The following is a 57671-nucleotide window of genomic DNA, read 5'->3' as shown; positions in this document are numbered from 1 at the left end:
ACACGTAACAAAGAGGCCAGCCTCAGTCCGTTCAGACTGAGGCTGGCCTCTTTCGTGCGGGTGCGAACTACTCAGACTTGCTTTGGTCGCGGTCCCGGAGATTCTTGGTAATCTCATCCAGCTTGTCCTTGACGAAGCTGGCGGCCTCCGAAATACCCTTTTCCGCGCTGCCCAACGGGTCCAGCTGAAGGTACACGTCCTTATCGATGGGCAGGTCGTATTCGTCCTTCAGATGAGTGCCACCGGCAACCCCGTCGAGGGACAGGTATACAAGGGCCTCGGTCCTTGCTATGCCCGCGATTGTACCGAAGACGACCGTGAAGTCATTGGGCTGAAAGCTCACAGAATGGCCCACGTGACGCCGGTCCAGTTCTCCGGCAGGAATGGCCTTCTCGGACGGATTTCCGTTGTATTCCATGTACTTCCCCTATGCGTTGAGATCAGATACATAAGAAGTCTATAAGGATACTTAGAGTATTGGGTTGGCAGATGCCGCCAAGGCCTCACCGAACGGCGGTCCGCTACTGCTTTCCGTATTTTTTGTGCACTGCCTGCTTACTCACGCCCAGGCACAGCGCAATCGCTTCCCACGACAAGCCGGATTGCCGGGCAGCCCGAACCAGAGATGCCTCCGTTCGGCCTACTTCCTTCTGCAACTCCGCAACGGCGTAAAGCGCCTCGGCCGGGCCCATGCTGTCCATGGATCCCACCAGTGTTTTCATCCGATCCACCTCCATGGCGTCAACAATAGTTGACGCCATGGAGGCCGTCAATCTTAATTGACGTCAGGGTGCTGATGGGCGCTGGTGCGGCCCTCGATCGAAAGCCTTGTACATGGTCCGCTGCGGACCCGCATTCCCGCCCAGATAGCGCCCCGAGTCTACGAATCCCGCTTTCAAGTAGGCCGCCAGCCCTGCCGGATTGCGTTCGTTAACGGAAAGCACGACGCCGGCCTGCCCGCCACCCAGCCTGGCCGTCAGCTTGCGCGCTTCCGACACTGCGGCACGCGCCGCCAAGGTACCGAGGCCGCGCCCCTGGCTTCCCGAGTCGATAAGGAACCCTCTCAACAACCACACCGACTCATCATCCGGCCAGCCCGCGAGCTTGGCAGCGCCGGACTGAAGGGTCAACACACCAACAGCAACTCCCCCTGACTCAATGACGTAAGGGAGGCGTGATTCTTCTTCCAAGGAAATCAGCATCATGCGTAAGGGATCCCCAACGAACTCCCGCTGTTTGGCTTCAACGGCCAACTCCGCTACCGCGCCAAGCTGAATGGCGCGGGCGTCGTCGTCGAGCATTTTGAGGGGGATGAGCCAGATATCACCTCGCTCATGACGATCACCGTCGACCAATAGTTCTTCTTCTGATTCACATTCGGGCATTTTCGGAATCTCCCACGCCTCAGTTGCCGTAGAACTCTTTCTCAAAAACGCCCCTGGCACGACGACTAAGCCGCAGGTAGTCCTCTTCGAAGTGCCCCGCGTTCCCGGGTTCATATCCACACCAGCGGGCCACAGCCTCAAGGTCTTTCCTCGATGATGGAAGGAGATCCGAGGCACGTCCGGTGACGATGACGTTTGCGGAGCGGATGCGGCTGGCGAGTCGCCAGGCCTCCCTCAGGAGGGCAGCGTCGTCTTCGGCGATTAATTCCAACTTCTCCGCAGCGGCCAGGGCATCCAGAGTTGACGTGGTCCGCAACTCGGGATGTTCTCCGGCATGCTGCAGTTGAATGAGCTGAACCAACCATTCAACGTCACTCAAGCCGCCCCGGCCAAGCTTGACGTGCCGGGCCGGGTCCGCACCACGAGGCAGGCGCTCCGACTCCACCCGGGCCTTAACACGGCGAATCTCCCGGACATCCTGCTCCGCAAGTTGCTCCGGGTAGCGGATTGGGTCAATGAGACGTACAAAGTCTGCGGCAAGCTCGTCTGAGCCGGCCATCGGGCGGGCTCGCAGAAGCGCCTGCGCCTCCCAAATCAGCGACCATCGTCGGTAGTACTCCGCATACGATTCCAGGGACCGCACCATGGCACCGTTTTTGCCCTCCGGCCGGAGGTCGGCGTCCACCATAAGCACTCGTTCGGCCATGATCGCAGGCTTGAGCGGCTGGGTAAGGAAGCTGGACACCTTGGCGACTATCGCCGTCGCCTGCTCTTGCGCCTCAGCATCGGTGAACCCGGGGCGGGCACGGTGCACGTAGATGACGTCCGCGTCCGAGCCGTAGCCGATCTCGCGACCACCCTGCCGTCCCATTGCCACCACCAGCACATCAGTTTTCAATGGGCCCGCCGAGGCCACCACGGACTCCGCTACGTGCAGCGCCCCGAGAACCGCGGCCCGGTCCGTCTCGGCCAGAGCCAGTCCGACGGCATCCTGGTCCAGCAATCCAGCGCTATCCGCGATCGCGGTGCGCAGGATCTCACGACGCCGGATCAGCCGGATCAGCCTCATGGCACTCTCGGGATCCGCATGACGGGAAAGCTTGGACCGGATTTCCTGCCACTGGGCTTCGAAGGGAACCGGCGCCAGTTCCTTGTCGCTGCCCAACCAGGCAACGGACTCCGGAGACACTTCCAACAAGTCCGAAATCAGCCGCGAATTAGCCAGGACCTGGCAGAGTCGCTCCGCTGCCGCTTGGGAGTCCCGGAGCAGCCCCAAATACCAGTGGGTGGTTCCGAGGGCTTCGCTAACCCTACGGAAGGCCAGCAGTCCGGCGTCGGGATCCACGCCCTCGGCGAGCCACCCCAAGAGGATCGGCAGGAGCTGCCTCTGCAGTGCCGCTCGCCGGCTGACACCCGCGGTGAGCGCTTCGATATGCCGCATGGCGCCTTGGGGATCAAGATAACCAAGTGCGGCGAGGCGACCCTGGGCGGCCTCCGGGCTGAGCTTCGCGTCTTCGCTGCTCAGCTTCGCTGCGGTATTGAGCAAAGGCCGGTAGAAGATCCGTTCGTGCAGCTCACGGACGGATTTCTTGGTCTTTTGCCAGGTGGCCATCAGTTGGTCAGGGTGTGGCCGCTCCAGTGCGAACGGACCGAGGACGGCCTTGGCGAGGAAGCGCTGGGCGTCCTCAGTGACAGGCATAAGGTGGGTCCTACGCAACTGGAAAAGCTGAATTCTGTGTTCCAACAGGCGCAGGTAGCGGTAGGCGTTGTCGAAGGCCGCTGCGTCCGTGCGACCGATATAGCCGCCCGCAGACAATGCCGCAATGGCAGAAGTGGTGTCCCGGCACCTGAGTGACTCGTCAGACTTCCCATGCACCAGTTGCAGCAACTGGACCGTGAATTCAACGTCACGGAGCCCGCCGCGACCCAGTTTGATTTGGCGCTGTTCCTCGGCGGCCGGGATGTAGTCGGTCACCCTGCGGCGCATGGCTTGGACCGACTCCACGAAACCCTCGCGTCCCGCGGATGCCCAGACAAGTGGTTCCACGGCCTTCTCGTAACGCTGGCCCAGTTCCCGGTCGCCGGCAATGGTCCTTGCCTTCAGCAGCGCCTGGAATTCCCAGCTTTCGGCCCACCGGGCGTAGTAGCTCAAATGTGAGGGAAGGGTACGAACCAGGGGTCCGGATTTACCTTCCGGACGGAGATTGGCATCAACTTCCCACAACCCGGGTTCGGGCGCCGAGGAAGAGATCGCCCTGGAAATGCCGGAGGCGAGGGCCGTGCCGATGGTGGAGGCGCGGGCGTCGTCCAACTCCCCTGCTTCGATGACATAGATGACGTCGACATCGGAAATGTAGTTCAACTCCCGGGCGCCACACTTACCCATGCCAATGACGGCAAGCCCAACATCGGAAATTTCCGCAGCGTCGAACTGGGCTGCCGCTTCGGCCCGGGAGACCGCCAGGGCGGCCTCAATGGCAGCACCGGCGAGATCGGCCAGCTCGGCACCGACCGCGGGCATGAAGTCTGTTGGTGATGCCGCGCAGATGTCCTTGATGGCGAGCTCGGTTAAACCTCGGCGGTAGGCGCTCCGCAAGGCCGCGTAGGCCGGCAGTCCGGTGATTCCGGCCACCGGGCGTTGAGCGCCCGGTTCGGCTTTCACGGAGCGAAGCAGCAATGCCCGCAGCTCTTCGTTGGAAGCTTGGACCGGCTCCGGGCTGACCCGGACATTGAAGACATCCAGATGCTCCGGTCGTCGCATGAGAAACTCCCCCAAGGCCTCCGAGGCACCCAGAAGCCGGTACATGGGCTCGCTGGTGTCCGGGTCAGCCGCGGCCAGCTTCTTCAGCCCCGGGTTCTTCTCAATGAGCCGGACCAGCGACTGGAGAGCCGTGTCAGGGCTCGCCGACAAGGACAGCCCGGCGAACAGGGCGTCCTCGTCGATCCCCTCAAGTTCCGGAGCAGCAAGAAACCGTTCGCCCTTTTCGAGGTCACTGAATCCGGCTGAGATGAGCCGACGCGCAAGGCTCATTGGCCCGGCCTAGAGAATGCCGAGATTGCGCTGCAACTCATACGGGGTGACCTGGAGGCGGTAGTCCTGCCACTCTGCACGCTTGTTGCGCAGGAAGTGCTCGAACACCTGCTCCCCCAGGATCTGGGCCACCAGCTCGGATTCCTCCATGGCCCGGATGGCATCGTGGAGGCTTGCCGGCAACGGCGCATGTCCCATTGCCCTGCGCTCCGCAGTGGTCAATGACCACACGTCGTCTTCGGCGGCGGCCGGAAGTTCGTAGCCTTCCTCGATGCCCTTCAAGCCGGCACCGAGCAGCACGGCGTAGGCCAGGTAGGGATTGGTTGCGCTGTCGATGCCGCGGTACTCGATGCGTGCCGACTGGCCCTTACCGGGCTTGTACAGCGGGACCCGCACCAATGCTGAGCGGTTGTTGTGGCCCCAGCTCAAGTAGCTCGGGGCCTCTCCGCCGCCCCAGAGGCGCTTGTAGGAGTTGACAAACTGGTTGGTGACGGCCGTGAACTCAGGAGCGTGCTTGAGGATTCCGGCAATGAACTGCCGCGCCGTCTTGGACAGCTGGAACTCCGCTCCGGCTTCGAAGAACGCGTTGGTGTCGCCTTCGAAAAGCGAGAAGTGGGTATGCATGCCCGAACCGGGGTGGTCCGTGAACGGCTTGGGCATGAACGTGGCGTAGGTGCCCTGCTGGAGGGCGACTTCCTTGATGACCGTGCGGAACGTCATGATGTTATCCGCGGTCTGGAGGGCATCGGCGTAACGGAGGTCAATCTCGTTTTGGCCCGGACCGCCCTCGTGATGGCTGAACTCCACCGAGATACCGACCGATTCGAGCATGGTCACGGCGGTGCGGCGGAAGTCCTGCGCTACTCCGCCCGGTACGTGGTCAAAGTAGCCACCTTCGTCCACAGGAACCGGAGCCCCGTCCGGGCCAAGTTCCTTCGACTTCAACAGGTAGAACTCGATCTCGGGATGGGTGTAGCAGGTGAAGCCCATGTCCGCGGCCTTCGCGAGGGTCCTCTTGAGGACGTTGCGGGGGTCGGCGGCAGACGGTTCACCATCCGGAGTGAGGACGTCACAGAACATGCGGGACGTCTGCTCGGTCTCGCCACGCCACGGCAGGATCTGGAACGTGGAGGGGTCCGGTTGCGCGAGCATGTCCGACTCGAACACACGGGCAAGGCCCTCGATGGCCGAACCGTCAAAGCCAAGGCCCTCTTCAAAGGCGCCCTCAACTTCGGCCGGCGCCAGCGCCACCGATTTCAGGGAACCCACGACGTCGGTGAACCACAAGCGTACGAAGCGCACGTCACGCTCTTCGATCGTCCGCAGAACGAACTCTTGCTGGCGGTCCATAGGGCCTCTTTTCCGATTCAGTGTCCATGCCGCTGGTTTCAATGGATTGAAGCCACGACAGCTCAGCCTTCACTCTACTAAGAGTTCCGTGCTAATGCCGCAGCAGTAGCTGCGTGTAACACAGCGTTTACATAAGGTGACGCCGGGCACACTGGTGGCAGCCGCCGTCGGCACCGCTTAGGCTCTATCCATGGCCCCGAGCAACCTTCCTGAGTCCACCACGCCCGCCGAAGTTCCCGCACCTTACGGCAGCGGCCCCGCACCAGCGGAGCAAGCGCAAGCGACGGCTGGCAGGAAGCCCATCAGCCGGGTCCGCATACACCACCTGCAGCAGGCCAAGGACAACGGCGAGCACTTCGCCATGCTGACGGCATACGAGCAGTACACCGCCGAAATCTTTGACCAGGCGGGAATCGAAGTCCTCCTGGTGGGTGACTCCGCTTCCAACAACGTGTTCGGCAACGAGACGAGCCTCCCTGTCACAGTGGATGAGCTCCTTCCCCTCACACGGGCAGTCAGCAGGGCGGCCAAGCGGGCGCTGATCGTAGCGGACCTGCCTTTCGGGAGCTATGAAGTTTCTCCCGGTCAGGCAGTGGCCACCGGCGTCCGGTTCCTCAAGGAGGGACTGGCGCACGCCGTCAAGATCGAAGGAACGGCATATTACGCGGACACCGTCAAAGCCATGGTCCAGGCAGGCATCCCCGTCATGGCCCACATCGGATTCACCCCGCAAAGCGAACATTCCCTCGGCGGCTACCGCGTGCAAGGCCGGGGAGACGACGCCCAGCGCCTGATCGAGGACGCCGTTGCCCTGCAGGACGCCGGCGCTTTCAGTGTCCTCATGGAGATGGTTCCTGCGGACACCGCAGCCGCCGTCGACGCCGCATTGCGGGTCCCGACCGTCGGTATCGGTGCTGGCAAGAGCACCACGGGGCAGGTCCTTGTGTGGCAGGACATGGCAGGCCTACGTGGCGGCAAGATGGCCAAATTCGTCAAGCAATACGCAGATCTTCGCACCACGCTGAGTGATGCCGCCGCCGCTTACGGGGAGGATGTCCGGTCCGGTCAGTTCCCCGGACCGGAGCACTCCTTCTAAGCAACGTCCCGGCTAATCGTCGTCCTGGGCATCCCAGGCGTCATTGCGTGCTTTGACCTTTTCCAAGGCGTGCTCGGCTTCTTCCCTGGTCTTGTAGGGGCCAATGAGCTGGGTCCAATCGGACAAGGCGTCCTCTTCGATCTCGTGCGTCTTGACGTTGTACCAGTACTCCGTCACGTCTCCTCCTCAGTCTTCGGGCCCTTCGACGCGTAACGTTGGCGGGGTCACAGGAACCCGGCCACACTTTGTTACTTACGTCTCTTGTGTGCCTTATATGATCAATCTATGCCTTCTCTTGCTTCGACTGCACCCATTGGCGCCCTCACCCCGGGAACCATCAGCCCTGAACGACCCGTCCCGGCGTCGATTCCCAGGCCGGAGTATGTCGGCAAGAAGGCACCCGCCAAGTTCACGGGCTCCGAGGTGAAGTCAGCGGAGACCATCGAGAAGATCCGGATTGCCGGAAAGATCGCTGCGCAAGCGATCGTCGAGGTCGGCAGGCATATCCAGCCGGGCGTCACCACCGACCATCTGGACAAGGTGGGGCACGAGTTCCTCCTGGACCACAACGCGTACCCGTCCACCCTCGGCTACCGGGGCTTTCCCAAGTCCCTGTGTTCCTCGCTCAATGAGGTCATTTGCCACGGCATCCCGGACTCAACCGTGGTGCAGGATGGCGACATCCTGAACATTGACATCACTGCCTTCATCAACGGCGTGCATGGGGATACCAACTACACTTTCCTGGTTGGCGACGTGGACGAAGAATCCCGTCTGCTGGTTGAGCGTACGCAGGAGTCGCTCAACCGGGCCATCAAGGCCGTGGCCCCTGGCCGCGAAATCAACGTAATCGGCCGTGCCATCCAGTCCTACGCAAAACGCTTCGGCTATGGCGTAGTTCGGGATTTCACCGGCCACGGCGTGGGCGAGGCCTTTCACACCGGCCTCATCATTCCGCATTACGACGCAGCCCCGGCGTACAACACCGTGATCGAGGCAGGCATGGTCTTCACCATCGAACCCATGCTGACCCTTGGCACCATCGAATGGGATATGTGGGCCGACGACTGGACGGTCGTCACCAAGGACCACAAACGCACGGCCCAATTCGAACACACCCTGCTGGTCACCGAGACCGGCGCGGAAATCCTTACCCTTCCCTGAGCTCTCCGGAAGGTCCACGCAGCCCGGGCGGCTGCGCCATGCCCATCCCCTCCTGCCATGATCGGAAATGCATTGTCCAAGAAGGATGAGAAGACCCACAAGAACGCCCCGTTGATCGGTATCGACATCGGTGGCACCGGCATCAAGGGCGGCATCGTCGACCTGAAGAAGGGCAAGTTGATTGGCGACCGCTTCCGCGTTCCCACTCCGCAGCCCGCCACTCCGGAAGCTGTAGCTGAGGTTGTCGCCCAAATCGTTGAGGAACTCTCCAGCCGTCCCGACGCGCCGGCAGCGGATTCCCCCGTGGGTGTGACATTCCCCGGCATCATCCAGCACGGCGTGGTCAACTCGGCGGCCAACGTGGACAAAACCTGGCTTGGCACCAACATCGACGCCGCCTTCACCAAACGCCTCGGCCGCCCGGTAGAGGTCATCAATGATGCCGACGCCGCCGGCCTCGCCGAAGCCCGTTACGGTGCTGGCGAGGGCGTGGACGGCACCGTCCTGGTGATCACCCTGGGAACCGGCATCGGATCGGCATTCATCTTCAATGGACAGCTGGTCCCCAACGCCGAGCTCGGGCATCTTGAGGTCGACGGGCACGACGCCGAAACCAAAGCCTCCGCGGTGGCTCGCGAACGCGATGGCCTGAGCTGGGACGAGTACGGTGTCCTGCTCAACCGCTACCTCCAGCACGTGGAGTTCCTGTTCTCCCCCGAGCTGTTCATTGTGGGTGGCGGCATTTCCAAACGCTCCGACGAGTACTTCCCGCACCTTGAGCTGCGGACCAAAATCGTCACGGCAAAGTTGAAGAACGACGCCGGCATTGTGGGCGCGGCACTCGAAGTCGCTTTGCACCACAAGCTCGCGAAGTAGCCGCGGCATGACAGAGGCCGAAACAGCCGACCAGCATGATGAACGCGGAGTCGCAATCGTCACCGGCGCCAGTCGGGGGATCGGAGCCGCCGTAGCACTCGCCGCGGCGGCTGCCCGGTATCACGTGGTGGTCAATTACTCCGCAGACGCTGAAGGTGCACGGACCGTGGTCAACGACATCCTGGCCCAAGGCGGCAAGGCGCGCGCCGTGCAGGCGGATGTCAGCCAACCGGCCGACGTCGGACGTCTGTTCGACGAAGCCACCGGTTGGGGTCCTGTGACCGCCGTAATCAACAACGCCGCCATCACGGGAAACCTGATCGGCGCCCTCACGGAAGTACCGGCGGAAACGGTCCAACGGGTTGTTGATGTCAACGTGGCCGGAATGATTTTCATGTGCCAGGAAGCAGTTCGGCGACTTTCGACGGACAACGGCGGCAGCGGCGGCTCCATCATCAACGTCTCCTCCACAGCCACCAAGGCGGGCTCGCCCGGAACCTGGGTCCACTACGCGGCCACCAAGGGGGCAGTGGATGTTTTGACGGTGGGCCTTGCCGCCGAAGTGGCCAAGCAGGGCATCCGTGTCAACGCCGTTGCCCCGGGCAGCACCAATACCGGCCTCCACGCAGCGGCTGGAATGCCGGACCGCGTGGAGCGGCTGAACCCAACCATCCCGATGGGCCGCAGCGCGGAGCCGGAGGAGGTGGCTGCGGCGGTGATGTGGCTGATGTCGGACGAGGCCGGGTACATTACCGGAGCCGTGCTCCCTGTGTCCGGCGGGCGCTGATCCCGGTCAGGATTTTGATGCCGGTGGCGGCTGCGGCTTCCCCTCCGCTGCCGCCACCGGAGCTATAGCTGGCTCTTTTCCGAACCCTTGACTTGCTTGGCGCCTGCCTTGGCCGCTTCTGCCTCATGGCGTAGCAGGGAGATGGCTGATTCGAAGTCCTCCAGGGACTCAAACGCCTGATACACGCTGGCAAAACGAAGGTATGCCACTTCATCAAGCTTCCGGAGCGGGCCCAGAATGGCCAGTCCCACCTCATGGGCATCGATCTCCGCTGCGCCCGAGGAACGAATATTCTCCTCGACTTCCTGGGCGAGCATTGCAAGATCGTCCTCCGTGACCGGACGTCCCTGGCATGCCTTGCGGACTCCACTGATGACCTTGATGCGGCTGAATGGTTCGCCGACGCCGGACCTCTTGATCACGGACAAGCTGGTGGTTTCCACGGTGGTGAAGCGACGTCCGCATTCCGGGCACTGGCGTCGGCGGCGGATGGACGAACCGTCGTCAGCCATTCGGCTGTCGACGACGCGGGAGTCGGGATTCCGGCAGAACGGACAATACACGCTGGGCCTCCCCTGACGGCTCCGGCACGGAATCGCATGCGGCAGGACGCCGGATACGCAAAGGTGCCGGAAGATTCACTTCCGGCACCAGTTTACGGTCCGCCATGCGGTAATGACAAGCGTGTAATTACTACATGTAGTGGTAGTCACCCTTATATGTAGTGGTTGAGGCCCTACGCGAAGCGAATTCGAACAGCATCTCCGTGGCCCGGAAGGTCCTCTGCACCCGACAGGCTCACAATGTGTCCACTGACTTGCTCCAAGGCGGCACGGTCATAGTTGATGACCTGGACCGCGCGGAGGAACGTGGTGACGTTGAGACCGGACGAGAAAGCGGCCGTTCCGCTGGTAGGCAGCACGTGGTTGGAACCTGCGCAGTAGTCCCCCAGGCTGACCGGGCTGAAGTCGCCCACGAAGATCGCTCCCGCGTTACGAATCCGCGCTGCAACCGTGGCCGCGTTGGCCGTCATGATTTCCAGGTGTTCAGCGGCGTATGCGTTGCAGACCGCGATCCCCTGCTCAAGATCATCCACCAGCACCACACCGGACTGTGGTCCGGACAGCGCCTCAAGAACGCGCGCACGGTGCTTTGTTCCAGCGGCCTGCCGCGCCAGTTCAAGCACGACGGCGTCAGCCAGTTCAGCGGAGTCAGTCACCAGGACGGAGGCTGCTTTGGGATCATGCTCCGCCTGGCTTATGAGGTCGGCGGCCACCAACGGGGCCTGCGCGGTGGCGTCGGCAAGGATGGCGATCTCCGTGGTTCCGGCCTCGGAATCGATGCCCACCACACCCTTGACGAGGCGCTTGGCTGTGGCCACAAAAATGTTGCCCGGGCCCGTGACAACGTCAACAGGCTCAATAGACAGTTCATCATCTGTACCAGGGATGCCGTAAGCAAACGAAACAATGGCCTGTGCGCCGCCGATGGCGTACACCTCGTCAATGCCCAGGAGCTTCGCCGCGGCCAGGATGGTGGGGTGCGGGAGGCCGCCAAAGTCTTTCTGCGGCGGGGAGGCAAGCGCAATGGACTCCACGCCGGCGGCAACCGCGGGGACCACGTTCATGATGACTGAAGATGCCAGCGGAGCGAGTCCACCGGGAACGTAGAGCCCAACGCGTCCCACAGGAATCCAGTTTTGGCTGACAACGGCACCGTCGCCAAGTTGTACATCCACATTGGCAGGGCGCTGCTGGTCAGCAAATTGCCTGGCGCGGTTGATGGACTCCTCCAAGGCCGAGCGGACCTTTGGGTCGAGTTCGGTCAGCGCCTGGGTGAGTGCCTCTGCCGGGACTCTGGGGTGTGACTGCTCCACGCCGTCGAATTTCCTGGCCAGTTCGGCCAAGGCGGCAAAGCCGCGGCTACGGACGTCGGAAATGATGTCCAGGACCTTCTGTTCGGCCTCCGCCATCGTCTGATGCTGCGCCCTTGGCACAGCTGCGCGCAGCTCCGCCAAGGAAAGGCGGCGGCCCCGGAAATCGATGCTCCGGAAATTTAGGGCGTCAGTGGAGAGGGCGGAAGTATCCGAGGAAGTGGTCACCCGGCTATTTTACGGGTTTCTTCGACAGAACCCCGAACAGCGCCAGGACAAACGTGATAAAAGCGATGGCAGCAGGCCACAGAACCAGTACAGCGTAGGAGCGCAGCGTGAAGCCAAACCCGGAGCCAAGGGCAGGATCCGGGGCGGGCCCCAGCAACTGGGCGGCAAGCAGCCCAATCAGCCACGCGAAGACCGCACCCAAAGCACCCCCAAGGAGAGCAAAGGCCAAGCGCCGCGCGGCACCATCTCCGTTTAACTTTCCGTCCAGCATCACGCCGGTGAGGCACCCTGCCAGCAGCATCAGGGCTGCGAGGACCAAGTCCCGCGGAAGCCAGGAATCAGGGTTGGCCGCATTCGCCAGATCCGGATTACCCGAGACCAGGTTCAGTCCACCCGGAGCAAGAAGCCACCAGATGAATCCGGCAACCACACCCAAAGCCGCCGGAAGGACCAACCACAGGACGTCCTTCGAGCGCCGGGGTTTGGAGGCAGAGATCTGTTCCGCGACGGCAGGGACGTGCACGGTGGAATCGGTCATGCACCTCACATTAACAAAGGTTCACGCCGACCCGACAAAATGTGGGGCTCGCAGTCCCGGAGGAATACCCTGAAGAAGAAGACATGCAAGGCCCCAATTCAGGAGAAAACCGACGTGCCCAGCGAACCATCCGGCTTCGAGGAGACTTTCAGGGAGATGTTCCGTCGGCATGCCGCTGGAGTAGCCATCATCACGGCGAACCTCAACGGAAGCCCCTTCGGCTTCACCGCCACGTCTGTGGCCTCGCTATCCGCCGAGCCGCCCCGCTTCACCTTCAACATGGCCAGGAGTTCCAGTTCCTGGCCTGCCGTGGCCAACGCGGAGTACATCGGAGTCCACATGCTGGGGCTGGAAAACCAAGCCCTCGCCAATCGTTTCGCACGGACACGCGACCGGTTCGACGGCGACCATTGGGAGCCGGGCCCCCATGACGTGCCTATTCTCAAGGATGTCAGCGGTTGGCTCGTGGGCAGAATCCAGATGCGCCTGTCTTTCGAGAACAACGCTGTGGTGGTAGTCGAGGTCATAGACGGCCAGGTGGGCGAGGACGGCACTCCCCTGCTGTACCACAGCGGCGGTTACAGCAAGCCCGCGCCGCTCGACTACGAAATCTGACCGAGCGGCCGCGAGCCTGCTAGTTATCCAGGCAGGCAGGACCCAGCAGGACCTTCAAGTCACCAAAAAGCGAAGGACTGGGGTTGACCCGCATATGGACGGGCAAGCCCATGACCTCCACCTTCGTGTCTCCCATCAGCTTGAGCCGGACTTCCGAATTTCCGCGGTGGGTTCGCAGCACGTCACGCAGGTCAGTCACTACTGCCTCGGTGGCCTTGAACGTTGGAATGGTGATCACCACGGGACCGTTCACGCTTTCACTGAGGTCCGGGACGGATAGCTCCATGCAGTTCAAAGTGACCGCTCCGTCATCGCGGCGCTGCAGACGGCCCTTGACCACAACGATCAAGTCCTCAGCCAGGACCGAGGCGATGGGACCGTAAACCTGGCCGAAGAACATGACCTCCATGGAAGCGCCCAGGTCTTCGATTTCTGCTCGGGCATAGGCGTTTCCGCTGGCCTTGGCAATCCTGCGGCTCAGCGAGGTGATCATGCCCGCAATGGTGACTATCGCGCCGTCGTGCGGTCCGTCCTCGGCGATGATCGACGTAATGGACTGTTCAGCGTGCTGGCTGAGGACGCCCTCCAGCCCCTGCAAGGGATGGTCTGAAACGTAAAGGCCCAACATGTCCCGTTCGAAGGACAGCTTGTCCTTCTTCTCCCACTCGGGCAGATCCGGGATTTCGGTGGTCAGCGACGCCTCGGGCTCCTGGTCTTCAAAGCCCGCGAAGAGATCGAACTGGCCAATTGCCTCGTTGCGCTTGAGCGTGATCACAGAGTCGATGGCTTCTTCGTGGATCATCGCCAAAGCACGCCGATGGTGACCGAGTGAATCGAACGCTCCGGCTTTGATCAGCGATTCGATGGTGCGCTTGTTGCACACTACGGCGGGCACCTTGAGGAGGAAATCCTTGAAGGACGTGTACTTGCCCTCGGAAGTGCGCGCAGCCACCATTGCATCCACCACATTGACGCCGACATTGCGGATGGCGCCCATGCCGAAGCGGATGTCCGTTCCCACCGGGGTGAAGTTCAGCGAGGATTCGTTGACGTCCGGCGGGAGGACAGTAATGCCCATTCGACGGCACTCGTTGAGGTAGATGGCGGATTTGTCCTTGTCATCACCCACGGACGTCAGCAAGGCAGCCATGTACTCCGGCGCATAGTGCGCCTTCAAGTAGGCCGTCCAGTACGAGATAACGCCATATGCTGCCGAGTGGGCCTTGTTGAAGGCGTAGTCGGAGAACGGGAGCAGAATGTCCCACAGCGTCTTGACGGCGGCCATGGAGTAGCCGTTGTCCTGCATGCCTTGGGAGAAGCCGGCGAACTGCTTGTCCAGCTCGGACTTCTTCTTCTTACCCATGGCGCGGCGAAGGATGTCGGCCTGTCCAAGCGAGTAGCCGGCCAGCTTCTGGGCCACGGCCATGACCTGCTCCTGATACACGATCAGGCCAAAGGTGCCGCCCAGGATTTCCTTCAGCGGTTCTTCCAGCTCCGGGTGGATGGGAATGACTTCCTGGATCCCGTTTTTGCGCAGGGCGTAGTCGGTGTGGGCGTTGGCGCCCATGGGTCCAGGCCGGTACAGGGCAAGAACAGCGGAGATGTCTTCGAAGTTGTCAGGCTTCATGAGCTTGAGCAGGGACCGCATGGGACCGCCGTCGAGCTGGAACACACCCAAGGTGTCACCGCGCGCCAAAAGCTCGTAGGACGCGGCGTCGTCGAGTTCCAGGTTCTCCAGATCCAGGTCGACGCCGCGGTTCATCTTGATGTTTTCCAGGGCATCCGAAATGATCGTCAGGTTTCGGAGACCCAGGAAGTCCATCTTGATCAGGCCGAGGCCTTCGGACGTCGGGTAATCGAACTGGGTGATGACCTGGCCGTCCTGGAAACGGCGCATGATGGGAATGACATCGATGATGGGGTCCGAGGACATGATGACGCCGGCCGCGTGAACACCCCACTGGCGTTTCAGTCCCTCGATGCCCAGGGCAGTCTCGAAGACCTTGGCGGCCTCCGGATCCGTGGCGATCAGCTGGCGGAAATCCCCGGCTTCGCTGTAACGCTTGGATTCCGGGTTCTGAATGTCCGCCAAGGGAATGTCCTTGGCCATAACGGCAGGAGGAAGTGCCTTGGTCAGCGTCTCACCCATGCTGAACGGGTAGCCCAGCACGCGCGAGGAGTCCTTGAGCGCCTGCTTGGTCTTGATGGTGCCGTACGTGACGATCATGGCCACACGCTCGTCGCCGTACTTCTTGGTGACGTAGTCAATCACCTCGGAGCGGCGGCGATCATCGAAATCGACGTCGAAGTCGGGCATGGAAACGCGGTCCGGGTTAAGGAAGCGTTCAAAGATCAGGCCGTGCTGCAGGGGGTCGAGGTCGGTGATGCGCATGGCGTACGCCACCATGGAGCCTGCACCGGATCCGCGGCCGGGACCTACACGGATGCCGTTGTTCTTGGCCCAGTTGATGAAGTCGGCAACCACCAGGAAGTACCCCGGGAATCCCATGGACGTGATGACGCCCAGCTCGTAGTCCGCCTGCTTCCGGACCTTGTCAGGAATGCCTTGGGGGTAGCGGTACTTCAGGCCGGTATCCACTTCCTTGACCAGCCAGGAGGTCTCGTCTTCCCCGGGAGGGCAAGGGAAGCGCGGCATGTAGTTGGCGCCGGTGTTGAAAGAAACTTCGCAGCGCTCGGCGATGAGCAGCGTGTTGTCGCAAGCTTCAGGGTGATCCCGGAACAGCTCCCGCATCTCCTGCGGCGACTTCAGGTAGTAGCCGCTGCCGGAGAACGCGAAGCGCGAACCGCCGTTGTCATACGTCGGCTCCAGGAGCGTGGAACCGGATTGGATGGCCAACAAGGCCTCGTGGGCCTTGGCATCATGTTCATGCGTGTAATGGAGGTCATTGGTGGCCACCAGCGGGAGGTTGAGCTCCTTGGCAAGGCGCAGGAGATCGCCCGTGACGCGCCGTTCAATGTCCAGCCCGTGATCCATCAGTTCGCAGAAGTAGTTCTCCGCGCCAAAAATATCGCGGAATTCAGCTGCGGCTTCCACAGCCTCACGGTAAAGACCGAGCCGCAACTTGGTCTGGACTTCCCCGGAAGGGCAACCTGTGGTGGCGATCAAGCCTTCGGAGTAGGTGTTGAGTAGTTCCCGGTCCAACCGCGGCCATTTACCAAAGACGGAGTCCAAGGAGGCGATGGATGAAGCCCTGAACAGGTTCCTCATGCCCACGTTGTTGTAACTCAGGAGGGTCATATGGGTATACGAGCCACCACCCGAGACGTCGTCCTTGCGCTGGCTTTCATCGCCCCAGCGCACGCGCTCCTTGTCCCCGCGGGCGGTACCAGGGGTTACGTAGGCTTCGACACCGATGATCGGTTTGATGCCCTTGTCCGTGGCCTTGCGCCAAAAGTCGAAAGCTCCGAACAAATATCCATGGTCCGTGGTGGCTAGGGCGGGCATCCCCAGGCGTTCGGTTTCATCGAACAACTCACCGAGCCGGGCAGCTCCATCCAGCATGGAGTATTCGGTGTGGGTGTGCAGATGGACGAACGAATCATTGCTGGAAGTCACCACGACAGTCTACCGTCCCGGGTCCGACAGAAGTCGGACCCGGGACGGTGAATTCTGTCTATGCGGAGCCTGTCGCGAGCAAATCCAGGGCGTACTGAAGGTCCGCCGGGTAGTCGCTGCTGACTTCAACCCAATCGCCTGTGCGGGGGTGGGTGAAGCCCAGCTGGCGGGCGTGCAACCATTGCCGGGTGAGGCCGAGGTTCGCAGCGAGACGAGGGTCTGCCCCATAGGTGAGATCTCCGGCACACGGATGCCGAAGCGCCGAGAAGTGGACTCGGATCTGATGCGTCCGGCCGGTCTCCAAATGGACTTCCACCAAGGTCGCTTTGCCAAAAGCTTCCAGGACCTCGTAATGGGTCACTGACGGCCGGCCGTCCTCAATGACGGCGAACCGCCAGTCATGGCCGGGGTGACGACCGATCGGCGCGTCAATAGTGCCCTCCAGCGGATCAGGCAGTCCCTGAACGACTGCGTGATAAACCTTCTCCACGGTACGTTCCTTGAACGCCCGCTTCAGGACCGTGTAGGCGTGCTCGGTCTTGGCCACGACCATCACGCCGGACGTACCGACGTCGAGCCTGTGAACGATTCCCGCCCGCTCAGGCGCCCCTGAGGTTGAAATCCGGTATCCGGCACCGGCGAGACCCCCCACTACAGTAGGGCCCACCCAGCCGGGCGAGGGATGGGCAGCAACCCCCACAGGCTTGTCGATGACAACGAATTCCTCGTCGTCCAGCAGGATCTTCAGGCCTTCCACAACTTCCTCCACGACTTCCAAGGGATCCGGACGCTCGGGAACCGTGACATCAATCAACGCGCCGGCAACGAGCTTTGCCGACTTACCCATTGCCACTCCGCCGCTTGTGACGTTTCCCTCGGAAATCAGCAGCGCAGCCGCGGAGCGCGAAATGTCCAGAAGCTGCGCCAGGCCTGCGTCAACGCGAACGCCGGCCAGCTCTTCGGGGACCACCACAGATTCACTCACCAGCAGGCTCCCCGGTAGTGCCGCCCGCAGGCTTCGCATCTTTGGCGGGCTTGGGTACTGCTACATGCCGCGTTCCATCCATGCCGACGCCCCGCAGCGTCAGGAGGCAAATAATAACGACGCCCGACACCACCGCCGAGTCGGCGATGTTGAAGATGGCGAAGTTCGGCAATTGGATAAAGTCCACCACATGCCCCATGGCGAAGGATGGCTCACGGAACAAACGGTCGGTTAAGTTGCCGAGAGCCCCTCCCAGCAACAGCCCCAAGGAAAGCGCCCACCAAGCAGAACCCAACTTTCGCAATTGGAAGAGGATCGCCACGGAAACAGCTGCCATGACGATCGTGAAGATCCATGTCACGTTCTCGCCGATGGAAAACGCCGCCCCGGAATTACGGATGTAGTACCAGTGCAGCAACGGAGGCAGCACAGGAATGCGCTCACCCTCTGTCATGGTGCTGGTCACCCAGAGCTTGGTGAGCTGATCAAAAACGTAGGCGAACACGGCGAAGCCGGCAAAGAGCCAGAGCATGGCAGGACGCCACTTACGGCGCTCAGCAGGCGCCGGTTGTGCGGCGTCAGCGGTGAAGTCGTCTGTCATAGTGCTTTCATTCGGGAAGCGTGGCGGGCTGCTGTCAGCTTTTGGCCGCTGTCAGTCTTTAACAGCGAAAGCCGGCGGCCGAGGAGTCCTCAGCCACCGGCTTTCAGAATACTTGCTAAACGTCTGCGGTTGCTTCGCCAACCTCAGGGGCAGCAACGGAACCACGGGCGTCGAGGTCGCGGAGCTGACCCTCGATGTAAGCCTTCAGGCGTGAACGGTAGTCGCGCTCGAAGCCGCGGAGCTGCTCAACCTTGCGCTCAAGAACGGAGCGCTGCTGCTCGAGGGCACCAAGGATCTTGCGGGACTTCTCCTGGGCGTCGTTGACGAGGCTGGAAGCCTCGATCTGAGCCTCGGCAATGATCTTTTCCTTCTGCTGCGCACCGTCTGAAACGTGCTTGTCGTGCATCTGCTGTGCCATGGCAAGCAGGCCTGCAGCAGACTCAGCGGAAGAGGTGACGCCGTTGCCGGCAGCGGGTGCCTTCGGAGCTGCGGCAACGGCTGCAGCTTGCTCGGCTTCCTTCTTCTTGGCAGCTTCGGCAGCCTTGGCTTCGGCTTCCGCCTTCGCCTCGGCTTCCTTGTCGACCTTGACCGGGGCCGGAACCTTCTCGACGACCGGGGCTGCAGCAGTTGCAGCGGGAACAGCCGATCCGGCCTCGCCGAGCTTCTTGCGAAGTTCGTCGTTCTCCTGGTTCAAGCGGCGAAGTTCCACCACGATCTCGTCGAGGAAGTCATCGACCTCATCCTGGTCGTAGCCTTCGCGGAACTTGGTCGGCTGAAAGCGCTTGTTGACAACGTCTTCTGGCGTCAAAGCCATCTGGTCACCTCGTTGGTCTAGTTAGTCAGTAGGCCTTCCGGCCGTTCAAAACTACGGTACCTAAATATCATCTTGTTCCTCTAATTCAACACCATCGTGTTGATTTGGAGAATTTGCGGCCTATGGACCATCGGTGGCCCGGGTTCCGCGAAGCAGCTACGCCAGGCTGCTGGTCACTGCCATGGCAATGCTGACGGCAATAATCAGGATCAGGAAGCCCAAATCCAGCGATATTCCGCCCAGTTGAAGGGGTGGTATGAGTTTTCGGAGCCTGCCAAGCGGAGGATCCGTTACGGAGTACACCACATGGGCTGTAACCAACGCCACACCCCTTGGCCGCCACTGGCGGGCGAACATCTGGACCCATTCGAAGATGAGTCGGATGATCAGGGCAATGAAGAACAGCAACAACACAATATAGATAAGGCCGAAAACAATGCCCACGAGTTAGCTCAGATCTCCCACTTGTTCCGGAATGCGGATCGGTCCCTACTATTGCAACACAGATGCCAGGCGGGGTGACCCGCCTGGCATCTGCAAAAAACTGTTGTCAGCTCTGGTTGAAGAAACTGGCCTGCGTTTCGCTGGCCTTCTTGTCATCTCCGATGACCTCAACGTACGACGGCGACAACAGGAAGACTTTGTTGGTCACCCTCTCGATGCTGCCGTGCAGGCCAAAAACAAGGCCGGCAGAGAAGTCCACGAGTCGCTTGGCGTCGGCTTCGCCCATGTCAGTGACATTCATGATCACAGGAATGCCATCCCTGAAACTCTCACCGATGACCTTGGCATCGTTGTATGAACGCGGGTGAACGGTGGTGATCTGCCTCAGGCCCGAGGCATCTTCGCGGCTGGACGCCGCACGCTTGATGGGTGTCACGGGTGCGCGGTATTCCTCTTCGGCATCAACAGTGGGCATTTCACGGACAACTTCCCGGACGGGAGCAGGCGCACGGCGCTCTTCCCGTTCCTGTGCCTGGGGGCGTTCTTCATCGTGGTGCGTGGCGACGGACTGCTCAGATTCGTAGTGTTCATCGCCGTCGGCGAGCCCAAGATAGATCATTGTCTTGCGCAGAGCGCCAGCCATGGTGCACTCCTATCATTTCTGCAGTAGGCGGGCCGCCATGACTTGACATATTGGAACCCCGGCCCGTCATTCCAATACTTTGACGCTACCCCACGGCCGGACGGGAACCGAGAATATCGGAGCCAATTCTCAGGTGTGTCGCCCCGAACTTCACCGCTGCTTCCAGGTCCTGGCTCATCCCCGCAGAAATACCTGTTGCGGCGGGATGAACGGCGCAGAGCGCCTGGGAAATCCCGGCGAGCTTCTCAAACGCGGCGTTCGGATCAGCCCCCAGCGGCGCCACTGCCATCAGCCCGGCCAGCCGCAGCCCTTCAGCTGATTCTATTTTTCCTGCGAGGACCTCGACGTCGGAAGGGTTGGCACCGCCGCGGTGAGCGCCGGCATCGTCGTCCAAGCTGACCTGGATGAAGCAATCGAGGTCGCTCCGCCCCGTGGCATCCTTTTCACGGGCGATGGCCTTGGCCAAAGCGTCAACAACCGCCACGCGGTCGATGGACTGGACCGACGAGGCATACTTGGCCACGGACTTCGCCTTATTGCTCTGAAGCTGGCCAATGAAGTGCCACTTGACGTCAACATGTGTGAGCTCAGCACTCTTGGCGGCAGCTTCTTGGTCGCGGTTTTCGCCGACGTCCGTAACGCCGAGGGCGACCAAGCGACGGACGTCGGCCGCGGGATGGAACTTGGTGACCACAATCAGCCGCGGTGAATCAGTCCGCCCGGCAACGTGGACGGCAGATTCCATTCGTTGGCGGACGAGGCCGAGCCGATGAGCAAGCTCAGCGGTCCGGGCGTCGCCGCCCGAATCCTGCCCTTGTTCATTGTCATATCCAACGCTAGTCATGAGTCCACACCAAACCTGCGAATCGACCGGTTCGGGAGTCCCGCCGGTAGGAAAATAGGGAGTCGTTTTCGAGGGTGCATCCTCCGGAATACTCCACGGTGATGTGGAGTGCAGTCAACTGGGCCCGGACACCCGCCGGCAGGTCCAAGGCCGGCGTTCCCCACGAGGTGGAAGACCATGTTTCGGGAACTTTTGCTGCGACGTCGGCCCGCAGCTGTTCCGGGACCTCATAACAGGATCCGCAGATGGACGGACCGAGCCATGCGCTGATGCTGGCGGCTCCCCGGAGGCGCATTTCTTCGACGGTGGCAGGTACAACGGCAGAAGCGACACCGGGACGCCCGGCGTGGGCAGCAGCTATGACGGGGTTGTCGTCGGCATCACTCCCAACGAGCACGACCGGGACGCAATCAGCCACCATGACAGCCAGAGGCTGTGGTGGACGCGGGAATGTTGTGGGCGCTTGCGAGCTGGACGATCCCCCGGCGGCGGAGACCATAGCGTCAGCAGTGGGTCCCGGACCGTGTGCTGCAATGAACTCAACGTGGTTGCCGTGGACCTGATCCATATATTGGAACTGCCCTGCAACCGGACCATTGGCGCTCAGGCCAGTAGCCTGTTCCAACCGGACACGACGGGCCATCACGTCCGAGGGATCGTCCCCCACATGGAGAGCCAGGTTCCCGGCGCCTGCATCCGTGAAGGCTACAGAAACGCCGGGCCGTACTTCATTTCGCCACCAAAACACCTGGTACTGACTCTCCGAACGTGGCTTACTTCAGGAAGTCGGGAACGTCGAGGTCGTCGGAGCGGCTGCCCGAAAGATCGGGTTCAACCACTGCCGGAAGGTCGACGTCGAAGCCGGAGTCCGCGGGCAGGGCGGAGGGACGCTGCTGGCCCCAGTTGCTCAACCCTGCTGCGCCGATGCCAGCCGTAGCGTGCTGCGGTGCGGCAGCGCTGGAAGGCGCGCTGCTCGGAGCAGCCGGGCGGTCCGAGGGCACAGGGTTCTGGGCCGGACGTGACTGGTCCATGGACGGCGAAGTTGCCTTGACGTCGTCGAAGCCTGCAGCAATGACAGTCACGCGTGCTTCGTCACCCAGGGCGTCGTCAATGACGGCACCGAAGATGATGTTTGCCTCGGGGTGGGCCACTTCCTGCACAAGGCGGGCAGCCTCGTTGATCTCGAACAGCCCAAGATCGGAGCCGCCCTGGATGGAAAGAAGGACACCGTGGGCACCGTCGATGGATGCTTCCAGGAGCGGGGAGGCGATGGCCAGCTCGGCAGCCTTGACAGCGCGGTCTTCGCCACGGGCGGAACCGATGCCCATGAGGGCCGATCCTGCGCCCTGCATGACGGATTTGACGTCAGCGAAGTCAAGGTTGATCAAGCCCGGGGTGGTAATGAGGTCCGTGATGCCCTGGACACCGGAAAGGAGCACCTGGTCCGCGGAGCGGAAGGCGTCCAGGACGGAGACGTTGCGATCACTGATGGACAGGAGGCGATCGTTGGGGATGACGATCAGGGTGTCGACTTCGTCGCGGAGGGCGTCAATGCCGGCCTCGGCAGAGCCTGCGCGGCGTCGGCCTTCGAAGGTGAACGGACGGGTTACGACGCCAATGGTCAGCGCACCGAGGGAGCGGGCGATGCGCGCGACCACGGGTGCGCCACCGGTTCCGGTGCCACCACCCTCGCCTGCAGTAACGAAGACCATGTCAGCACCACGGAGAACTTCTTCGATCTCGTCGGCGTGGTCTTCTGCTGCCTGCTTGCCGACCTCCGGGTTTGCCCCGGCACCGAGGCCGCGGGTGAGTTCACGTCCGACGTCGAGCTTGACGTCGGCGTCGCTCATGAGCAGCGCCTGCGCGTCGGTGTTGATGGCGATGAACTCCACGCCCCGAAGGCCGACCTCGATCATGCGGTTGACTGCGTTCACGCCACCGCCGCCGATGCCGACGACCTTGATGACGGCCAAGTAATTCTGCGGTGCTGCCACGTTTCGTGCCCCTTGCTTGTGTCCTATAGCGAAACTGATCGAGTCCAACTTGAATCCTTGGACCTTAACCCTCTAGTTGAAGGTTATAGTTATGTCAAGTAACTCTACTGCGACGGTATTTCCTCTGGTTGCCACATGCAATCTCCGCTTGCGCGTGTCGTGTGATTGTCGCGAAATAAGGCCACCGCCGGCCGCAGGTTACGTTCTCATTTGCTGCTTATTTTGTGAATGGATGCCGGGGAACACTGACGTCGTAGATACTGACGGGAACCTTGGGGTCCGCCGGCATCCGCAGGAGCGCTTCAAGTGCCTTCGACTTCAGTTCCCTGTCCTCGGCATTGCCCCACACTACCGTCTTTCCGTCCACCAGCTTCAGCTCAACAGCATCGGCTGATGCTGCAGAGGCCGTGGACATCCTGGCCAGGATATCGGCGGGCAAGGTGTCCAGCACGGCAGCAATAGCCTTGAACAACTCCGTGTTGGTTGTGCCAACTCCAGCGTCGATCAACGGAAGTGCAACCGCCGACAAGTCCTTCGTTGCACCGAGCTGCACACCGTCCACGTCCACCATGACGTAGGAGTCCCCCTGCTTCAGCAGTGCCACCGGGACGCGTTCGTTCACGTGCACCAGCAACTCCGACGGCGGCCGCGCTTCCATGGTGGCCGAACGGACCTGGACCAACGGTTTCAGGAGCTCGTTGATTTCCTGCTCGCTGAGCTGCGGGAGGGGCTTTCCTTCGAGGCCGGACAGTGCTTTCTGCACCGCGTCCGGCGTCAGCAACGTCGTGCCATCCACTGTGATGGTCCGGACTGCGAGCACGGGCGAAAATATCGCCCCTGCAATCAAAGCACCGACCACAACGGCCACAATCGAAAGCGTCCAGAGCACGAGTCGCCGCTGGCGGCGCTTCTTCGGCTCAGGAAAGGCAATGACGTTGTCCGCCGGCAAGGTCTTGCCGTCTTTGGCGGGCCCGCCAGCGGCCTTGGAGCCACCGCCTGCGGATTTTGCAGCGGTTGCCGGTTTCTCCGGGGCCTTCGCCTCCGGTTCAACGGAACGCTGTGCACTGATGACCTCCGCGGAGTCACCCCGGGGACGGCCAGCCTTGCTTTGGCGAGGCGCCGTAGCCGGTTTGAAGGTCGGCTTGCGGGTGCTAGCCACCCAACGCCTCCACAATCAACGGCCCGTAGGCAGTGACATCTCCCGCGCCCACCGTCAGGACCACATCACCTTCGCTTGCAACGGCTGCCACGGCGTCAACGGCTTCATCCGCGGAAACCAGCCGTCCGTTCACCAGATGCTCGGTGATCAGCGTGCTTGTCACACCAGGAATGGGGTCCTCGCGGGCTGGATAGATGTCCAGGACCATGGCGGTGTCTGCCAGGTCCAGGGCGGCCGCGAACTCCTGGGAGAACTCACGGGTGCGGGAAAACAGATGCGGCTGGAAGAGGACGTGCACTTTGTTTCCGGCGGCCACGGAACGGGCTGCAGACAAAGCTGCGCGGACCTCGGTGGGGTGGTGGGCGTAGTCGTCATACACGCGCACTCCCCTGCCAATGCCCTTGAGCTCAAAGCGCCGGGACGCGCCCGTGAAGTGGCCCAGTGCCGCCGCTGCAGCACCCGGTTCCACACCGAGTTCGACGGCGACGGCGAACGCAGCTGCCGCGTTCAGGGCATTGTGCCGCCCCGGTACCTGAAGTTCGAGTTTGTTGACGTCACCGTTATAGGCCACCGACACGTTGCCCGGGCCGTCATCGTGAAGCCGGACGTTAGCGTCGTCGGATGTGCCGTACGTCAGCACCCGTGTGGTCCCCTGGGCCGCTGTGCGCTCCGCCAGGGCACGGGCGCCGGGGTCGTCGGCACATGCCAGTAGGACGCCATCGGCAGGCAGCAGGGCCGCAAAGGCATCGAAGGAAGCGAAGACGGCTTCCGGCGTCCCATAGTGGTCCAAATGGTCGGCCTCGACGTTGGTGACCACGGCAATCAAGGGCCGGTAGTTGAGGAATGAACCATCCGATTCGTCGGCCTCTGCCACAAAAATGTCGGATGCCCCATGTGCCGCGTTAACGCCAAGTGCCGGCACGTTCGCGCCGATGGCGAAGGAGGGATCCAAACCGGCTTCCTTGAGCAGGACGGCAACCATGGAGGTGGTAGTGGATTTGCCGTGGGTACCCGCCACGGTTACCACCCGGTGGCCGGCCATGGTGGCGGCCAGCGCTTCGGAACGGTGCAACACGGGCAGCCCGGCATCACGCGCCGCCACCAGCTCCGGATTATCCGCACGGATGGCTGAGCCGGCCACGATTGTCTGGGCGTCACCCAGGTTTCCGGCGTCATAGCCCACGGCGATGCGCGCACCTGCCAGGGAAAGGTCCCGCATGACCGGCAAATCCTTGACATCCGTACCACTGACCGGAACACCCCGTGACACCATGATGCGTGCGACGGCGGACATCCCGACTCCCCCGATGCCGATGAAGTGAACGCGTCCGAGGGACTCTAGGCGGGCGATAGTGGTGGTCATTCGGATACCGCTTCCAAGACAAGATCAGCCATGCGCTGATCGGCGTTTCTGATACCGAGGGCCTCGGATTTACGGGCCATGTCGTTGAGCCTGCTGCTATCTGTCAGAAGCGGAATCAATTCGCTTCGCAGCCATTCCGGACTGAGGTCCTTGTCATCCACCATCATGGCGCCGCCGGCGGCAACCAAGGGAGCAGCATTGAGTGCCTGCTCTCCGTTGCCGATGGGCAAGGGCACGAATACTGCGGGAACTCCCACTGCCGCTACTTCGCTGACTGTTCCGGCGCCGGCACGGGCCAGAAGGACATCCGCAGCGGCATAGACGTTCTCCATCCCGTCTACGTACTCAACCTGCCGATAGCCGTCGGCGGCGAGAAGTCCGCCGTCGTCATTCTTGACGGCTTTGCCGACGCCTGTGATGTGGAGCGTCTGCACACCGGCAGCCGCAAGCGCCGGGAGGGCGGCCGTGATGGCACGGTTGATGCTTAACGCCCCTGACGAGCCGCCGGTGACGATCAGCGCAGGGCGGTGGGCATCCAATCCAAGCGCCGCCTTTGCGGCAGGAGCAGCAACAGTCCTGTGAAGTTGCGAGATGGCCCGGCGCATCGGCATGCCTACGTGGCGTGCGCCCCTCAACCGGGTACCGGCAAATGCCACGGCAACATGGTTGCTGAACCGGGCGCCGACCCGGTTGGCCAGGCCGGCCTTCATATTGGCCTCATGGATGACGATGGGAATCCTGAGCTTCCTGGCAGCAAGGTACATCGGTGTGCAGACGTACCCGCCCACACCCACCAGAACGTCCGCGCGGGATTCCTCCAGGATGCGCCGGGCCTGCCGAACCGCGCCGCTCAAACGGGCGGGCAGCTTCACGAGGTCCGCTGAGGGCCTGCGCGGAAACGGCACCCTGTCGATGGTGGCAAGTTCGTACCCGGCGGCGGGGACGAGGCGGGTTTCCATGCCCGACGGCGTGCCAACAGCAAGGATGGCGGCCTCCGGACGCTTGTCCCTGATGGCATCGGCAATGGCCAGCAACGGGCTGACGTGACCGGCAGTTCCGCCGCCGGCCAGGACGACGGACAAGGGCTTGGATGCGTTGGCGGAATCAAAAGTCATGAAGTGCTAGGTACGCTTTCGTGCGGTCTTGGACATGAGTCGCGGCAGGAAACCTGAACGCTGCTGCGCTGGCAGTTGGCCGCGGGCCAAAGACAACACTACGCCCACGCCACAAAGGGACATGATCAGCGCGGAGCCGCCGTATGAGATGAAAGGAAGCGGCACACCCACCACGGGAAGGAGTTGGGTCACTACGGCCATGTTCATGCTTGCCTGGCCGAGCAGCCACACCATGATTCCACCCGCAAGGGTGCGCTGGAACGGATCGGTCTGCCTGACCACAACACGGAAGATGGCAATACCCAGAATCGCAAACAGGACCAGGACCACAATGGTCCCCACGAGGCCGAGTTCCTCGCCAATAATGGCGAAAATGAAGTCATTGTGGGCTTCCGGCAACCAGTTGTATTTCTGACGGCTTTGTCCAAGGCCCAACCCGGTCCAGCTCCCCTGCGCAAGGCCGTACATGCCGTTGGTGGATTGGAAATCGAAGTCGAACTGCTCGGTGCACTGCTGGGACGCCGTTCCCAACCACGACGTGATGCGGCAGATCCTGTTGGAGCTGCTGATGGTGCCCAGGACGGCGCCGACTGCACCCACTGCGCCGGCGATGGCCAGCATGCGGCCCGGTACCCCGGCGAAGTAGAGCCCGGCAGCGGTGATCGCCGCTATGACGATGACAGTTCCGAGGTCGTTCCCTAACATCACCAACGCAATCACCAAGCCTGCGCCTGGAACGACTGGAATGATGACGTGCATCCAGCGGTAGAGGAGCTTCTGCTTGCGTGCGAGAACAGCTGCGATCCAGACGCAGAGGATCAGCTTGGCCATCTCGGAAGGCTGGAGGGTGACGCCGCCGATGTCGATCCAGTTCTTGTTGCCGTTAACGGTGTTGCCCATGACCTGCACCAAGGCCAGCAGAACAATGACTGCCCCCAGCGCCCACCACGACAATTTCTTCATCCAGTTCACGTTGGTCCGTGAGATGACATACATCGCAATGAGTCCAACGACGCCGAAGACCGCCTGCTTGAGGGCATCGGCGTAAGGCGACTTGCCCTCGGAGATGGCTTCGACGCTGGACGCGGACAGCACCATCATGATGCCTATCGCCGTCAACGCGAGGGCACAGCCGAGGATCAGGTAATACGTGGAGCTGTTGGGGGCTTTGCCCTTGCCTTCAAGGCTCTCCCAGAAGCTGCGCATGTGTCCGCGGAGCCCCTTGGGCCGGCTGTCGTCAACAGACGCGGCCTTGGACTTCCCGTCCCGGGGTTCGTTGCCGCGGGTGCGGGTGGGCGTGCTGACCATTGTTACTCCTCGGTGGTCGGTGCCTGCCCTTCCACAAGCTCGCGAACTGCCAGGACGAAAGCGTCGCCACGGTGAGCGTAGGAAGAGAACTGATCCATGGATGCAGCCGCCGGTGCCATCAGGACGGTATCGCCGGGCGTTGCCACTCCGGCCGCCGATGCCACGGCCTGGGCCATGATGGCCTCACCGTAGATTGGCGAAGCGGCGTCTGAGGCTGCGGTCTGCACTCCTTCAGTGTCGCCCTTGGGAGGCGCTATCACGGGGACATCCGGCGCGTGTCGTTGGAGGGCCCCCTCCAACGCCTCCGTGTCGGTTCCGATGAGTACAACGGCTTTCAACCGGGGTGCGTGCTCTTTGACGAGGTCGTCATAGTTGACGCCCTTGGAGAGGCCGCCGGCAATCCAGACAACCTGCTGGAAAGCCGAGAGGGCTGCGGATGCTGCGTGAGGATTGGTTGCCTTGGAGTCGTTGATCCACAGGACGTCGTTGTGGTTGGCCACCAGCTGGATGCGGTGGGCACCCGGAAGATAGTTGACCAGGCCCTGTTTCACCGCTGCCGGATCAATTCCGTAGGCCCGGACGAGGGCAGCCGCTGCGAGGGCGTTGGCCACCATGTGGCGGGGCGCCACCGGACCAAGATCGGACATCGCAGCAAGTTCCGCCGCGGAGTCCTTGCGCTCAGCTATGAAGGCCCGGTCAACAAGCAGGCCGTCCACCACACCCAGCATGCTCACAGCCGGTGTATTGGTGGTGAAACCGATGGCGCGGCATCCTTCCACGACGTCGGCGTTCTCTACCATTCGTTCGGTTTCGATTTGATCCGCGTTATAGACGGCGGCCTTCTGCGTGTTCTCGTACACCTTTGCTTTGTCCGCGAGGTACGAGGCGTACGAGCCGTGCCAATCGACGTGGTCCTCGGCAACGTTAAGGCAAACACTGGCCACTGGAGACAACGAGTGGCTCCAGTGCAGCTGGAAGCTGGAGAGCTCAACGGCGAAAGCGTCGTAGTCCACGGGATCCCGGAGCGCGTCAAGGATAGGAGTGCCGACGTTTCCCACTGCAATCGCCTTAAGTCCGGCTGCCTGCAGCATGGATTCAGCCATGCCCACCGTAGTGGTCTTGCCATTGGTGCCGGTGATCGTCAGCCAGTCCGCCGTCTTGCGTCCTGCCCGCTCCCTAAGACGCCAAGCGAGCTCCACGTCGCCCCAGACAGCGATGTGCTTCCGCTTCGCCGCGGCAAGCAGGGCTTGGTCGGGGCGCCACCCCGGCGAGGTCACCACAAGCTCGGGCAATCGTCCGTCGATCAATGGGAGTGCCGTAACGGCTTCCTCCCCCAACAGCACATCAACGGCCCCCACAATTTTCAGGGTGTCGGCTTGGGCTTCGGCCTTTGCACTGGTGGCGGCGTCAACCACCACTACCTTTGCACCAAGTTCGATCAGGGTGTCGGCAGCTGAGAAGCCGGAGACGCCAATGCCTGTCACCACGACGCGCAGACCGGCCCAGTCAGCATCCCAGCTAGTGAGTTCGTTGAGCCTGTCGGCGTTCGACGGCGTCGTATCCGGGTTTTCGTTCACAGCAGCACCACCCATTCAGCATAGAAAATTCCAAGGCCGGCAGCCACGAAGAGCCCTGCGAGGATCCAGAACCGGACCACGACGGTAACTTCATCCCAGCCCTTCAATTCAAAGTGATGCTGTAGCGGTGCCATCTTGAAAACGCGCTTTCCGCCGCTGAGCTTGAAGAAGCCCACTTGGATGATGACGGAGAGCGTGATCAGCACAAAGAGGCCACCGATGAAGGCAAGCAGGAGTTCGGTGCGTGACAGGATGGCGAACGCCGCAACGGCACCACCAATGGCCAGGGAACCTGTGTCACCCATGAAGATCTTGGCGGGTGAAGTATTCCACCACAGGAATCCCACCAGGGCAGCACTGAGGATAGCCGCCAGCAGGGCAAGGTCCATGGGGTCGCGCACCTGGTAGCAACCGCTGCCGGCTTCCCGTGGTGAGCCGCAGGCCTGGTTGTTCTGCCAGATCCCCATGATGGTGTAGGCGCCAAAGACCATGATGGATGCTCCAGCAGCCAATCCATCCAGGCCATCAGTCAAGTTCACGCCGTTGGTAGCCGCTGTGATGATCAAGTTGGACCAGAGCACGAACAGGATGGCACCGACCACCGTGCCGCCGAAGGCAAGGTCCAACCAGGGGATATCCCGCACCAGGGAAATCTGGGTCGATGCAGGACGCAGGCCGTCCTCATTGGGGAACTGGAGAACCAGGACCGCGAAGATGATGCCAACGGCAGCTTGGAGGATCAGCTTGGCGCGTGCATTGAGGCCGAGGCTGCGCTTGTTGGAGATCTTGATGAAGTCATCGAGGAAGCCCACAAAGCCCATGCCGACCATGAGGAACAGCAGAAGCAGCCCGGATGCGGACGGCCCCGCAGAGTTCGGATTCATCATCCACATGATCAGGTGTGTCACGAAGTAACTGATGAGCACCGCGGCCACCACCACGGTTCCGCCCATAGTGGGGGTGCCGCGCTTCGTGTGGTGGGAAGTGGGTCCGTCGTCACGGATGAATTGTCCGTAGCTCTTGGCCACCAGGAACCTGATGAAAAGGGGCGTCCCTATCAGGGCCACCAGAAGGGCGACGCCGGCGCCGATCAAAAGTGCAATCACAGCAGCTCGTTCCCTTCGCTTGCGGCAGCTTCGGCCGCGTTGTCTCCGGTGGGCTCGGCCCGTGGAGGTAATGCTATCCGATCACCCAAATGCCGTAGTCCCACGCCGTTGGAGGACTTGAAGAGCACCAGGTCTCCGGGTTTCAGCTCATTTTGAAGCAGCTCATAGGCTTCTTCCACAGTCTCCGTGAACGAACACTCGTCACCCCAGGAACCTTCCTGGATAGCGGAGATGTAGAGGGCACGGGCTTCGCGTCCCACTACCACCAGCCTGGAAATGTTCAACCGCACCACCTGGGTACCTACGGCGGTGTGCTCGCGGATGGAGTCCTCCCCCAGCTCGAGCATCGCGCCAAGAACGGCCCACGTCCTTCTGCCTTGTCCAAGGTCCGCCAGCGTTCGCAGGGCAGCCCGCATCGATTCCGGGTTGGCGTTGTAAGCGTCGTTGATGATGGTGACGCCGTCTTCACGTTCAGTTCGCTCCATCCGCCAGCGGCTGGCCGCCGATTGAGAGCTGAGCGAGGAGGCAATGTCAGCGGCCGGGATGCCAGCGGCGAACGCGGCTGCGGCTGCCGCCAACAGATTGGTGACGTGGTGGCCACCGATCAGGCGGCTTCGCACCTCAACGGACGGGCCGCCGTCGGGCAGCACCAGATTAAACTCAGGAAAGCCTTGCTCGTTGACCACAACACTGCGGGCTTCCACCTCTTCGGTGGTAGCGGGCGAAGCCGTGAAGCCCAGAACCTTTGCTTGGGTCCGGGTGCGCATGGCAGCAACCCGGCCATCATCGAGGTTGATCACGGCTGTACCATTCTCGCCAAGGGCTTCCACGAGTTCGCCCTTGGTCCTGGCGATGTTCTCCACACCACCGAACTCGCCGGCGTGAGCCGTACCGACCACCAGGACCACACCGATGTCCGGTTTGACCATCTCTGCCAGGTATTTGATGTGGCCCAGACCGGTAGCACCCATCTCGATCACCAGGAAGCGGGTATTGGCGTCAGCGGCAAATACCGTCAGCGGGACGCCCACCTCGCCGTTGTAGGAACCCTGGGGAGCCACAGTGGCTCCAGCGGTGGACAGCACACCGGCAAGGAGATCCTTGGTGGTGGTTTTGCCAGCTGATCCTGTGATGCCAATGACCGTAAAGTCCTCGCCGCGGCTCTGCCGCTCAGCACGGATGCGGCGGACGGCCTCCGCGGCCAACACGCCCATGGCCAGGACAGCATCCTCAACTACGACGGCGGGATAGGGGCGGCCGTCGGCATCGGTCACTTCGCGTTCGCCGAGAACCAGAACGGCGCCTCGTTCGAAAGCGGCGTCAACGAAGTCGTGGCCATCGGCGTGTTCGCCGGGCTTGGCCACGTACAGCGATCCGGGTGTCGCTTCCCGTGAATCAGTGACGACGGAAGTGGGCACGATGTCCGGAGCTCCGGTCAATCGGCCATGGGTGAGGTCGGCGATCTCCGCCGCAGTAAGTGCAATCATCTCGGTTTAGGACTCTATCCGCTGGTCCGCTGAAACGCTGAATCCCTTGGATGTCAAGGCGGCCCGCAACTCCACCCTGTCGTCCAGGGCAAGATTCACTCCCTTGACCTCTTGCCACACCTCGTGGCCGCGCCCGGCGATGAGAATAGTGTCCTTGCTGGTTGCCATGTCCACGGCCAGTTTGATGGCTGCATCCCTCGGGTAGGACTCGATGATTTCGCTGTTCAGATTTTCCGAGTCCCGGGCGGCGTGGGCACCCTGCAGGACCTCTGCCCGGATCGCTGCTGCGTCCTCGTCGTGGGGATCGTCATCGCTGATGATCACGATGTCGGCAAGGCGGGCAGCGATGGCCCCCATTGTGGGCCGCTTACCCTGGTCGCGCTGACCCGTTGCCCCGAAGACCACGATCACACGGGATCCTTCGAGGGGTGAACGGACGGCTTCCAAGGCACGGGACAAAGCGTCCGGATTGTGGGCAAAATCAACAACGGAGGCCGGCTCTGCAGAGACCAGCTGCATACGTCCGGGCACTGCCACAGTGAAAGGATCGTGCGAATCCAAGGCAGCCTGGAGGGCGTTTTCATCCACACCGGATGTCAGGATCATGACCGTGGCCAGGGCTGCATTTGCCACATTGAAATCTCCCGGCAAGCCGGTGTGGACGCGCAGGGTTCGTCCGTCGGCGTGCCTGAGTTCGAATTCCGAGCCCAGGCCGCGCGCCGTGATGGACACAACGTTCCAGTCGGCCTTGACGCTTCCGCCGGCGAGGGGCTTGGTCGCGAGGGTGGTGACCGGAATGTCGGCCATCTCCGCCAGCTTGCGCCCCCAGGCGTCGTCCACCGTGACCACAGCGTGCCTGGCCCTGCCTGCAGTGAAAAGTTCAGCCTTGGTTCGGAAGTACTCGTCCATGCTGCCGTGCAGGTCCAGGTGGTCCTGGGTGAGATTGGTGAAACCTGCGACGTCGAACATCACCCCGTCCACGCGGTGGTAGGAGATTGCGTGGGACGAAACCTCCATGGATGCCGCGTCCAGGCCCCGTTCCCGCATCAGGGCCAGCAGTGCGTGGACATCGGTGGATTCGGGTGTCGTCAGGAGGCTGGGGATCGGCTCCCCGCCTGCAACGATTTCAATGGTTCCAATGAGGCCGGGCTTCTTACCCAAGGCGCGCAACAAAGAGTTGATGAAGTAGGTGGTGGTGGTCTTCCCATTGGTGCCTGTGACACCGAACAGCGTCGGGAAGCCGCTATCCGCAGGCTGGCTGCGGTATATCAGTGCTGCTAAGCGCCCGACGGCGGTCCGCGGCTCCTGGACGATAAGTACCGGCACGGGCTGCTCGCCCGCAAGCGCAAGCTGGCGCGCCCCGGCGTCGTCCGTGACCACCGCAACCGCCCCGGCCTCTACTGCCTGCGGTACGAAGTCGGCACCGTGGCGGGAAGCTCCGGGCAGGGCCATGTAGAGGTCGCCTGCTTCGACCGCCCTGGAGTTGAGGGTTATGCCTGTCACTCCCCTGTCCCGGCTGGCATCCGGAGCGGCGACGCCCAGTGCGTCCGCGATGACTGCCAACGGCACTGCCGCCACGGATGCGGGACGAAAGCCGGTCTGGCCGGCATCCGGCGTAGTGGCGCTGATAGCTGCCTCATTGTGCTCTGACACGTGGTTCTCCGTTGGTGCTCGTGGAACGACCGGCTTGGGGCCAGCGGCGCCCGGGCCGTTAGTGGTGGATCGATTTTTGGCCGAAACAGACGCCCAAAAAGCTTACTTGACGAACTGGGGCAACCGCGCGGGCGTTCCGGTAGACGGGGCCACGTTGTAGGTCCGGAGGACCTGCGCCATCACGGAACGGAAGACGGGTCCGTTCGTGACTCCATAGATGTTTCCCTTGGGGCGCTGAAGGACCACTTCAACGATGAACCTGGGGTCATCCATGGGTGCCATGCCCACCATCGAGGCTGTGAAGCCGTCGAATCCCGGCAGTCCGTCCTCGCGGGGAGCTTGGGACGTTCCTGTCTTGGCGCCGACGCGGTAGCCGTCAATGGCTGCATCCTTGATCTGCCCCTCGGTTACGGCGCTTTCCAGGATGTCCCGTACCTGCTGGGCTGTTTCCTTGGACACCACTTGGCGGGAGTCCTTGGCAGGAACCTTTTGCTCCTCGCCCTCCGGGGTGATGTAGCTGTCAATGAGCCTGGGCTGCAGCATCACGCCATCGTTGGCAATGCTTTGGAAGGCGCGAACGGTCTGGAGTGTCGATTGGGACACGCCCTGCCCGAACAGCACGGTGTATTGCTGACGGTCGTCCCACTGCTCGGGCTTGGCCAGGATGCCTGTTGCTTCCGCGGGAAGGCCGATGTCCGTCTGTTCGCCGATGCCGAATTTCTTCAACCAGTCGTATCGTTGTTCCTTGGTGAGCCGGCTGCCCGCCATCACCGTTCCGGTGTTCATGGACCAGCCGAGGATACCGGCCAGGGTGCGCTCTTCAGTGCCGTGCTCGAAGGCGTCGGTGAACGTCTGCCCATCGATGGTGTAGGCCGCGGGGGTAGTGAAGTGGTCCAGGGGAAATGACTTCCCCTCCTCAATTACGGCTGCGGCAGTGATCATCTTCTGCACGGAACCGGGCTCGTAGGCGGCCGTCACCGACCTGACGCCGCGATCCTTGGCATCAACCTTCCCGGGGTCATTGGGGTCCGGCGAATTGGTATCAGCCAAGGCAATGAGATTGCCCGTCTTGGTATCGATCACAATGATGGAACCCCACTCGGCGTTCATCTTGTTGACTTGGCTTTGGATTGCCTGCTGCGCAAAATACTGGATGTCCGTGTTGATGGTCAGCTTGACGTCGCTACCATCAACAGCCGGGGTGAGCTCATCTGTTGCCACCGGAATCCTGAGTCCATCAGCGCCGATCTCAAAGACGCGTTTACCCTCAACACCACGAAGAATCTCGTCCTGGGTTTGTTCGATGCCCGCCTGCCCGTTGGTTCCATCCTTGAGGAAACCAACCACGCCGCCGGCAACGCTGCCGTTCGGATAAACGCGCTTGCTGACACCCTCCGCACTAAGGCCCGGGATATAGAGTTTGGAAATCCGGTCTTCCAGTTCCGGCTTGACGTCTTTTGCCACCATGAAGTACTGCTTATCCCCGGTCAAAGATTCACGGATAGTACTTTCATCCGCTCCCAGAAGCCCGGCCAGGTCAGAGATCCCCTGATCACGGGTGATCTCGTCCAGTTTCTCGGTCTTCTCATTGAAGCGGTGGAAAGTTTCCGTGCTCGTATTCACCGTCTGGTCCACCACGATGTTGTACCGGATCACGCTGCTGGCCAGCACCGTCCCGTTTGCATCCACAATCTGCCCCCGCTCGGCAGGGAGCACTTGCGGAGTCAGGCGGCTCGCCAAGGCAGCTTCAGCCATCCCGCCCATATCCAGGCCTTGAACCATGAACAGCTTGCCACCCACCACCAGGAGCAAGGTCAGCATGATGCCGAGGCCAACGCGCAACCGCTTTCTTGCCGCCGGCGTCTTCGTTTTTTTCGATGTGCCGGGGTTCTTCGCCACGTTGATTCCTTGCTGCTGGCCTTGCTTCGGTGGACTGACGGTCTACTGCCCTGGTGCCTTCTGCTGGGGGGCCGGTACCGATCCCCCGTGGAGCTCTACCGGCGGTGTCGCTGCCGGAGACGCCGGGGTAGCCGCCGGCGTCGGGGGAGTTGCAGCCGGGGTCGTCGGAGTTGCGTCCGGCTTGCGGCTTTCCAGCGGGTCCTTGGTAGTTACCGATGGAACCACGTCAATCAAACCCTCAACAGCCGGAGCAGCAAGCAGGGCTCCGGGATTATCTCCCTTAACCGCCGGTGATGCCTTACCTGTCACAGACATGGTGTTCAGATCGATTTGGCCTTTAACTGTGGAAGCAACCATTCCCAATTCTGCAGCCTTGGCAGCGAGGTTCTGCGGAGCTTCGAAGTTCTGCTTCCTCTGCGTCAGGTCCTGGTTCTCTTTGTTCAGCGTGGCAGCTTCGGCTTTCAACTGCACCAACTGGTACTGCGCTGTGGACACGGAAATGTTCAGCACCAGGACCGTCAGGAGCGCGGCTGCCATCGCCACGAAGCACAGGACCACAAACGGCGTCCTTCGCTTTCCCGGTGCACTGCGTACCACTGATAGAGGAGTGCGTGCCTTGCGGGCAGTGTCGGGCTTTCCCGCCGGGACCGGAAGCGCACGTGCAGTGCTGCCCACCGTGGAGGGCAAGGTCTTCGCTGCGGCGTTGCTCATGCGTCTCTCCTCTGTTTGATACGCTCCACTGCCCTCAACCGGGCAGACGCCGCGCGGGGGTTTTCAGCAATTTCTGCTGCTGTAGGCACTTCCGTGCCCTTGGTAATGGTCTTCAATTCGGGTTTGTGTTCTTCTAGCTCAACCGGGAAACCGAGTGGTGCCGACGATTTGGAACCTGACTGGAAAACGGATTTCACGATCTTGTCCTCAAGGGAGTGATAGGACATGACCACAATCCGACCACCCATGGACGTCGCGGCAACCGCTGCCGGAACTGCACGTTCCAAGACATCGAGTTCCTCGTTGACCTCAATCCTTAGGGCCTGGAACGTGCGCTTGGCCGGATGACCGCCACTCTTCGCTGCAGCAGCGGGGACAACGCTGCGGATCTGCTCCACAAGTTCCCCTGTGGTGGCAAAAGGCTTCTCCGCGCGAGCGTTGACGATCCGGTTGGCTATCCGCCCGGCGAACTTCTCCTCGCCCCATTTCCTGATGATGCGCACCAGTTCGTCTTCGCTGTAGTTGTTGACCACATCAGCTGCCGTTTGGCCGCGGCTGGTATCCATCCGCATGTCCAAGGGAGCGTCGTAGGAGTACGCGAATCCACGCTCACGCTCATCCAACTGCAGGGACGAGACCCCAAGGTCCATGAGGATGCCATGAACTTCCGGTATGCCCAGGTCCAGCAGGACGTCCTCAATCTCGTCGTACACCGCGTGGACAAGATCGGTACGGTCAGAAAAGGGCTCCAAGCGGGCTCCGGCCAAGGCCAGGGCTTCCTCGTCGCGGTCGATGCCAACCAAGTGGAGGTCAGGGAAGCGCTGCAGCATGGCCTCGGAATGGCCCCCCATGCCAAGGGTTGCATCGATGGCGACAGGCCGTTCCCCGCGTTTCCTGGCGGCCTCAAACCCGGGAGCGAGCAAGTTGATGCAGCGGTCTTTCAGGACGGGCACGTGGCGCTCCGATGTGGGCTTTGCCGCGTCCTGCTCTTCCACGCTGCCTCCTCTTTCCTCAATCGCTTGCATGCTGATTCTTGAATCGGATCCCCATCCGCGCCTATCGTTCGGCCGGCCTGGCTCAGGGGAAGGTGAGCCAGGAAGACAGTTCGATGGGCGGCTGGAGATCCCATTCAAGAAGCTGGACTGCGGCTTCCTCCAACCGGGGTCAGATGAACCCGGGCAGATTGTCGTCATCCGTTTCCGAGAAGGCTGCTTCCTTCTCGTTGAGGTACTCGTTCCAAGCTTCGGCATCCCAGATCTCCGCCCGGGTACCGGCGCCGATGACGGCCAGTTCCCGACCAAGCCCTGCGTATGTCCGGAGCGCCGGCGGAATCGTCACGCGCCCCTGCTTGTCAGGTACCTCATCAGAGGCTCCAGACAGGAAAACCCGAATGTAGTCACGCGCCTGCTTGGAAGACAGTGGCGCCTCCCGCATTGACTCGTGAATGCGCTCGAATTCTTTTTGGCTGAAGACGTAGATGCAGCGTTCCTGGCCCCTGGTGAGAACCAATCCATCGGCAAGTTCCTCACGAAACTTAGCGGGGAGGATGATCCGGCCCTTTTCATCAAGACGCGGCGAGTGAGTACCCAGAAACACTGGCCCACCGCCCCTCAATCAAGGTGCCCGCACATACCCAACACTGCCACTACCCTCTTATGCACTCCACTTTACTCCACAACGCCCCACAGTCAACGCAATCGATGGCGTTTCTCCACCACTTTGAGAATCGTCGGGCCCGAAGTCACGCGGATTTTAGGGCGGTGGAAGAAAGTGGAGGGCCCAATGCAGAAGGCAGGGCAGGCCGTTTGAGGATCCCGAAATTCGTGCCCCGGATCGGGCGATGCCAGGCCATGTTCAGGGCAGAGGGGTGAGGAGTGGAGAAAAGGGTGGGAAGTGGAGCGGCCGCTCCCCCACCAGAGGACGAGCCCTTAAACGCGAAAAGACCCGCAGTGCGGGTCTTTCGTTATCCCCTGTGGAAAATTAGGGGCGTGCTTGATTCAGGAGTGGCCGCGGGTGACGGCTGAGAGCCCGGAAGGGTCAGTCAGTTGTCGTCGCGACGCCGTTCGTCCCAACGTTCTTCCAAGCTGCTCATGAACGAACTCTTGGGCTTGGTCTTGCCAGGTTTTCCTTTGTTGGCTTTGCCGAAGGCCGCGCCACGTAACGTGGCAAAGTAGACGCCAGCACCCATGACGATGAAACCAAGGACACCCACAGGTATCGCCTGCATTGATACGCCAACAAGCAGGAGAAGGATACCGGCAATGGCACCAAGCACACCGATGATGACATGCCGGGTAGACCAGCTGCGGATGGGATCCGAACCCATGGTGTTGGCGAACTTCGGATCGTCCTCATGAAGTTGCTTCTCAAGTTGCTCAAGCAGCTTCTGTTCATGCTCCGAGAGGGGCATCGCGACCTCCTTTAGTCAGCCAGCGTCTGGACATAACGCGTCCTGTGCGTCTGTTTCCATAACGATCGGACCAAGAAAATCGTTCCCAAAATTCCCTCTTGGTTCAGCGGGCATCCCGGGGCCGACTGTTCAGGAAACAGTTTGTCCAGACGATCTAAATCTCTGTAATAAATAGGATAGTTTGTCCGACGCCGTTCTGAAAGACGCGAGGAGTCCTGCCGGGTACCCGTGCTGGCCTCAGGAGTCCGCAGGCGGCTTTCCAGGTTCCAGGAGCCGTGCCGGAAGAAGCGTTTTGGACCCAAAACGCTCGGAGACGCGGTCAAGCGCCTGTTCGGCCGCCCGCCAGTTATCGTCCCGCCGATCAAGGCTCAACTGCAGGGATGTCTGGCCTGCCTGTTCCAATTGCTCAGCCCGCACTCCTACGAGTCGAACGCTCATGGACCGCGTCCCCAGGGATTCAAGGAGCTGCACGGCCACTTGGTAGATCAGTTGCGCGCTGTCCACGGGGGTGTGCACGGTGCGGCTGCGTGTGACCGTGGAGAAGTCCGAGTACCGCAGCTTCAGTGCCACAGTCCTTGCCAGCATGCCTGAGCTCCTGAGCCGGATGGCGGTGCGGTGCGAAAGACGCAGCAATTCCCTGTGCAGTAGAGCATCGTCGGCCGTGTCCACGGAGAACGTCTCCTCCGCGCCGATGCTTTTTTCAAGCCTGGCCGGAGTTACGGGTCGCGGGTCGATACCCATGGACAGGCGATGAACATGTTCGCCGCTGGCTCCCAACACCTTTTTCAGCGATGGCAGGGGCGTTGCCGCGACATCCGCTACCGTGCGAATGCCCATACGGGAGAGCACTTCGGCAGTCTTTCCACCGACACCCCACAAGGCGCCGACAGGAAGACTATGGAGGTAAGGGATGGAGTCCTCCGCGTCAATCTGGAGGATACCGTCGGGCTTGCACCGCGTGGAGGCGATCTTGGCCACAAACTTGGTGCTGGCAATCCCTACGGATGCCGTGATGCCAAGTTCTGCATGAACCCTGCGGCGGATGAGATGGCCGATGTCCATCGGGGCCCCAAGACGACGAATCGCGCCTCCCACGTCCAGGAAGGCTTCGTCGACGCTAAGCGGCTCCACCAGGTCAGTAATGGAGGCGAAAATCTCCATGAGTTGGGCGGAAACCTCGTAGTACTCCGTGTGCCGGGGGTTGATGATCACCGCGGATGGACACCGCCTCATGGCAATGGACATTGGCATGGCAGACTTCACACCTGTGGCCCGGGCCTCGTAAGACGCAGAAAGCACCACGGACCGTTCTGCAGGAAATCCAACTATGACCGGCTTTCCCCGAAGATCGGGGCGGCTGCGCAATTCCACGGAGACGAAGAAAGCGTCCATATCCACGTGAAGTATGCTGGTTCGCCGCATTTCCCGCAGTGCATCTCCTGCGCTGCGGGCGGGCTTGCTGCCGGCACTTTGCGCGCCACCGAATGCTTCCTGCCTCACAACGGCAATACTATGCCCGACCACTGACTAAACTGGAGGCACAGTCCGGCTCAGCCCCAGGAAGGATACCCTGTGAAGCTCTTTGGAACTCCTCAATCGCGAGGGTTTGCCCTGCTCGCAGTCAGTGTCGCTTTGGCGGCCTCAGCATGCACCCCATCACCCGGCGGTTCGGCAGCGCCGTCCGCGACAAGCGCTTCCTCGCCATCGTCGGCGCCGCCGACTCCGTCATCATCTGCTTCCGGATCAACGGCGTCGCCTGAAACCACCACCTTTACGGAAACCCCCACAGCTGCTCCCGACGCCACGGCAACGGTGAACGCGCTTGTTCCTGGTTTCCCTGAGCAACTCATCCCGGTCATGCCCAAGACTTCTGTTCGTTCAAGCAGCGTGGACAAGAGCGCTGCAGTAGCCACAGTGGCCCTCGTTGGAACAATCAAGGCTCCGCCGGAGGGCGTTGTGGACTACTACAAGACCTCCATGGAGGCACAGGGCTTTAAACTTGTCCCCGGCCCGTCCGCTGTCGGCAATGTCACCTCCCTGGACTTCATCCGTGGTGACGGCGAGACGGTGAACGTTTCGGTCAGGCAAAAAGAAGGCGTCTCAACGTTCACTATCGGCGCCAACGTGGCGGCCGGGTCCGTCAAGTGACGGTAACTTCCCACGTCACCTCGGAGCAGGCAAAGTTCATTGGCGGTGTTGCCGGCAAACTGAGCGGGTTCATGTCTGAGCAGCGGGACCTTATGGCCTCGGTTTCTCCCGATGTGGAACCGCTTATTGGATCGATCTCGAATCTGGTCACCGGCGGAAAACGTCTCCGTGCCCTGATGTGTTACTGGGGCTGGAGGGGCGCAGGCGGCGCCGCCGACGATCCGGGCATCGTCACGGCCGGGTGCGCCCTGGAGCTTTTCCAAGCGGCAGCCCTGATCCACGACGACATCATTGATCGATCCGACACCCGCCGCGGTGGACCAAGCGTGCACAAGCGGTTCAGCCAGCTCCATGAAATGAATGGCTGGGCGCTGGACAGCGGGCGTTTCGGCGACGCGGCGGCGATCCTGACCGGCGACCTTTGCCTTTCCTTCAGCGAGGAGTCCTTTACGGAGATCGGCCCCCGGGCAGCAGCGGGAACTCCTGCACGCCGAATCTTCAACATGATGCGGGCAGAAGTGATGGCAGGTCAGTACCTCGACATCCTGGAAGAAGTGGCCGGCCCCGTCCGCGACAGAGCCGGATCCGTAGGGCGGGCAAAATCCATCATTCGGTATAAGTCCGCCAAATACTCCACGGAACATCCGCTGGCGTTGGGCGGCGCGCTGGCCGGCGCTCCCTCCGGCTTGCTCAACGGCTACTCGGAGTTTTCGTTACCACTGGGTGAGGCTTTCCAAATGCGGGACGACGTCCTGGGCGTCTTTGGCGATCCCGAAACGACCGGCAAGCCCGCTGGGGATGACCTCCGGGAAGGCAAACGCACCGTGCTGGTTGGTTTTGCCATCAACCAGGCTCCGCCGAGCGAAGCGGACCTCCTTGACCGCATGCTCGGCAAGCCTGACCTTGGCGAGGACGAGGTAGCTGAAATACGGCGGGTCATGATTGAGTGCGGCGCCTTGGAGGCCACGGAGTCGCTGATCGCAGAGCTAAGCGATAGGGCCTTCGAAGCCCTGGAACGCCTGCCCCTCGAGGACGTGCCACTGGTGGCGCTACGCCAACTGGCGGAAGCCGCTGTCAGTCGGGCAGCCTGACCCGCAGGCAGCGCCAGCACGAACACGACTTGCAGCGACGACGGCGGTGATTCACCGCCGTCGTCCGCATTATGTCCGGCCCGCTCAGGAGGCGCTGTTACCAGGCCAGTGACTGGGCGCGGCGCCTGATCTCTGTCTTACGCCCCTCGCGCAGGGCGTCAATGGGGCGCCCCCGCAAAGATTCGTCCGGAGTGAACAGCCAGATGATCAGTTCTTCGTCGTTGTACCCAGCGTCGCTGAGAACCGCAATGGTTCCCTTAAGGCTGTCTACAACATGCCCGTCCTGGATAAAGAGGGCAGGGATTGAGCGGATCTTCCGTTCTCCCCGCCGGATGGCGACAAGCGCACGCTCATCCAGAAGTCCGTGGACTTTGGTGATGGAAACTTCCAACAGTTCGGCAACATCCGGCAGCGGCAGCCAGTCGGAAACAAGGCTTTCTACATTACTCACGGATCAAGGTTGCCACGCCGCCCCTCCCGGCGCATAGCCGGAGTCCGACGCCGATACCTCCGGACCGCTTTGCAGTCGCAATTTCGTCCGTCGGAATTGTGGTTATTTGTCCGGTTTGACAGGAATTGTTGTGCTCATCGACTAAGTGTGAGAGATTCACACTGATCACATTTGCATCATTGATAACATCAGCAACATTGGTAACACTGACAACAGCGCCAACAATCCCCCCACCGCTGTTTGAGATGAGGACACATTTCATGACGACGCCCCGCTCGCCGAAACGAACCATGAGCATGCCGGTCATCGCGGCAACCACGGCTGCGCTTCCCGCCGTGGTTTTGTCCTCGCTAGCCTTGGCACAACCGTCCATGGCAACACCGGCGCCTCAGCCTCGAAAGATTCCGGCTACGCTCGCTGCGGCCATGAAAGCGCAAGCAGTCAACGTGGGCTCTGTTATTCCCGCGCAGGCCGTTGCCAGCACCATCCCTGCAGCCCTGCGCGCGATGGCTCCGTCAGTACCGGACTCTTACACGATCGTGCGCGGCGATACGATTAGCGCCATCGCACGCCGCTTCAATGTGGACACGACGGCCGTTCTTCAGCTGAACAAGCTCTCTGCAACCACGCTGATCTACCCGGGACAGACCATTAAGCTCAAGGGCACAGCCACAGCAGCGCCCGCGAAGCCCGCCCCGCCCGCCCCCAGTGCGCCCAGCACCCAGGGCAGCGCAACCGTCTATACCGTGGTCGCCGGAGACACCTTGGGCGCCATCGCAGCCAAACATGGCGTTCCGCTCTCCAGCATCTTCAGCTGGAACGGGCTCAGCGGAAGCTCCATCATTTATCCCGGTCAGAAAATCAAGGTCAGTGGCGGATCCGCCCCATCAGCGCCCGCAGCCCCGGCCCCGGCACCTGCGCCCGCCCCACTGGCCGGCACAGGTTCCTACACCATCAAGGCGGGCGACACCCTCAGTTCCATCGCTTCCCGCCACGGGGTATCCCTGGCCGCTTTGATGGCTGCCAACAACAATGTGACAGCCACCACCGTCATCTATCCGGGCCAGAAGCTCACCATCCCCGGCGCAGGCTTGCAGCCTGCCGGTGACACCAAGCCCTTGGTCCCAAGTACGTTCCTGGGCTTCACCTACCCGCCGGCAGTTGTCAGCTCGGCTAACGAGAACAAGGCCTTGCTCAACGCCTCACCGGTGCCCAGCCGGGCTGAAATGAAGAGCATCGTAGCTGACACGGCCCGGCGCATGGGCGTCAGCCCTTCACTGGCTTTGGCCTTCGCCGAACAGGAATCAGGCTTTGACCAGCGGGCAGTCTCGCCCGCCAATGCGATCGGCACGATGCAGGTTATTCCTTCTTCCGGCCAATGGGCGTCCGACCTCGTGGGCCGCAAGCTCAATCTCCTGGACCCGTACGATAACGCCACGGCAGGTGTCGCCATCATCCGGACCCTTATTGCTACCAGCAAGGACCTGGACACGGCGATTGCCGGCTACTACCAAGGTCAGTACTCCGTCAATAAGTACGGCATGTATGACGACACCAAGCGTTACGTCGAATCGATCAAGGCCCGACAGCGCACTTTTGGCTAGGCCATCAACTGCACCTTTGAAGGGGCCCGAAACCTACGTGGATTCGGGCCCCTTCGCTGCCTCGTTTAGGATCGTATGGTGCAAGAACCAACGCAGGACCACCTCATCGGGGCAACCGTAGACGGCCGATACACGGTCCGTTCCCGCCTGGCGAGGGGCGGTATGTCCACTGTTTACCTGGCCACGGACCAGCGCTTGGAGCGGGACGTGGCCCTCAAAGTCCTGCACCCGCATCTGGCCAACGATCCCACATTCCTTGAGCGGCTAAGCCGCGAAGCAAAGGCGGCCGCCAGCCTCTCGCACCCGCACATCGTAGGGGTGCTCGACCAAGGCGAGGACGGCCATATCGCCTACCTGGTCATGGAGTACGTCAAAGGGCACACCCTTCGTGACACCCTGAACGAACAGGGCGCCTTGCCGCCGCGCCTTGCCCTGGCGCTGATCGATCCTGTCATTGAGGGCCTGGCCGCCGCCCACCGCTCAGGGCTGATCCACCGTGACGTCAAGCCTGAAAACGTCCTCATTGCAGACGACGGACGCATCAAGGTTGGAGATTTTGGGCTGGCCAGGGCGATCTCGGCCAACACCAGTACCGGTGCCCTGATAGGCACTGTGGCTTACTTGGCTCCCGAGCTGGTTCTCGGCCAGCCAGCCGATGCCCGCAGCGACATCTACTCGGCAGGCATCATGCTCTATGAGATGTTGACGGGCAAGCAACCTTACGCAGGAGACTCCCCTATCCAGGTTGCCTACCAGCACGTCAATGCTGTGGTGGGACGTCCTTCGGAGGCCGCTCCTGGCCTGGCCGAGGACCTCGATGAACTGGTGCAGTGGTGCACGGCAGCAGATGCGGAGAACAGGCCGGTGGACGGTGCCGCTTTGCTGACCGAGCTCCGCCACATCCGCACTACGCTCACAGATGAAGAACTGGACCACAGGCAAGCGTCGTCCCGATTGCCCGCCTCCCCCGCGCCCTCGGCGGCCGCCGCTGCCTTCGGCGGGTCCGGTGCAGCAGGTGTTACCAACGGGAACCCCACAGAAGCCATTGCCTCCACTGCCTCGCCCACGGAGTTGATCCCGCACCAGAGCAACCCCACCACCATCATGGCTGCGGGTGTTTCAGGCAGGCCGCAGGCCGCAGCTGTTGATCCGGGTAACGATCCGGACGTGCGCCGGCCCGGCAAACGGGAGCTGAAGAGACTGGAACGGCAAGAGAACAAAGATCGCGCACGAGCCGCTGCGACTCCTGTTCGCCCGCTACGCGAGGGCAACCCCCGCCGCCGCGGCGTTATCTGGACCATCGTCATCGTCATCCTTGCAACGCTTGCGGCGTCGGCCGGTTGGTTCTTCGGGATGGGACCGGGATCGCCGGGAACCGTCCCGGACGTTAAGAATAAAACCGTGGCCGAGGCACAACAGCTCCTCCGAACTGCCGGCTTCCAATCAGAACCGAAGGATGTTTTCGACGACGACATCCTTGCAGGGCTGGCCGTTGGGACGGAACCGGAGTCCGGCACCGAGGTCCGGAAGTTCCAACCCATCACGCTCTTCGTCTCCAAGGGGGCCCAGCTGTTCGCCCTGCCCGGTCTGACCGGTGGCACGTTGGACGAGGCCAAGGTTTCCTTGAATTCCGCCGAAATGGCTTTGGGCAACGTCACGCAGGCCTTTGACGAGAAGATTCCCGCCGGCGTCGTGATTTCGCAGGACCCGGCCGAAGGCACCGAGGTGAGGCATGGCACCCCCGTGTCGATGGTGGTCTCCAAGGGGCCCCAACCCATTCCCATTCCCGATGTGCGCGGTCTGACTCAGGACGCAGCCGTCAAAGCCCTGCAGGATGCCGGGCTCAAAGCAGTTATCGCTCCGGAGACGGTGAATGACAAGACGGTCCCCAAGGGCGCCGTTGTTTCCCAGGTACCGGCGACTGGAACCCTTTTCCGGGGCGAAGCGGTGACGCTCACAGTATCCAAGGGACCAAAGTTGGTGAAGGTGCCCAGCTTCATCGGCAAGCAGGCCGATGAAGCCGAAAAGGAACTGAAAAGGCTCGGTTTCAAGGTAGAGGTCAACAAGATCCTGGGTGGCTTCTTCGGCACCGTCCGGGACCAGAACCCCGTCAATGCCGAGATACCGGAAGACTCTGTGGTCACCCTGACTGTCGTCTAGGGTTCGAGCCCTGCAATTCCAAGCGCAAAAAAGGCGCGGTCCGGGAATCCGGACCGCGCCATTTTGTATCTCTACCTTTTGGAGAGGGCTCCTGCCACAAGGAAGGCCATCTCAAGGGACTGCATGTGGTTCAGGCGGGGATCGCACACCGACTCATAACGGTCCAGGAATGCGTCCTGGTCGATCGGGTCGGCGCCACCCAAGCATTCGGCGACGTCATCGCCGGTCATTTCAACGTGGAGTCCACCCGGGACCGTGCCCAGGGCGTGATGCACCTCGAAGAATCCACGCACTTCGTCAATAACATCATCGAAGTTGCGCGTCTTGTAGCCGTTGGGCGACGTGACCGTGTTGCCGTGCATCGGGTCGGTCACCCACAGCACCTGCGCGCCGGAAGCAGTGACGCGTTCGACGACGGCCGGCAGCTTCTCCCGAATGTTGCCGGCGCCCATGCGGGTGATGAATGTGAGGCGGCCGGGTTCGCGGTTGGAGTCCAGTTTGTCGATGAGACGCAAGGCATCGTCGCCGCTGGTGGTTGGGCCAAGCTTGACGCCGATGGGGTTCCGCACGCGGGACAGGAAGTCAACGTGGGCGTGGTCCAGCTCGCGGGTCCGCTCACCGATCCACAGGAAATGCGCGGACGTGTCGTAGGGCAGGCCGGTGCGCGAATCGATGCGTGTGAGTGCGCGCTCGTAGTCGAGCAGCAGTGCTTCGTGGCTGGCAAAGAACTCCACGCGCTTGAGTGCCTCAAAGTCGGCGCCGCAGGAGTCCATGAAGCTGATGGCACGGTCGATGTCGCGCGCCAGCGATTCGTAGCGCGCGTGTGCCGGGTTCTCGGTGAACCCCTTGTTCCACTGGTGAACCAGGCGGAGATCCGCGAAACCGCCTTGGGTGAAGGCGCGGATGAGGTTCAGCGTGGATGCGGACGTGTGGTACGCCTGAAGCATCCGGCCGGCGTCGTGTGCGCGTGATTCCGGCGTGAAATCGTAGCCGTTGACAATGTCACCGCGGTACGCGGGAAGCGTCACGCCGTCGCGCGTCTCGTCATTGGATGAGCGCGGCTTCGCGAACTGGCCGGCCATGCGCCCCATCTTGATGACGGGCATGGCAGCGCCGTATGTAAGGACCACAGCCATCTGGAGGATCGTTTTGACCCGGGCGCTGATCTTGTCGGCGGTAGCTGCCTCAAAGGTTTCAGCGCAGTCACCACCCTGCAGGAGGAAGGCTTTGCCCTGGGCAGCAGCGGCCAGGCGCTCCCTCAGGACGTCCACTTCACCGGCGAACACCAAGGGCGGCACCACCGAGAGTTCCTTGACGGAAGCCTTGAAGACTTCAGTGTTGGACCAGGTGGGCTGCTGGGAAATCGGCAGGTCCCGCCAAGCGTCGAGCCCGGGATAGTTCGCTGCTCCGCTCTGGGCGGTGCTTGCGAGAGGATCTGCTGCGGAGGGTGCGGTGTTCGCGGTTAGCTCAGTCACCCTTCAAGAGTAGTAGCCCACGGCAAGGTTGCGGGACTGCGGCCGTAACCGATGCCACCGCCTACGTCACAGTTTCTCCGCTGATCCGCTTCCGTCACCACGGGGTTCATCCCTGTCCTCTGCGATGTCTGACGTGGCGTCTTCGGCAACCTCGATCTTATGGACAGGTTCGGGGCCTTTGCCGGCCAACTGGGCCTTGACCACTGCTGCGTACTCGTCCACATACTCCTGACCGGAAAGCCTCATCAATTCGTACATGATTTCGTCGGTCACAGCCCTCTGGATCAGTCGGTCGTCTTCCATGCCGTAGTAACGGCTGAAGTCCAGGGGCTGCCCGAAAATGAGGCCGATCCGGCGGATGTTGGGCAGGCGTTTGCCGATGGGCTGGACCTTCTCCGTCCCGATCATTGCCACAGGCACCACGGGAACACGTGTTTGCAGTGCGAGCTTGGCCACGCCCACTTTGCCACGGTAGAGCCGGGCATCAGGGCTGCGGGTGCCCTCCGGATAGATCCCCAGCAGGCCTCCGGAGTTCAGGACGTCTTTGCCTGCCTGCAGTGACATTTCCGACGCCGCGCCGCCGGAACGGTCCATCGGCAGTTGGTTGCTCAGCCTGAAGAACAGCGCAGTCAGCCGGCCTTTGAGCCCTTTTCCTGTGAAGTATTCGGACTTGGCCAGGAAGATCACCGGACGACGAACCATCAGGGGCAGGAAGATGGAGTCCGAGAAGGACAAGTGGTTGGAGGCCAGGATGGCAGCTCCGCTTTCAGGAACGTTGTCCAGCCCCTTCACCCAGGGACGGAACAGGAGTTTGAGGATGGGACCGAGAAAGATCCTCTTCATGACCCAATAGAACACGTTTGTCCTCTCACGGCCGATTGGTTGGCATGCACCCGGGCAACCCGGCCGGCACTCAACAGCAACCCTACTCCAGTGAGAAATGTCAGGAACAGTGACACGATGGACGCATGACGGAACGCAACAAACCCGCCGCGCCGCTCGCTTTTCACCATGCCGGACATGGAGCCAACGCCTCCATCGGCGTGGCCATCTGCCACGGCTTCACCGGAAGTCCCCTCAGCGTCCTCCCCTGGGCCGAATACCTCGCCGAGCAGGGCTTCGCAGTGTCCGTGCCCCTCCTTCCCGGTCATGGCACCAGTTGGCGGGACCTCGCCACCACGAGGTGGCAGGACTGGTACCGGACCTTCGAGCAGAGTTACTTGGACCTTGCAGCGACGACGGAGACGTGTTTCGTGGCAGGGCTCTCCATGGGCGGAGCCTTGGCTCTGCGGGTGGCCTCCCGCCATGAAGTTCCCGGGCTGGTCCTGGTGAACCCGGGGCTGAGCTTCTACGACCGCCGGGTGCGCTACGTCGGGGCGTTGAAGTACGTTATGCCCACTACCACCCCCATAGTGGAGGACAGGCCGGCGCCCATAACGGTCGAGGAAGGCGACTACTCCAAGACGCCGCTGAAGGCCGTCCACGAACTCAAGAAGCTCTTCCGCGCAACTACCCGTGGCCTACCGCATGTGGAGGCTCCCGCGCTGGTGTTCAAATCCTCGGTTGACGACGTCGTCCCCCCGAGCTCAGTGGCCACCATCAGCAAGTACATCGACTCCTCGCGCCTCAAAGTGGTCACGCTTCCACACAGCGGGCATGTGGCCACCCTGGATGTTGATGCACCCACCATTTTTGAAGAATCAGCCGGGTTTTTCCGCCAGCGTGCCGGGGACAGAGTAGCCTCGGAGTCATCATGAAAATGCTCCCCGACTTTTCGCCGTTCCACAGTAGCTGGAAGGGTGCCGGCCCCCGCGTTGGCGTGGTCATGTCCCACGGGTTCACTGGAAGCCCGCACAGCGTCAGGCCGTGGGCCGAACACCTCGCTGCGTCCGGCTACGCCGTAAGGCTGCCGTTGCTGCCCGGCCACGGCACCACGTGGCAGGACATGGCCACCCGCTCGTGGCGGGAGTGGCACCGTGCCGTGGATGACGCGTACCTTGAGCTGGCTTCGGAGTGCGATTACGTTTTCTCTGCCGGTTTGTCCATGGGCGGCACCCTGGCCTTGCGGATTGCAGCCACGCGTCCCATTGCAGGGACAGTGGTGGTGAACCCTGGACTGGTCCTGGACGATCCTCGGGCTGTCATCGTCGCTGCCCTCAAGTATGTGGTGAAGACAACTCCGGCCATCGCCAATGACATTCTCAAGCCGGACCAGGACGAAGGTGCCTACGCCCGGACGCCCGTTGCGGCCGCTCACCAACTCAAGAAGATGTACAAGGACACAGCCGCCATCCTGCCGCGCATCAGCTCACCCGTCAGGGTCTACAAGTCAACGGTGGACAACGTCATCTCGAACGCGAGCCTGGAGTTCCTCCGTTCCCGGGTTCAGGCACCGGTGGATGTCACTTACCTCCACAACAGCCGCCATGTTGCCACCCTTGATAATGACGCTCCGGAGATTTTTTCCGGAACCGTCGACTTTATCCAGAAGACCGTAGCGGCCCTGGCCGGGCACGGGCTTTCCCCCGAAAAGGACACAGCCCATGAACAGGCCTGATCCCAATTCTGCTGATCAAAGCGCCAACAAGGACGACGACGCCGTATGGCAGGATCTGGTGGCCCGGCTGGAGGCCACGCAGTCAGGCCCGGAAGGGGAATCGCCAAAGCACGGAAAGCCGCAGGACATCAACCAGGCCCCGGGCCCTGAAGCCGGGCTTCAGCAAGAGTCCGGCAGGACTTTCAGGGACTTCGATCCGCTCGGGTTGTCCGCACCTGCCCCGGAACCGTTACCTGATCCGGCGGCAGTACGTGCCGATGCCGATGCCGGAATCCGGCCGTCCGGGCCTCGTGACTTCGAAGTCGAGGACGAGGACCACACCTTCGTTCCTGAGGATCCGCCCAGCCTGGCGGGAACTGAGCCGCTGGTCATGCTGGCATGGGTGGGTGCCGTGGGCGGACCCATCGCCCTGCTTTTCACAGCCATGTTTTGGCGGTCCGCGCCGTTGACGGCAGTTCTGGGCATTGTCGCCATTTTCGTGGCGTCAGTGGTCTACCTCATCATGCGGCTTCCGCAGGAAAAAAACGAGGACGACGACGGCGCCCGCCTCTAGGGGCACACAGCAGTTCCCAGCATGGCAAGCCTAGCTGCGCGCCCGTCCGCTGACACGCGACAAGTCTGCTGCGCCGATCATGCCGGCACGCGGCCCGAGGGCCGCGAGCTCGATCCTTGCCATGGGACGGAAACCCCGCCCTGTGAGGTTCTTCGCGAATGACTCCCGGGCGGGTGCGGCGAGCAACTCCCCCGCATCACACAATCCTCCGCCAATAACGAACATCCCGGGGTCAAGTGCGGCTGCAAGGTTGGCCAACCCCAGACCCAACCATTCGCCTTGGTCGGCGAGGAGTTCGCGGGACGTGGCATCGCCCGCAAGTGCCAGCGAGGTCACGGCTGCGCCCGACAGGTTCTCTGCGGTCCCGCCCGCCTTCTCCAAGAGAGCCCGGCCTGCGGGGGAATTGGTCCGCACCAGCTGCCGGGCTTCCCGGCCCAGCGCGTTACCGGAGGCATACTGTTCCCAGCAGCCGCGGTTACCGCATTCGCAGCGGTGGCCCCCTGGGAAAATGATCTGGTGTCCGAATTCCCCGGCCACGCCGTAGCGTCCCCGTTCCACCCGGCCATCCATGACCATGGCACCACCAATGCCTGTGCCCAGCGTGATGCAAACCAGGCGGCTTTCGCCCTGGCCCGAGCCAAAGCGCCACTCCGCCCACGCCGCAGCATCTGCGTCATTTGTGAGCAGTACGGGACGCCTCAGCAACTTCTGGAGGCTCTCCCTCAGGGGCTCGTTACGCCACGCCAGATGGGGGCTGAACAGCACCGTGCTGCCGTCGAGGTCCATCCATCCTGCGGCACCGATGCCCACCGAAGCGATCCGGTGTCCTGCGCTGAGTTCGTCCACCAACTCCACAATGGTCTGCTCGACGGCTCGGGGGTCCGCGCCTGGCGTGGACCTGCGCGCCTCGGCGAGGATCCTGCCCTCGGCGTCCACAACGCCGGCGGCTACCTTGGTGCCTCCGATGTCGATCCCGATCGCCAGTCCGCGGCGGCCCAAATGGCTTCGTCGGGCAGCCCAGGGCACGTCCCTCCATGCCGAGGCCGGTGGCTTGGGTCTGACCAGGGAACTGGACCGTAGTGCGGGCATCCCCTCATCTTATTCCGCAGGGCGGCGCAGCACCGGCATCGTAGGGGCACGCACGGCATCGAGTTGCTTGAAATGACAGCTCATCCGTAAAGTTACTCGCCAGTAGGTGAAATAGAACACACCTCCGCGAGCGGGCATACTAGAGTGGAAGCAGCCCCTCGTGGCCCGTGGATATCAAAGGAGCTACCGTGCGTGAAATCAGTGTTCCTCCCCTCGTGAACATCGCCCCGGAAACCAACATCACGGACCTCGTGATCCGAGAGGCGGAAAAAGCATCCAACCCTGCACTGTTTTCCAAGTTGGACGGCAATGGGCAGTGGCAGGACATCCGTGCCAAGGACTTCCTGCAAGACGTGAGGGCCTTGGCAAAGGGCCTCATCGCCAGTGGAGTCGGCGTAGGCGATCGTGTGGGCATCATGTCCCGCACGCGGTACGAATGGTCCCTCGTGGACTTCGCCATCTGGTTTGCCGGAGCCGTCTCTGTCCCGATCTACGAAACGTCGTCGCCTTCACAAGTGGCATGGAACCTGGGCGACTCAGGCGCTGTTGCAGCCTTTGGCGAAGCCGCGCACCATGAGGACGTCATCCGCCAGGCTGTTGCCGCAGAAGACATCACGTCGGTGGCAAACGTCTGGCAGCTTGAGGGCGCCGGACTCGATGCGCTGCGCACTGCAGGCGCAGGCGTCCCCGACGACGAACTCGAGTCCCGCCGTTCCTCAGCCGGGCTCAAGGATCTCGCTACGATTATCTACACCTCCGGCACCACCGGCAGGCCCAAGGGCTGCGAACTGACCCACGGCAACTTCGTGGAGCTCTCCGAGAATGCCCGCGCTTCATTGCCGGAAATCATCAACGAGTCTGCCAAGACCATCATGTTTCTCCCCTTGGCCCACGTCTTCGCGCGTTTCATCTCCGTGCTTGCCGTGGCCGGCGGGGTGAAGGTGGCGCACACCCCGGACATCAAGAACCTCTTGGCTGACCTCCAGAGCTTCCAGCCGACGTTCATCCTGGCTGTTCCCCGGGTCTTCGAGAAGGTCTACAACTCGGCGCTGACCAAGGCAGAGGACGGCGGCAAGGGAGCCATCTTCCACCGTGCAGTGGATACTGCAATCGCCTATTCCAAAGCACGCGAGTCCGGTTCGCTGGGACTTGGCTTGAAGCTCAAGCATGCCTTGTTCGACAAACTCGTCTACGGCAAACTCCGTGCGGCGATGGGCGGCCATGTTGCCCACGCAGTCTCGGGAGGCGGTCCATTGGGTGAAAGGCTGGGGCACTTCTTCCAGGGCATCGGCCTGCAGATCCTGGAGGGCTACGGCCTGACCGAGACCACGGCGCCGATCTCCGTGAACACACCGTCCATGATCAAGATCGGCACGGTAGGTGCCCCCTTGCCGGGCAACTCGGTCAAGATCGCCGACGACGGCGAAATCCTCGCCAAGGGTGTCTGCGTCATGCGCGGCTACTACAAGCGTGAAGACCTCACTGACGAAACGTTTGCTGACGGCTGGTTCCGCACCGGCGACATCGGCGAACTGGACAACAACGGCTTCCTCAAGATCACTGGCCGCAAGAAGGAAATCATCGTTACTGCCAGCGGAAAGAACGTGGTTCCTGCTCTGCTCGAGGACCAGATCCGCGCGGATGCGTTGGTTTCCCAGGTTCTTGTGGTGGGCGACAACCGTCCGTTCATCGGCGCCCTGGTTACCCTGGACGAAGAAGCGCTTCCGGGCTGGCTGGACCGCCACGGGCTCCCCACCGGCACCACAGTCGCCGAGGCCACTGACCACCCAGTGGTTAAGGCAGCAGTCCAGGAACTCATCAGCAAGGCCAACCAGTCGGTGTCCCAGGCTGAGGCCATCAAGTCCTTCAGGATCGTTCCGGCGGACTTTACCGAAGCCTCGGGTCACCTGACGCCGTCCCTCAAGGTCAAGCGGGCACAGGTCATGAAGGACTTCGACGCTGTCATTGAGGAAATGTACACAGCACCCCGCGCGTCGTAGCCAGGGCGTTTCAGCCAGGAGCAGCAAAAAAGTACCCCGTCCGGATTCTTCCGGACGGGGTACTTTTTTGCGTGGATGGCTAGCCGATCACCAGCAGTAAGTCGCCGCCCTGGACCTGCTCAACCGAGGAAATGGCGAGGCGGGAGACCGTGCCGGCCACCGGCGTCGTGATGGATGCTTCCATCTTCATCGCCTCAATGGTGGCAACGGTGTCGCCGGCGTTGACGACATCGCCCACCTTGACCGTTACGGTGACTGCGCCGGCAAACGGTGCGGCAACTTGGCCTGGCTGTGCCGGATCTGCCTTTTCCGCGGCCTTGACATTGCTGACCACGGATCGGTCACGAACAACAACGGGCCTGGACTGGCCGTTGAGCGTGCACATCACAGTGCGCATGCCCTTCTCGTCGGCTTCTGAGACGGCCTCAAGCTGGGCAATGAGGCGTACGCCCTTCTCGAGCTCGATAACGTGCTCTGCGCCCTGCTGGAGACCGTACAGGTAGTCACGGGTGTCCAGCACGGAGATGTTGCCGTAAGTGTCAACGCTCTTCAGGTAGTCCTTGGTGGGTCCCGCGAAGAGCAAACGGTTCAGCGTATGTTGCCGCGTCTTGGAATCACCCTTCAGCGCGGCGCTGTCCTCGGCGCTGATGTCGACGTCGCGCACCTTGACGCTGCGGCCTTGAAGGGCCTTGGTGCGGAACGGCTCCGGCCAGCCTCCGGGAGGATCACCGAGCTCCCCGGAGAGGAAACCGATGACGGAGTCCGGGATGTCGTAGTTCTGCGGGTTCTCGTTGAAGTCCGCGGGATCGGCGTTGAGTCCTACAAGGTGCAACGCGAGGTCGCCTACCACCTTGGAGGATGGGGTGACCTTCACCAAGCGCCCCAGGATCCGGTCAGCCGCCGTGTACATGTCCTCGATGGCCTCGAACTGCTCCCCCAGGCCCAAAGCGATGGCCTGCTGGCGAAGGTTTGACAGCTGGCCGCCGGGGATTTCGTGCTGGTAGACGCGGCCGGTGGGGCCCGGAAGACCGGATTCGAAGGGGGCATAGACGCGACGAACGGCCTCCCAGTAGGGCTCAAGGGATCCGACGTTGGCCAGGCTGAGCCCGGTATCGCGGGGTGTGTTGGCCAATGCAGCGACCAGTGCCGACGCGGCGGGCTGACTTGTGGTGCCGGCCAGTGATGCAGATGCCACGTCAACGGCATCCACGCCAGCGTCAACAGCAGCCAGCAAAGTGGCAAGCTGGCCACCCGCAGTGTCGTGTGTGTGCAGGTGGACGGGCAGGTCGAAGCGCTCACGCAGGGCAGATACCAGTTTCGCGGCAGCGGCCGGACGCAGGAGGCCTGCCATGTCCTTGATGGCGAGGATGTGTGCACCGGCGTCGACGATCTTCTGGGCGAGGTCCAGGTAGTAGTCGAGGGTGTAGAGGTCCTCGTTCGGGTCCAGGAGGTTGCCTGTGTAGCAAAGAGCCACCTCGGCGACGGCCGTCCCTGTTGCACGTACGGCCCGAATGGCGGGGGCCATCTGGTTGACGTCGTTGAGGGCGTCAAAGATACGGAAGATGTCAATGCCCGTAGCGGCAGCCTCGTTAACGAAGGCCTCCGTCACTTCTTCCGGGTAGGGGGTGTAGCCCACGGTGTTGCGTCCGCGGAGCAGCATCTGGATACAGGTGTTCGGCAATGCCTTGCGCAGTGCAGCCAGGCGGTCCCACGGGTCCTCACCCAGGAAGCGAAGTGCGACGTCGTAAGTTGCGCCGCCCCAGGCCTCCACGGAAAGCAGCTCGGGCATGAGTGCCGTCACTGCCGGACCGGCGGCCACGAGGTCGCGGGTGCGCACCCGTGTTGCCAGCAGGGACTGGTGGGCGTCGCGGAACGTGGTGTCCGTAACAGCCAGCGCCTGCTGCTCACGGAGGGCCTTGGCAAAGCCCTCCGGCCCAAGTTCGATCAACTTCTGGCGCGAACCCGACGTGGGAACCGGTCCATCGATCGTCGGCAGCTTGCTGGCAGGGTCCGAATGGACAGCGAGCTCGCCGTTGGGCTTGTTCACGGTGACCTCAGCCAACCAGGTGAGCAACTTGGTTCCACGGTCTGCGGAGATGTGCGACTTCAGCAGCTCAGGGCGCTTATCGATGAAGTCCGTGGCCACGTTTCCGGCGTTGAAGTCCGGATCCGCGAGAACAGCCTGCAGGAATGGAATGTTGGTGGACACGCCACGGATACGGAACTCAGCCAAACCACGACGCGCGCGGGCTACAGCCGCAGGGTAGTCGCGGCCACGGCACGTCAGCTTCACCAGCATTGAGTCGAAGTGCGGGCTGATCTCGGCACCGGAGTAAACAGTGCCGCCGTCGAGCCTGACACCGGCGCCACCGGCAGAACGGTAGCCGGTGATCTTTCCAACGTCAGGACGGAAACCGTTGGAGGGGTCTTCGGTGGTGATGCGGCACTGCAGCGCAGCACCCTTGATGGACACCGAATCCTGGCTCAGCCCAAGGTCCGCAAGGGTTTCCCCCGAGGCGATCCGCATCTGAGCCTGCACGAGGTCCACGTCGGTGATCTCCTCGGTGACGGTGTGCTCCACCTGGATGCGGGGGTTCATCTCAATGAAGACGTGCTGGCCGGCCCGCTCACCTTCTGTATCCACCAGGAACTCCACAGTTCCGGCATTGACATAGTTCAAGGCCTTCGCGAACGCCACGGCGTCGCGGTAAAGGGCCTGACGAATGTTCTCGTCCAGGTTCGGCGCGGGCGCAATCTCCACCACTTTCTGGTGTCGCCGCTGAAGCGAACAGTCACGCTCGAAGAGGTGCATGACGTTGCCTTCGGCGTCGGCCAGGATCTGCACTTCGATGTGGCGGGGACGCAGAACTGCCTGCTCAAGGAACATGGTGGGGTCGCCGAAAGCTGCATCGGCTTCCCGCATGGCGGACTGCAAAGCTTCGGGAAGGGCTTCGCGTGTCTCCACACGCCGCATGCCACGGCCGCCACCGCCGGCGACGGCCTTGGCGAAGATGGGGAAGCCGATCTCGTCGGCGGCAGCGATGAGCTCATCAAGGTCCTTGGAGGGCTTGCTCGACTTCAGGACCGGGACACCGGCCTTGCGGGCGGCTTCCAGGGCAGCAACCTTGTTGCCAGCGAGCTCCAGGACCTCCGCGGGCGGGCCCACGAAGGTAATGCCTGCTGCCTTGGCAGCGCGGGCGAGGTCCGGGTTCTCGGAGAGGAAGCCATAGCCGGGGTAAATTGCGTCAGCGCCGGCTTCTTTGGCGACGCGGACAACCTCCTCTACGTCCAGGTAGGCGCGGACGGGATGGCCCACCTCGCCGATCAGGTAAGCTTCGTCGGCCTTCTGCCGGTGGATCGAGTTACGGTCCTCATGCGGAAAGACGGCTACGGTCTTGGCGCCCAGTTCATAACCAGCGCGAAACGCCCTGATCGCGATTTCGCCGCGATTGGCCACCAGAATTTTCGAAAACATACTTCTCCTGCATCATTGCGGGTGGATCGGTCGGTGGTCACAGTGTGTAGTGCCGCCAGCATCAAACACAAATCTTTGTGGCAACCATCACAAAGGAATCGTCATCTGGGCTGTATATGCGTGCGCGCGATCCGGCCGCATGCTATTGCTGCCGCTTATCCCCAGCGGTCTGGCGCGTAGAAAGCGGGAATCGACCGCGATGCACCATATGATGTTCAGGGGGCTTCGGCAAGCCCCGGCTCCGGTGCTTCCGGAGCGAATCAGCGCGATACGGCAACCGGCGTTAGGTTTTGGGTTTTCAAGTGCAAGTAGTCAGCATCAGCAGCCTCAAGGGTGGAGTGGGAAAGACGTCCGTGACCACCGGTCTGGCGTCCGCGGCCCTCGCAGCCGGTATTCCCACATTGGTGGTGGACCTCGATCCACACGCCGACGCCA

51 protein-coding genes (1 of these 51 cut by a window edge) are annotated in these 57671 nt (G+C 62.0%); 14 read left to right on the top strand and 37 right to left on the bottom strand.

From position 1 onward, the window contains the following. Positions 1-67 precede the first annotated feature (67 nt). From ACNAOT_RS08820 to glnA, 5 genes are all read right to left on the bottom strand, one after another. On the bottom strand, positions 68-418 hold the full coding sequence (locus tag ACNAOT_RS08820; protein ID WP_420180763.1) for a hypothetical protein: 351 nt from the start codon (positions 416-418) through the stop codon (positions 68-70). 103 nt (positions 419-521) lie between these two features. Continuing rightward, positions 522-737, bottom strand: coding sequence for a transcriptional regulator (locus tag ACNAOT_RS08815; protein WP_091467641.1), 216 nt, complete (start codon positions 735-737; stop codon positions 522-524). A 48-nt stretch (positions 738-785) separates the two neighbouring features. Then, positions 786-1385, bottom strand: coding sequence for a GNAT family N-acetyltransferase (locus ACNAOT_RS08810; protein ID WP_420180762.1), 600 nt, complete (start codon positions 1383-1385; stop codon positions 786-788). Between the two features lie 19 nt (positions 1386-1404). Then, positions 1405-4416: a bifunctional [glutamine synthetase] adenylyltransferase/[glutamine synthetase]-adenylyl-L-tyrosine phosphorylase gene (locus ACNAOT_RS08805; RefSeq protein WP_420180761.1), complete on the bottom strand. Its 3012-nt coding sequence runs from the start codon at positions 4414-4416 to the stop codon at positions 1405-1407. Positions 4417-4425: 9 nt separating this feature from the next. Continuing rightward, positions 4426-5766, bottom strand: coding sequence for a type I glutamate--ammonia ligase (gene glnA / locus ACNAOT_RS08800; protein WP_011774437.1), 1341 nt, complete (start codon positions 5764-5766; stop codon positions 4426-4428). Between the two features lie 190 nt (positions 5767-5956). On the opposite strand from glnA, the gene panB reads away from it, so the two are divergent. Beyond that, complete coding sequence (gene panB / locus ACNAOT_RS08795) at positions 5957-6862, top strand: 3-methyl-2-oxobutanoate hydroxymethyltransferase (RefSeq protein ID WP_420180760.1); 906 nt, start codon at positions 5957-5959, stop codon at positions 6860-6862. Positions 6863-6874: 12 nt separating this feature from the next. Here panB and ACNAOT_RS08790 read toward each other — a convergent pair whose 3' ends face one another. Beyond that, complete coding sequence (locus ACNAOT_RS08790) at positions 6875-7039, bottom strand: SPOR domain-containing protein (RefSeq protein ID WP_017200863.1); 165 nt, start codon at positions 7037-7039, stop codon at positions 6875-6877. A 108-nt stretch (positions 7040-7147) separates the two neighbouring features. Here ACNAOT_RS08790 and map point away from each other — a divergent pair, with 108 nt between their 5' ends. The 3 genes from map to ACNAOT_RS08775 all read left to right on the top strand — a co-directional run bounded on the left by map (position 7148) and on the right by ACNAOT_RS08775 (position 9689). Then, positions 7148-8026, top strand: a complete 879-nt coding sequence (gene map / locus ACNAOT_RS08785) for a type I methionyl aminopeptidase (protein WP_420180759.1) — start codon at positions 7148-7150, stop codon at positions 8024-8026. 72 nt (positions 8027-8098) lie between these two features. Further along, positions 8099-8902 (top strand): polyphosphate--glucose phosphotransferase, encoded by an 804-nt coding sequence (gene ppgK / locus ACNAOT_RS08780; protein WP_420181144.1) that lies wholly within the window; start codon positions 8099-8101, stop codon positions 8900-8902. A 7-nt stretch (positions 8903-8909) separates the two neighbouring features. Further along, positions 8910-9689: an SDR family oxidoreductase gene (locus tag ACNAOT_RS08775; RefSeq protein ID WP_420180758.1), complete on the top strand. Its 780-nt coding sequence runs from the start codon at positions 8910-8912 to the stop codon at positions 9687-9689. A gap of 62 nt (positions 9690-9751) precedes the next feature. Here ACNAOT_RS08775 and nrdR read toward each other — a convergent pair whose 3' ends face one another. From nrdR to ACNAOT_RS08760, 3 genes are all read right to left on the bottom strand, one after another. Next, a complete protein-coding gene (gene nrdR, locus ACNAOT_RS08770; protein WP_091466668.1) occupies positions 9752-10252 on the bottom strand; it encodes a transcriptional regulator NrdR in 501 nt (166 codons plus the stop codon). 173 nt (positions 10253-10425) lie between these two features. Continuing rightward, on the bottom strand, positions 10426-11790 hold the full coding sequence (gene hisD, locus ACNAOT_RS08765; RefSeq protein WP_420180757.1) for a histidinol dehydrogenase: 1365 nt from the start codon (positions 11788-11790) through the stop codon (positions 10426-10428). A 4-nt stretch (positions 11791-11794) separates the two neighbouring features. Next, entirely contained in the window at positions 11795-12328 is a 534-nt protein-coding gene (locus tag ACNAOT_RS08760; protein WP_420180756.1) for a hypothetical protein, read from the bottom strand. 114 nt (positions 12329-12442) lie between these two features. On the opposite strand from ACNAOT_RS08760, the gene ACNAOT_RS08755 reads away from it, so the two are divergent. Next, positions 12443-12943, top strand: a complete 501-nt coding sequence (locus ACNAOT_RS08755; protein WP_420180755.1) for a flavin reductase family protein — start codon at positions 12443-12445, stop codon at positions 12941-12943. Positions 12944-12962: 19 nt separating this feature from the next. On the opposite strand, the gene dnaE is transcribed toward ACNAOT_RS08755, so the two are convergent. The 23 genes from dnaE to dinB all read right to left on the bottom strand — a co-directional run bounded on the left by dnaE (position 12963) and on the right by dinB (position 40133). Then, positions 12963-16520 (bottom strand): DNA polymerase III subunit alpha, encoded by a 3558-nt coding sequence (gene dnaE / locus ACNAOT_RS08750; protein WP_420180754.1) that lies wholly within the window; start codon positions 16518-16520, stop codon positions 12963-12965. 58 nt (positions 16521-16578) lie between these two features. Next, entirely contained in the window at positions 16579-17505 is a 927-nt protein-coding gene (locus ACNAOT_RS08745; protein WP_091466661.1) for an RluA family pseudouridine synthase, read from the bottom strand. Then, positions 17498-18106 carry a signal peptidase II gene (gene lspA / locus ACNAOT_RS08740; RefSeq protein ID WP_420180752.1) on the bottom strand — a complete coding sequence of 203 codons (609 nt, stop codon included), beginning with the start codon at positions 18104-18106 and terminating at the stop codon, positions 17498-17500. Before lspA ends, ACNAOT_RS08745 begins: the two co-directional genes overlap by 8 nt. A gap of 115 nt (positions 18107-18221) precedes the next feature. Beyond that, the gene (locus ACNAOT_RS08735; RefSeq protein ID WP_420180751.1) at positions 18222-18920 is read right to left on the bottom strand and encodes a DivIVA domain-containing protein; all 699 of its coding nucleotides are present in this window, start codon (positions 18918-18920) and stop codon (positions 18222-18224) included. Positions 18921-19076: 156 nt separating this feature from the next. Further along, a complete protein-coding gene (locus tag ACNAOT_RS08730; RefSeq protein ID WP_091466654.1) occupies positions 19077-19364 on the bottom strand; it encodes a YggT family protein in 288 nt (95 codons plus the stop codon). 106 nt (positions 19365-19470) lie between these two features. After that, a complete protein-coding gene (locus ACNAOT_RS08725; RefSeq protein ID WP_011774422.1) occupies positions 19471-20007 on the bottom strand; it encodes a cell division protein SepF in 537 nt (178 codons plus the stop codon). Positions 20008-20092: 85 nt separating this feature from the next. Further along, positions 20093-20851 carry a YggS family pyridoxal phosphate-dependent enzyme gene (locus ACNAOT_RS08720; protein WP_364309389.1) on the bottom strand — a complete coding sequence of 253 codons (759 nt, stop codon included), beginning with the start codon at positions 20849-20851 and terminating at the stop codon, positions 20093-20095. Then, positions 20844-21599 (bottom strand): polyphenol oxidase family protein, encoded by a 756-nt coding sequence (locus ACNAOT_RS08715; protein WP_420180750.1) that lies wholly within the window; start codon positions 21597-21599, stop codon positions 20844-20846. Before ACNAOT_RS08715 ends, ACNAOT_RS08720 begins: the two co-directional genes overlap by 8 nt. Before the next feature lie 25 nt (positions 21600-21624). Continuing rightward, positions 21625-22845 carry a cell division protein FtsZ gene (gene ftsZ / locus ACNAOT_RS08710; RefSeq protein ID WP_011774419.1) on the bottom strand — a complete coding sequence of 407 codons (1221 nt, stop codon included), beginning with the start codon at positions 22843-22845 and terminating at the stop codon, positions 21625-21627. A gap of 217 nt (positions 22846-23062) precedes the next feature. After that, on the bottom strand, positions 23063-24004 hold the full coding sequence (locus tag ACNAOT_RS08705) for an FtsQ-type POTRA domain-containing protein (protein ID WP_420180749.1): 942 nt from the start codon (positions 24002-24004) through the stop codon (positions 23063-23065). Further along, on the bottom strand, positions 23997-25367 hold the full coding sequence (gene murC, locus ACNAOT_RS08700; RefSeq protein WP_091466645.1) for a UDP-N-acetylmuramate--L-alanine ligase: 1371 nt from the start codon (positions 25365-25367) through the stop codon (positions 23997-23999). Before murC ends, ACNAOT_RS08705 begins: the two co-directional genes overlap by 8 nt. Next, positions 25364-26482 carry an undecaprenyldiphospho-muramoylpentapeptide beta-N-acetylglucosaminyltransferase gene (gene murG / locus ACNAOT_RS08695; RefSeq protein WP_420180748.1) on the bottom strand — a complete coding sequence of 373 codons (1119 nt, stop codon included), beginning with the start codon at positions 26480-26482 and terminating at the stop codon, positions 25364-25366. Before murG ends, murC begins: the two co-directional genes overlap by 4 nt. Positions 26483-26488: 6 nt before the next feature. Further along, the gene (gene ftsW, locus ACNAOT_RS08690; RefSeq protein WP_420180747.1) at positions 26489-27790 is read right to left on the bottom strand and encodes a putative lipid II flippase FtsW; all 1302 of its coding nucleotides are present in this window, start codon (positions 27788-27790) and stop codon (positions 26489-26491) included. 2 nt (positions 27791-27792) lie between these two features. Further along, the gene (gene murD, locus ACNAOT_RS08685; RefSeq protein ID WP_420180746.1) at positions 27793-29382 is read right to left on the bottom strand and encodes a UDP-N-acetylmuramoyl-L-alanine--D-glutamate ligase; all 1590 of its coding nucleotides are present in this window, start codon (positions 29380-29382) and stop codon (positions 27793-27795) included. Next, positions 29364-30473 (bottom strand): phospho-N-acetylmuramoyl-pentapeptide-transferase, encoded by a 1110-nt coding sequence (gene mraY / locus ACNAOT_RS08680; RefSeq protein WP_309074326.1) that lies wholly within the window; start codon positions 30471-30473, stop codon positions 29364-29366. Before mraY ends, murD begins: the two co-directional genes overlap by 19 nt. Then, entirely contained in the window at positions 30470-31960 is a 1491-nt protein-coding gene (locus tag ACNAOT_RS08675) for a UDP-N-acetylmuramoyl-tripeptide--D-alanyl-D-alanine ligase (RefSeq protein WP_420180745.1), read from the bottom strand. The genes mraY and ACNAOT_RS08675 overlap by 4 nt, the downstream gene beginning before the upstream one ends. Positions 31961-31966: 6 nt before the next feature. Continuing rightward, positions 31967-33613 carry a UDP-N-acetylmuramoyl-L-alanyl-D-glutamate--2,6-diaminopimelate ligase gene (locus ACNAOT_RS08670; RefSeq protein WP_420180744.1) on the bottom strand — a complete coding sequence of 549 codons (1647 nt, stop codon included), beginning with the start codon at positions 33611-33613 and terminating at the stop codon, positions 31967-31969. Positions 33614-33715: 102 nt separating this feature from the next. Next, entirely contained in the window at positions 33716-35512 is a 1797-nt protein-coding gene (locus ACNAOT_RS08665) for a peptidoglycan D,D-transpeptidase FtsI family protein (RefSeq protein WP_179017394.1), read from the bottom strand. A gap of 42 nt (positions 35513-35554) precedes the next feature. After that, positions 35555-36223 carry a hypothetical protein gene (locus ACNAOT_RS08660; protein WP_091466627.1) on the bottom strand — a complete coding sequence of 223 codons (669 nt, stop codon included), beginning with the start codon at positions 36221-36223 and terminating at the stop codon, positions 35555-35557. After that, the gene (gene rsmH, locus ACNAOT_RS08655; RefSeq protein ID WP_208295758.1) at positions 36220-37248 is read right to left on the bottom strand and encodes a 16S rRNA (cytosine(1402)-N(4))-methyltransferase RsmH; all 1029 of its coding nucleotides are present in this window, start codon (positions 37246-37248) and stop codon (positions 36220-36222) included. Before rsmH ends, ACNAOT_RS08660 begins: the two co-directional genes overlap by 4 nt. 139 nt (positions 37249-37387) lie before the next feature. Continuing rightward, positions 37388-37819, bottom strand: a complete 432-nt coding sequence (gene mraZ / locus ACNAOT_RS08650) for a division/cell wall cluster transcriptional repressor MraZ (RefSeq protein ID WP_017200836.1) — start codon at positions 37817-37819, stop codon at positions 37388-37390. Positions 37820-38264: 445 nt separating this feature from the next. Further along, on the bottom strand, positions 38265-38633 hold the full coding sequence (locus ACNAOT_RS08645) for a DUF3040 domain-containing protein (protein ID WP_017200835.1): 369 nt from the start codon (positions 38631-38633) through the stop codon (positions 38265-38267). A 237-nt stretch (positions 38634-38870) separates the two neighbouring features. Then, positions 38871-40133, bottom strand: coding sequence for a DNA polymerase IV (gene dinB, locus ACNAOT_RS08640; RefSeq protein WP_420180743.1), 1263 nt, complete (start codon positions 40131-40133; stop codon positions 38871-38873). 72 nt (positions 40134-40205) lie between these two features. Between dinB and ACNAOT_RS08635 the strand changes: the two genes are divergently transcribed. Both ACNAOT_RS08635 and ACNAOT_RS08630 read left to right on the top strand, forming a co-directional pair. After that, positions 40206-40781 (top strand): hypothetical protein, encoded by a 576-nt coding sequence (locus ACNAOT_RS08635; RefSeq protein ID WP_420180742.1) that lies wholly within the window; start codon positions 40206-40208, stop codon positions 40779-40781. Then, positions 40778-41872, top strand: a complete 1095-nt coding sequence (locus ACNAOT_RS08630) for a polyprenyl synthetase family protein (protein WP_420180741.1) — start codon at positions 40778-40780, stop codon at positions 41870-41872. The genes ACNAOT_RS08635 and ACNAOT_RS08630 overlap by 4 nt, the downstream gene beginning before the upstream one ends. Before the next feature lie 97 nt (positions 41873-41969). Here the strand turns inward: ACNAOT_RS08630 and ACNAOT_RS08625 are convergent, their stop codons facing one another. Next, positions 41970-42323: an Rv2175c family DNA-binding protein gene (locus tag ACNAOT_RS08625; RefSeq protein WP_420180740.1), complete on the bottom strand. Its 354-nt coding sequence runs from the start codon at positions 42321-42323 to the stop codon at positions 41970-41972. 260 nt (positions 42324-42583) lie between these two features. On the opposite strand from ACNAOT_RS08625, the gene ACNAOT_RS08620 reads away from it, so the two are divergent. Together ACNAOT_RS08620 and pknB are read left to right on the top strand one after the other, a co-directional pair. Beyond that, the gene (locus ACNAOT_RS08620) at positions 42584-43927 is read left to right on the top strand and encodes a LysM peptidoglycan-binding domain-containing protein (protein ID WP_420180739.1); all 1344 of its coding nucleotides are present in this window, start codon (positions 42584-42586) and stop codon (positions 43925-43927) included. A 75-nt stretch (positions 43928-44002) separates the two neighbouring features. Continuing rightward, positions 44003-46087, top strand: coding sequence for a Stk1 family PASTA domain-containing Ser/Thr kinase (gene pknB, locus ACNAOT_RS08615; protein ID WP_420180738.1), 2085 nt, complete (start codon positions 44003-44005; stop codon positions 46085-46087). Positions 46088-46158: 71 nt separating this feature from the next. On the opposite strand, the gene ACNAOT_RS08610 is transcribed toward pknB, so the two are convergent. Both ACNAOT_RS08610 and ACNAOT_RS08605 read right to left on the bottom strand, forming a co-directional pair. After that, positions 46159-47562: a class II 3-deoxy-7-phosphoheptulonate synthase gene (locus ACNAOT_RS08610; protein ID WP_420180737.1), complete on the bottom strand. Its 1404-nt coding sequence runs from the start codon at positions 47560-47562 to the stop codon at positions 46159-46161. Positions 47563-47628: 66 nt separating this feature from the next. Next, positions 47629-48420 (bottom strand): lysophospholipid acyltransferase family protein, encoded by a 792-nt coding sequence (locus ACNAOT_RS08605; RefSeq protein ID WP_091466614.1) that lies wholly within the window; start codon positions 48418-48420, stop codon positions 47629-47631. 110 nt (positions 48421-48530) lie between these two features. On the opposite strand from ACNAOT_RS08605, the gene ACNAOT_RS08600 reads away from it, so the two are divergent. From ACNAOT_RS08600 to ACNAOT_RS08590, 3 genes are read left to right on the top strand one after another with little or no spacing between them, the layout of a single operon-like run. After that, positions 48531-49319, top strand: coding sequence for an alpha/beta hydrolase (locus tag ACNAOT_RS08600; protein ID WP_420180736.1), 789 nt, complete (start codon positions 48531-48533; stop codon positions 49317-49319). Beyond that, positions 49316-50119 carry an alpha/beta hydrolase gene (locus tag ACNAOT_RS08595; protein ID WP_364309369.1) on the top strand — a complete coding sequence of 268 codons (804 nt, stop codon included), beginning with the start codon at positions 49316-49318 and terminating at the stop codon, positions 50117-50119. Before ACNAOT_RS08600 ends, ACNAOT_RS08595 begins: the two co-directional genes overlap by 4 nt. Then, a complete protein-coding gene (locus ACNAOT_RS08590; RefSeq protein WP_091466608.1) occupies positions 50106-50672 on the top strand; it encodes a hypothetical protein in 567 nt (188 codons plus the stop codon). The genes ACNAOT_RS08595 and ACNAOT_RS08590 overlap by 14 nt, the downstream gene beginning before the upstream one ends. A gap of 30 nt (positions 50673-50702) precedes the next feature. Here the strand turns inward: ACNAOT_RS08590 and ACNAOT_RS08585 are convergent, their stop codons facing one another. After that, positions 50703-51761, bottom strand: a complete 1059-nt coding sequence (locus ACNAOT_RS08585; protein ID WP_420180735.1) for an ROK family protein — start codon at positions 51759-51761, stop codon at positions 50703-50705. A gap of 188 nt (positions 51762-51949) precedes the next feature. On the opposite strand from ACNAOT_RS08585, the gene ACNAOT_RS08580 reads away from it, so the two are divergent. Further along, positions 51950-53761 (top strand): AMP-dependent synthetase/ligase, encoded by a 1812-nt coding sequence (locus ACNAOT_RS08580; protein ID WP_420180734.1) that lies wholly within the window; start codon positions 51950-51952, stop codon positions 53759-53761. Between the two features lie 79 nt (positions 53762-53840). Here the strand turns inward: ACNAOT_RS08580 and ACNAOT_RS08575 are convergent, their stop codons facing one another. Beyond that, positions 53841-57236: a pyruvate carboxylase gene (locus ACNAOT_RS08575; protein ID WP_179017400.1), complete on the bottom strand. Its 3396-nt coding sequence runs from the start codon at positions 57234-57236 to the stop codon at positions 53841-53843. A 302-nt stretch (positions 57237-57538) separates the two neighbouring features. On the opposite strand from ACNAOT_RS08575, the gene ACNAOT_RS08570 reads away from it, so the two are divergent. After that, positions 57539-57671 carry the beginning of a ParA family protein gene (locus ACNAOT_RS08570; protein WP_420180733.1) on the top strand. It continues 677 nt past the right edge of the window, so only the first 133 of its 810 coding nucleotides appear in the window; it begins with the start codon at positions 57539-57541; its stop codon lies off the right edge, out of view.

This window comes from Paenarthrobacter sp. TA1.8, from assembly GCF_048595705.1.
GTDB classification, from domain to species: Bacteria; Actinomycetota; Actinomycetes; order Actinomycetales; family Micrococcaceae; genus Arthrobacter; species Arthrobacter nitroguajacolicus.
Note: the sequence above shows the minus strand (reverse complement) of the source record. Positions and strands in the feature narration are given on the sequence as shown.

What these genes read in the sequence shown, in the direction of transcription:
- ACNAOT_RS08725 (WP_011774422.1), bottom strand. Translation starts at nt 20,007, where the DNA reads ATGGCTGGCGCTCTGCGCAAGACAATGATCTATCTTGGGCTCGCCGAC.
- panB (WP_420180760.1), top strand. Translation starts at nt 5,957, where the DNA reads ATGGCCCCGAGCAACCTTCCTGAGTCCACCACGCCCGCCGAAGTTCCC.
- murC (WP_091466645.1), bottom strand. Translation starts at nt 25,367, where the DNA reads ATGACCACCACTATCGCCCGCCTAGAGTCCCTCGGACGCGTTCACTTC.
- ACNAOT_RS08820 (WP_420180763.1), bottom strand. Translation starts at nt 418, where the DNA reads ATGGAATACAACGGAAATCCGTCCGAGAAGGCCATTCCTGCCGGAGAA.
- murG (WP_420180748.1), bottom strand. Translation starts at nt 26,482, where the DNA reads ATGACTTTTGATTCCGCCAACGCATCCAAGCCCTTGTCCGTCGTCCTG.
- pknB (WP_420180738.1), top strand. Translation starts at nt 44,003, where the DNA reads ATGGTGCAAGAACCAACGCAGGACCACCTCATCGGGGCAACCGTAGAC.
- ACNAOT_RS08815 (WP_091467641.1), bottom strand. Translation starts at nt 737, where the DNA reads ATGGAGGTGGATCGGATGAAAACACTGGTGGGATCCATGGACAGCATG.
- ACNAOT_RS08585 (WP_420180735.1), bottom strand. Translation starts at nt 51,761, where the DNA reads ATGCCCGCACTACGGTCCAGTTCCCTGGTCAGACCCAAGCCACCGGCC.
- ACNAOT_RS08760 (WP_420180756.1), bottom strand. Translation starts at nt 12,328, where the DNA reads ATGACCGATTCCACCGTGCACGTCCCTGCCGTCGCGGAACAGATCTCT.
- ACNAOT_RS08620 (WP_420180739.1), top strand. Translation starts at nt 42,584, where the DNA reads ATGACGACGCCCCGCTCGCCGAAACGAACCATGAGCATGCCGGTCATC.
- map (WP_420180759.1), top strand. Translation starts at nt 7,148, where the DNA reads ATGCCTTCTCTTGCTTCGACTGCACCCATTGGCGCCCTCACCCCGGGA.
- lspA (WP_420180752.1), bottom strand. Translation starts at nt 18,106, where the DNA reads ATGACAGACGACTTCACCGCTGACGCCGCACAACCGGCGCCTGCTGAG.
- ACNAOT_RS08810 (WP_420180762.1), bottom strand. Translation starts at nt 1,385, where the DNA reads ATGCCCGAATGTGAATCAGAAGAAGAACTATTGGTCGACGGTGATCGT.
- ACNAOT_RS08600 (WP_420180736.1), top strand. Translation starts at nt 48,531, where the DNA reads ATGACGGAACGCAACAAACCCGCCGCGCCGCTCGCTTTTCACCATGCC.
- ftsW (WP_420180747.1), bottom strand. Translation starts at nt 27,790, where the DNA reads ATGGTCAGCACGCCCACCCGCACCCGCGGCAACGAACCCCGGGACGGG.
- ACNAOT_RS08720 (WP_364309389.1), bottom strand. Translation starts at nt 20,851, where the DNA reads ATGACTAGCGTTGGATATGACAATGAACAAGGGCAGGATTCGGGCGGC.
- rsmH (WP_208295758.1), bottom strand. Translation starts at nt 37,248, where the DNA reads ATGCAAGCGATTGAGGAAAGAGGAGGCAGCGTGGAAGAGCAGGACGCG.
- glnA (WP_011774437.1), bottom strand. Translation starts at nt 5,766, where the DNA reads ATGGACCGCCAGCAAGAGTTCGTTCTGCGGACGATCGAAGAGCGTGAC.
- ACNAOT_RS08590 (WP_091466608.1), top strand. Translation starts at nt 50,106, where the DNA reads ATGAACAGGCCTGATCCCAATTCTGCTGATCAAAGCGCCAACAAGGAC.
- ACNAOT_RS08675 (WP_420180745.1), bottom strand. Translation starts at nt 31,960, where the DNA reads ATGATTGCACTTACTGCGGCGGAGATCGCCGACCTCACCCATGGCCGA.
- ACNAOT_RS08735 (WP_420180751.1), bottom strand. Translation starts at nt 18,920, where the DNA reads ATGGCTTTGACGCCAGAAGACGTTGTCAACAAGCGCTTTCAGCCGACC.
- ACNAOT_RS08595 (WP_364309369.1), top strand. Translation starts at nt 49,316, where the DNA reads ATGAAAATGCTCCCCGACTTTTCGCCGTTCCACAGTAGCTGGAAGGGT.
- ACNAOT_RS08575 (WP_179017400.1), bottom strand. Translation starts at nt 57,236, where the DNA reads ATGTTTTCGAAAATTCTGGTGGCCAATCGCGGCGAAATCGCGATCAGG.
- ACNAOT_RS08660 (WP_091466627.1), bottom strand. Translation starts at nt 36,223, where the DNA reads ATGAGCAACGCCGCAGCGAAGACCTTGCCCTCCACGGTGGGCAGCACT.
- ACNAOT_RS08645 (WP_017200835.1), bottom strand. Translation starts at nt 38,633, where the DNA reads ATGCCCCTCTCGGAGCATGAACAGAAGCTGCTTGAGCAACTTGAGAAG.
- ACNAOT_RS08775 (WP_420180758.1), top strand. Translation starts at nt 8,910, where the DNA reads ATGACAGAGGCCGAAACAGCCGACCAGCATGATGAACGCGGAGTCGCA.
- murD (WP_420180746.1), bottom strand. Translation starts at nt 29,382, where the DNA reads ATGGGTGGTGCTGCTGTGAACGAAAACCCGGATACGACGCCGTCGAAC.
- ACNAOT_RS08805 (WP_420180761.1), bottom strand. Translation starts at nt 4,416, where the DNA reads ATGAGCCTTGCGCGTCGGCTCATCTCAGCCGGATTCAGTGACCTCGAA.